Source organism: Pseudomonas sp. AC229 (assembly GCF_979254655.1).
Window position 1 is genome coordinate 1 of record NZ_CEEDHK010000002.1, and the last position, 57671, is coordinate 57671.

Here is a 57671-nt window from a genome sequence, read left to right on the forward strand (position 1 = left end):
AGCGATGGCTCGGTAACAGTGGGACGAAGCGAGCTTGCAGGGAACAGTCACGCTGTGATCTGGACCGCGCCCAACGCACTTATGGATCTGGCAACCCTTGGCGGTTTGTCATCGAGCGCAGCGGATGTAAATGCCGACGGTTCGGTGGTCGTGGGCAGTTCACAGATCAATAGCGGCGAAAACCGCGCCTTTCGCTGGACCAACATGACCGGGATGGTAAACCTCGGCGTGTTGACCGGAGAAACCAACAGCTTCGCCACAGGCGTCAGCGACGACGGCAACACCGTAGTCGGAACTAGCGGCAACCGCGCATTCATCTGGAACGAGTCCTTCGTGTTACCCGGCTTGGCCGGTATGCAAGACCTCAACTACTTGCAAACTTCCATCATCCGCAGCGCCGTCACCGTCAGCCATCTGACCGCCAGCCAAAACCGCCGCCTGCGCGACCTCGCTCAGGAACAATGCCAACCCGGCGCCGCGCAGACTTATTGCTTGAGCCTGGGCAGTCAGAACTACCGCGGTGATGCCGACAGCAGCGCCACGCAAAAGAACCTCAACCTGGCCGCCGGCATGCGCCTTAATGAGCAGTACTCGGCGGGCGTCACCGGTAGCCTGGGCCGCGCGGATTTGAACGTGCAAAGCGCCGAGCAGAAAAAGGCGTTCGCGTTGGGTGTGTGGGGCGCGTTCCAGCAAAACGCGGATGACACCGGCTGGGGCGCCGCCGCCAGCGTGGCCGTCGGCCAGAGCCAGAACAGCTTTGATCGCGGCATGGCACTGACCGACGTGCAGCGCGCCCGCGCCAATCTGGATCTCACCGGCACGGCCTTGCGCGTGGCGGGCAACTTTGGCATACGCGTGAATACGCCGCTGGGTGATTCGCTGATTACGCCGGAAGTTGCCCTGAGCCACGTCAGCACCCACCAAGACGGCTTCACCGAACGCGGCGTGGCCTTTCCTCTGACGGTTAAAGGTTCGACCGAGCAGCGCACCTACGCCACCTTCGGTGTGCGCAGCGCCACTCAAGTCAGCCCGAAAGGCACGCTGAACCTGGCGTTGGCTGTCGACACCTTGCTGAGCGATAACACGCAAGGCATCGAAGGCCGCTCGAAGGTGCCGGGCTTAAGCCGCTTCAACCTCGACAGCAGCGTGGATCAACGGCGTGTCATTCCCACGGCCACGGTCGGTTACAGCCACGCGCTCACGGCTAATTCCGCGTTGGGCGGCGGCGTGCAGGTGGCAACGTCCACTCATCAGGACGGTGCTCCGCTGTTCGGGCTGGGTATGCAATACCGCTATTCGTTCTAAGACGCTATCTGAAAAAGAGATAGCTCGCCTTCCCCCGCGTTAAAACTCATGGCAAGGTCGCCAATCGACCTTGCCGCGAGCTGCCTCCCATGATGACCCTGCGCCAGATCCGCCATTTCATTGCGGTGGCTGAAACCGGCTCCATCTCCTCTGCCGCCCAGGCAGTGTTTATCTCTCAATCCACGCTGACGCTGGCCATTCAGCAACTGGAGCAGGAAATCGGCGTCAGCCTGTTCAATCGCCACGCCAAGGGCATGACCCTGACGCACCAGGGCCACCAGTTTCTGCGCCAAGCGCACCTGATTCTGGCGACCGTGGACAACGCTAAACGCAGCCTGCAACAGAGCACCGACCAAGTCGCCGGCCAGCTCACCATCGGCGTGACTGGGCTGGTGGCCGGTTATTACCTGGCCGATTTGATTACCCGTTTCCAACGCGCCTACCCAAATGTGGAAATCCGCGTAATGGAAGATGAGCGCCCGTATATCGAGCATTTGCTGGTGAGCGGGGAAATCGACGTAGGCGTGCTGATTCTGTCCAACCTCGAAGACCGCCACGCCCTGCAAACCGAGGTGCTCACCCATTCGCCGCTGCGCCTGTGGCTGCCGCCGCAACATCCGCTGCTGGAGCACGACAGCATCAGCCTGGCCGATGTGGCGAAGGAGCCGATGATTCAGCTGAATGTCGATGAAATGGGCCTGAACGCCCAGCGCATCTGGTCGCGCGCCGGCTTGCAGCCGAACGTGACGTTGCGCACCGGCTCCACCGAAGCGGTGCGCAGCCTGGTGGCGGCGGGGTTGGGGCTGTCTATTCAGCCGGATATGACGTACCGGCCGTGGTCGCTGGAGGGCGACATTATCGAGGCGCGGGCGGTGGTGGATTTAACCCAGACGCTGGACGTCGGTCTGGCCTGGCGGCGAGGCACGGCGCGGCCTGCGCTGGTCGACCCGTTCCTTACGGTCGCCCGCGAGCAGCTCAATAACCGCAGGCCATCTATTTAATCGAACGCGGCGTTCGGTATTTAGAATTTGTCGCCTACCTTACGGCCCACTAGTCTCTGTTGCCATTCGTATCAAGGCGTTTCAAGGCTCGCCCGAGCCCTCAGCGCCTTAGAAAACAACAACAGTGAGCGAACTCGATGGCCGGTGCCGCCCCTTCCCCAACGTTTTGCAGCGCCCTATTGATCGATGGCCAGCTCGTCGCCGGTGAAGGTTTTGTAGAGCCGATTCTGAATCCCGCCACCGGCGAAACCCTTATTCGTATTGCCGAGGCTTCAACCGATCAGGTCGAAGCCGCCATTCATGCTGCCCACCGCGCCTCCGCCGGCTGGGCCCGCACTACCCCGCAACAACGCTCCGTCATCTTGCTGAAGATTGCCGATGCCATCGAGCAGCGCGCTGACCCATTGGCGCAGCTGGAGGCGTTGAACTGCGGCAAGCCGCAGCACCTGGCGCGCCAGGACGACCTGACCGCTGCCGTCGATGTGTTCCGATTCTTCGCCGGCGCCGTGCGCTGCCAGACCGGGCAACTGGCCGGCGAATACCTGCCGGGCTACACCAGCATGGTGCGGCGCGACCCCATTGGCGTGGTTGCCTCGATTGCGCCCTGGAATTACCCGCTGATGATGGCTGCCTGGAAAATCGCCCCGGCGCTGGCGGCTGGCAACACGCTGGTGTTCAAGCCATCCGAACACACGCCGTTGTCGATTCTGAGCCTGGCACCGGTGCTCGCCGAGCTGCTGCCGCCGGGCGTGATCAACATTATTTGTGGCGGCGGCGAAAGCGTCGGCAGCCATTTGGTCAGCCATCCGAAGGTGCGCATGGTGTCGCTCACGGGCGACATCGTCACCGGCCAGAAAATTCTTCAGGCCGCCGCCAAAAGCGTAAAGCGCACGCACCTGGAGTTGGGCGGCAAAGCGCCGGTGATTGTGTGCAACGACGCCGACCTGAAAGCCGTGGTCGACGGCGTGCGCACCTACGGCTACTACAACGCCGGCCAGGACTGCACCGCCGCTTGCCGCATCTATGCGCAAGCCGGCATTCACGACCGCCTGGTGGCCGAACTGGGCGACGCCGTCAGCAGTCTGCGCTTTGCCAGAAAACGCGACGCCGACAACGAGATCGGCCCGCTGATCAGCGCCCGCCAGCGCGACCGCGTGGCCAGTTTTGTCGAGCGCGCCCTGGGCCAACCGCACATCGAACGCGTGACCGGCGCCGCGGTGCATTCAGGCCCTGGCTTTTACTACCAGCCGACGCTGCTGGCCGGCTGCAAACAGAGCGACGAAATTGTTCAGCGCGAAGTGTTTGGCCCGGTGGTCACCGTGACCCGCTTCGACGAGTTGAGCCAGGCGGTGGACTGGGCCAACGACTCCGAATACGGCCTGGCCTCCTCGGTGTGGACGCAAAACCTCGACAAAGCCATGCAGGTCGCCGCCCGTTTGCAGTACGGCTGCACCTGGATCAACAGCCACTTCTTGCTGGTCAGCGAAATGCCCCACGGCGGGCTGAAGCGCTCGGGTTACGGCAAGGATTTATCCAGCGACTCGCTGGAGGATTACACCGTGGTGCGCCACATCATGGCGCGCCACGGCCAACTGACCGATTGATTGACGCAAGCCCCAACCAGCTCGGCTTAGACCGGGCGGTTAAACAACAAGAAGTCCCGTAACACGACGTTCAACTGCCCCAATAAAACAGAGAAGAGGGATACCTAAATGTTCGTGAAAAAAACCGCTTTATTAAGTGCGCTCACCACCGCCCTGCTGGCCAGCGCCAGCTTGCAAGCGGCCGAAACGCTGAAGGCTGTCGGTGCTGGCGAAGGCGCGCTGGATATCATCGCCTGGCCTGGTTACATCGAACGCGGCGAGACCGACAAGAACTACGACTGGGTGACCCAGTTCGAGAAAGACAGCGGCTGCAAAGTGAACGTGAAAACCGCCGCCACCTCGGACGAAATGGTCAGCCTCATGACCAAGGGCGGCTACGACCTGGTCACCGCCTCCGGCGATGCCTCGCTGCGCCTGATTTATGGCAAGCGTGTGCAGCCGATCAACCCGGAATTGATCCCCAACTGGAAAACCCTCGACGGCCGTCTCAAAGACGCGCCGTGGTACGTGGTCGATGGCAAAACCTACGGCGCGCCCTACCAATGGGGCCCGAACGTGCTGATGTACAACACCAACGTGTTCAAGAAAGCGCCGGACAGCTGGAGCGTGTTGTTCGAGGCCCAAGACCTGCCCGACGGCAAGCCAAACAAAGGCCGCGTGCAAGCCTACGACGGCCCGATCTACATCGCCGACGCCGCCCTGTACCTGAAAAACGCCAAGCCTGAACTGAAGATCAACGACCCTTACGAACTCAACGAAACCCAGTACAAGGCCGTGCTCGACGTGCTGCGCAAACAGCACGAGCTGATCCACCGCTACTGGCACGACACCACCGTGCAAATGAGTGACTTCAAAAACGAAGGCGTGGTGGCCTCCAGCGCCTGGCCGTATCAAGCCAACGCCCTGAAAGGCGAAGGCCAGCCGATTGCCACCGTGTTCCCGAAAGAAGGCGTCACCGGCTGGGCCGACACCACCATGTTGCACGCCGAAGCCAAGCACCCGAACTGCGCTTACAAGTGGATGAACTGGTCGTTGGAACCGAAAGTACAAGGTGACCTCGCCGCCTGGTTCGGCTCGGTGCCTGCGGTGCCGGTGGCGTGTAAATCCAGCGAGTTGCTGGGCGCTGAAGGTTGCGCGGTGAACGGCTACGACCAGTTCGACAAGATCGCCTTCTGGAAGACGCCGCAGGCTAAGTGCAAGACGCAGGATGCGTGTGTTCCGTATTCCAAATGGACGCAGGATTTCATTTCGATCATGGGCGGGCGTTAAACCGCTGCCCTCTCCCCCCGCCCCTCTCCCGCGAGCGGGCGAGGGGAGCTAAACCTCGTTTGACGCAAAGGCGCCGATTAGGCCCCCTCGCCCGCCTGCGGGAGAGGGCGGGGGGAGAGGGTTCGCCCGGCCTCCTCGATTAAGAAATCGTTTCGCGCTTCACCCCGGAGTTCCCCGCTATGACCCCTGCTGTGCAATTCACCGATGTGTCCCGCGTGTTCGGCGACGTCAAGGCTGTGGACCGTGTGTCCATCGACATTCAGGACGGTGAGTTTTTTTCCATGCTCGGCCCCTCCGGCTCGGGCAAGACCACGTGCTTGCGGCTGATTGCCGGTTTCGAGCAGCCGAGCACGGGCTCTATCCGCATTCATGGTGTCGAGGCCGTCGGCCTGGCGCCCTATCAGCGCGATGTGAATACGGTGTTTCAGGATTACGCCCTGTTTCCCCACATGAACGTGCGCGACAACGTGGCCTACGGTTTGAAGGTTAAAGGCGTCGGCAAGAGCGAGCGCTTGAGCCGCGCCGAAGAAGCCTTGGGCATGGTGGCGTTAGCCGGTTACGGGGAGCGCAAGCCGGTGCAGTTGTCAGGCGGGCAACGCCAGCGCGTGGCCTTGGCCCGTGCGTTGGTCAATCGGCCACGCGTGTTGCTGCTCGACGAACCCCTCGGCGCGCTGGATTTGAAGCTGCGCGAGCAGATGCAAAGCGAGCTGAAGAAGCTGCAGCGCCAGCTCGGCATCACCTTTATTTTCGTCACCCACGACCAGACCGAAGCGCTGTCGATGTCCGACCGCGTGGCGGTGTTCAACAAGGGCCGCATTGAGCAGGTCGACACCCCGCGCAATCTCTATATGAAACCGGCCACGCCGTTTGTGGCCGAGTTTGTCGGCACCTCGAATGTGCTGCGCGGCGAGTTGGCGCAATTGCTGACTGGCAGCGCGGCGCCCTTCTCGATTCGCCCGGAACACATCCGTTTGCAAGAGGCGGCGGGCAGTGATGCCAACGCCACCGAAGTGCTGGTCACCGGCCTGCTGCACGATGTGCAGTACCAAGGCGCCGCCACGCGCTTTGAAGTACGCCTGGAAAACGGCCAGAACCTCAGCGTGACCCAGGCCAATAATCAGTGGCAGCAAAGCGCGCCGGCGTTTCAGCCCGGGCAGCAAGTGAGCGTGCGCTGGGCCCGCGAGGCCATGGTGGCGCTGGTTGATGGGGAGGCTCGCTGATATGAGCGCCCTCGCTACGCCCTTGGCTGAACGCCGCCCTGGCGGGTTGCTGCACGGGTTGTCGAACGTGCTGTACCGCAAGCCCAATCTGTATTTGGCGATGCTGTTGGTGCCGCCGCTGCTGTGGTTCGGCGTGATCTATTTCGCCCCGCTGCTGACCTTTCTCTGGCAGGGCGTGTACACCTACGACGAAATGGCCATGGCCGCCACGCCGGACCTGACCTGGGCCAACCTGGCCGCGCTGTTCGAGCCGGCCAACTACGACATCATTCTGCGCACCGTGACCATGGCCATCGCCGTGTCGCTGGCCAGCGCTGCGCTGGCCTTTCCCATCGCCTATTACATGGCGCGCTACACCACGGGCAAAACCAAGGCGTTCTTTTACATCGCGGTGATGCTGCCGATGTGGGCCAGTTACATCGTCAAGGCCTACGCCTGGACGCTGCTGTTGGCCAAGGGCGGCGTGGCGCAGTGGTTCGTGGAGCAGCTGCATTTGGGGCCGGTGTTGCAATTCATTCTGGGCATTGCGGGCATTGGCGGCAGCACCTTGTCGACCTCGCAGCTGGGCCGCTTTCTGGTGTTTGTGTACATCTGGCTGCCGTTCATGATTCTGCCGATCCAGGCCTCGCTGGAGCGGTTGCCGCCCTCGCTGTTGCAGGCGTCGGCCGACCTTGGCGCGCGCCCTGCGCAAACCTTTATGCAGGTGATTCTGCCGCTGTCGGTGCCGGGCATTGCTGCCGGTTCGATCTTCACCTTCAGCCTCACCCTGGGCGATTTCATCGTGCCGCAGCTGGTGGGCCCGCCCGGGTTGTTTATCGGCAACATGGTTTATACCCAGCAAGGTTCGATCGGCAACATGCCGATGGCCGCCGCGTTCACCTTGGTGCCGATCGTGTTGATCGCCGTGTACCTGTCCATCGTTAAACGATTGGGGGCTTTCGATGCGCTCTGACGCTTCAGCTTCGCTGCCGCTGAAAATGGCGGCCTGGGGCGGGTTGGTATTTTTGCACTTCCCGATCCTGATCATCTTTATGTACGCCTTCAACACCGAGCAGTCGGCGTTCAGCTTTCCGCCGCAGGGCTTCACGCTGCACTGGTTCAGCGTCGCCTTCGCGCGGCCGGATGTGCTGGAGGCGATCAAGCTGAGCGCGCAGATCGCCTGCCTGGCCACGCTGATCGCCATGGTGCTCGGCACCCTCGCAGCCGCCGCGCTGTACCGGCGCGATTTCTTCGGCAAGGAAGGCGTGTCGCTGATGCTGATTCTGCCCATCGCCCTGCCCGGCATCGTGACGGGTCTGGCGCTGCTGACGGCGTTCAAAGCCTTTGGCATCGAGCCGGGCATTTTCACCATCGTGGTGGGCCACGCCACGTTCTGCGTGGTGATTGTTTACAACAACGTGATCGCCCGTTTTCGCCGTACTTCCCACAGCCTGATCGAAGCCTCGATGGACCTGGGCGCCGACGGCTGGCAGACGTTCCGCTACATCATTTTGCCGAACCTCAGCTCGGCGTTACTGGCCGGCGGCATGTTGGCGTTTGCGCTGTCGTTCGACGAAATCATCGTCACCACCTTTACCGCTGGCCACGAACGCACCTTGCCGCTGTGGCTGCTCAACCAACTCAGCCGCCCGCGCGACGTGCCGGTGACCAACGTGGTCGCCATGCTCGTGATGCTGGTGACCATGCTGCCGATTCTGGGCGCGTATTACCTCACCAAGGGTGGGGAAAGCGTGGCCGGTAGCGGCGGGAAATAAAAGCGAACTTGCGGGCTTTTGTAGGAGAGGCTTTTAGCCTCGAGCGGTTAAAAACTCGAGGCTAAAGCCTCTCCTACAGGGTCCTTACACAGACCTGAAAAAGGGGAATTAGCCATGCAAACCAAACTGCTGATCAACGGCCAACTGGTCGCCGGCGAAGGCGCCGCGCAAGCGGTATTAAATCCCTCGCTGGGCACCGAGCTGGTGAGCATCAATGAGGCCAGCGAAGCCCAGGTGGACGCCGCTGTGCGCGCCGCCGATGCCGCGTTCGACAGCTGGTCGCAAACCGCGCCGAAAGACCGTTCGCTGTTGCTGCTAAAGCTCGCCGATGTGATCGACGCCAACGCCGAAGAACTGGCGCGCCTCGAATCACAAAACTGCGGCAAGCCCTATAACGCCGCGCTGAATGACGAGCTGCCGGCAATTGCCGATGTGTTCCGCTTCTTCGCCGGCGCCAGCCGCGTGATGGGTGGCTCGGCCGCTGGTGAATACCTGCCAGGCCATACCTCGATGATTCGCCGCGATCCGGTCGGCGTGGTCGCCTCCATCGCGCCGTGGAACTACCCGCTGATGATGGCCGCCTGGAAACTCGGCCCGGCCCTGGCCGCCGGCAATACGGTGGTGCTCAAGCCGTCTGAGCAAACGCCGCTGACCGCCTTGCGCCTGGCCGAACTGGCCGCTGACATTTTCCCCGCTGGCGTGCTCAACGTGGTGTTCGGCCGTGGCCCAAGCGTGGGCGCGCCGCTGACCGGTCACCCGAAAGTGCGCATGGTGTCGCTGACTGGTTCGGTGGCGACGGGCAGCAACATCATCGCCAGCACCGCCGACACCGTGAAGCGCATGCACATGGAATTGGGCGGCAAGGCGCCGGTGGTGATTTTCGATGACGCCGATATCGACGCCGCCGTGGAAGGCATCCGCACCTTCGGCTTCTACAACGCCGGACAAGATTGCACCGCCGCCTGCCGCATCTACGCGCAAAAAGGCATCTACGAAAAATTCGTGACCAAGCTGGCCGAGGCCGTGAGCACCATTAGATACGGCGTGCAGGATGACGACAGCACCGAGCTTGGCCCGCTGATCACGCAGCAGCACCTGGACCGCGTAGCCGGTTTCGTTGAGCGTGCCCGCGCCATTCCCCATATCAAAGTGCTTACCGGCGGCAAGAAGGTCGACGGCCCGGGCTTCTTCTTCGAACCGACCGTGCTGGCCGGCGCGTTGCAGGATGACGAAGTGGTGCGCCGCGAGATTTTCGGCCCCGTGGTGTCGGTCACCGAGTTCAACGACGAAGCCCAGGCGCTGGCGTGGGCCAACGACTCCGATTACGGCCTGGCGTCCTCCGTGTGGACCCAGGATGTCGGCCGCGCCCACCGCTTTGCCGCCCGCCTGCAATACGGCTGCACCTGGGTGAACACGCACTTCATGCTGGTCAGCGAAATGCCCCACGGCGGCCAAAAGCTGTCGGGCTACGGCAAAGACATGTCCATGTACGGCCTGGAGGACTACACCACCGTGCGGCATGTGATGTTCAAACATTAAGGAAAGCCTGTAGGAGAGGCTTCAGTCTCGATTGGCCCGACATAACGCGCCCAAGCGCATCGAGGCTAAAGCCTCTCCTACATAAGGTCTTTGCAAGGTTTTATCCCCACTTTTCACCGTCCCGGCCGTTGCTGGCGTGCGCAGCAGCGGTGGTGAGCCGTGGCCGTTTGCGGGTGCGCAATGCCAATAACGACAGCCCAACCGGGCACATAAATAAATAGCTGCCATCACCTCGAGGAGCACTAAAAATGAGCGATCAATTCGCCGACAGCGACGCGGAGCAATTACGCGCGCTGGGCTATACGTCCAACTTCAAACGCAGCATGAGCGTGACGGAAAACTTCGCGCTGGGCTTTACCTACCTGTCGCCCGTGGTGGGCGTGTACACCCTGTTTGGCCTGTGCCTGGCAGCCGGCGGCCCGCCGATGTTCTGGGCCTATTTGCTGGTCGGCCTTGGGCAAATGCTGGTGTGCCTGGTGTTTGGCGAAGTGGTGTCGCAGTTCCCGATTTCCGGCGGCGTCTATCCGTGGGCACGCCGGTTGGTGGGCAAGCGCTGGGCCTGGATGGTCGGCTGGGTGTACGCCTGGGCATTGGTGGTGACCATTGCCGCCGTGGCCGTGGGCGCGGGGCCGTACATGGCGGCCATGCTCGGTTTCGAGCCAAGCAATAACACCAACATCGGTATCGCCCTGGTGCTGACGGTCATCGCCACGGTGGTCAACCTCAGCGGCACCAAGGTGCTGGCGCGCATCGCCATGTTCGGCTTTATCTGCGAACTGCTGGGCGCGTTGGTGGTGGGCATCTACTTGCTGATTTTCGAGCGTCATCAGCCGTTCAGCGTGTTGTTCAACACGTTCGATATCAGCATCGACGGCTCGTACCTGCCGGCCTTCCTCACTGCCTCGCTGGCGGGCATGTTCCTGTACTACGGCTTCGAGGCCTGCGGCGACGTGGCCGAGGAAACACCGAACCCGAGCAAGAGCATTCCCAAAGCCATGCGCATGACCATCTACGTCGGCGGCATCGCGGCCATGTTCGCCTGCCTGGCGTTGATTCTGGCGGTGCCAGACATGGCTGCCGTGATCAACGGCACCGACGCCGACCCGGTCACCACCATTCTCAACAACGCCTTCGGTGCCACGGGCTCGAAAGTGGTGATGGCAGTGGTCATGGTCTCGTTCATCTCCTGCGTGCTGAGTCTGCAAGCGGCGGCCAGTCGCCTGCTGTATTCGTATGCCCGTGACGAAATGATCATCGGCAGCAGCCTGTTGAAAAAACTGTCGCCGACCACCCATGTACCGACCACGGCGTTGCTGGTGTGCGGCGTGTTGCCGGCCATCGTCATCTGCCTGGGCTTTGTGCTGCAAGACGCCATCGCCACCATCGTCAGCTTTGCTGCCATCGGCATTTACCTGGCGTTCCAGATGATTGTCAGCGGCGCCTTGTTTGCCCGCCTGCGTGGCTGGAAACCCAGCGGTGCGTTCACCCTCGGCGGCTGGGGCATGCTGGTGAATATCGGCGCGTTGATCTACGGCGTGCTGGCGATCATCAACATGGCCTGGCCGCGCTCGCCGGATGCGGCTTGGTACGTGAACTACGGCATGCCGTTGTCCACCGCCATCGTGATTGGCCTGGGCGTGATTTACATGGTGCTGCGCAAGCCGTACGAACATGGCACTGCGCCAGCCGGCGATGCCTGGAAACTCAACAAGTAAAACCGCTAATGCCCGGTTCACGCCGGGCCCAGCGTGGCAGGATGTTTGTGCTTACGAGGTGCGCGCGATTGCGCGCCTCGTAATACAAGAGGCATGATGCGGCGAAGGCACCCACCGTCAGCTCGGAGCAGCCGGCAGTGACCGCTGCTCATGGAAGATGCCATGCCACACTCGATTTCGCGCCAAGGTCGGCCAATCCCCTCTCAGCGTTCAACACGACGGCCGTTCTGGCTGCTGGTGTTGTTTTTGCCGTGGTTTGCCAGTCAAAGCAGCCAGGCTGCCGTGCCGCCGCCGGCACATTTGCAGACCATCGATTTTCAGCTGCGCTGGAAACACCAATTCCAATTCGCCGGTTATTACGCCGCCATCGCCCAGGGTTATTACCGTGAGGAAGGCTTCGACGTGCGCCTGCATGAGGGCGCGCCGGGCAAAACGCCGGTCGAAGAAGTGCTGGCCGGGCGGGCGCTGTATGGCGAGTCCAACAGCGAGTTGCTGTTCGAGCGTTTGAACGGCAAACCGCTGGTGGCGCTGGCGGCCATTTTTCAGCATTCGCCTTCGGTGCTGCTGGCGCGCTCGGATGCCGGCATTCACACGGTGCACGATCTGGTCGGCAAGCGCGTGATGCTGATGAACGCGCAAACCGATGCCGACTTTCTCACCATGTTCAGCCGCGAAGGCATCGACCCCGCCAGCCTCGACTTGCAGCCCAGCAGTTACGACGTCAACGACCTGGTGAGCGGCAAGGTGCAGGCGTTCAATTCATACCTCACCAACGAGCCGTTTTACCTGCAACAGCACAACGTGGCTTACACCGTGCTGTCGCCGGCCACCTACGGCATCGATTTCTACAGCGACATTCTGTTCACCACCGAGGCCGAAGCCACCGACAACCCTATCCGCGTGGCCGCGTTTCGCCGCGCCACCTTGCGCGGCTGGCGGTACGCGATGGATCACCCGGACGAAATCATCGATCTGCTGCTGACCAAGTATCAGGTGAACAAAACCCGCGAACACCTTCAGTTCGAAGCGCAGGCAATGCGCGGCCTGATTCTTCCCGACCTGGTGGACATCGGCCACATGAACCCCGGCCGCTGGCTGCGCATGGCCGAAGCGTTCAAAGAACAGAACATGGTGGCGAACATGAGCCGCCTGGACGGCTTTCTCTACGACCCCAACCCGCCGCAACTGGTGGAACGGCTGCGCACCATCATCATGCTCATCAGCATTGGCTGCGCCGCCATTCTGGTGGTGGTGCTGATTTTGCTCAGCAGTCAGCGTCGACTGCAGCGCGAGATTGCCCGGCGCATCGTCGCCGAGGAAGAAGTGCGCGCCTTGGCGTTCCACGACTCGCTCACCGGCCTGCCAAACCGCAACAGCTTTATTCCCTACGCCACGCAAAAGCTGCTGACCGCCAAGCGCAACGATGAGCGCCTGGCCCTGTGTTACCTGGACCTGAACAAATTTAAGGAAATTAACGACTCCTACGGCCACCAGGCCGGCGATGCGATTCTGGTGCACGCGGCGCAAGCCATCAGTGCCAACATTCGCGAGGCCGACATGGCCGCGCGCATGGGCGGCGACGAGTTTGTGGTGCTGCTTGACGGCGTGCACGACGCCGATGACATCTACCGCCTCACCGAGCAGATTTCCCACGCCATCGCCCAGCCCATGCTTTGGCAGGGTCGAGAACTGAGCGTGACGTGCAGCCTGGGCGTGGCGATTTATCCGCAAGCGGGCGAGCAGCTGGACGAGCTGATGTCCAAAGCCGACTCGGCGATGTTCTATAAAAAAGCCGCGATGCTGGCCCTGCGCTAGGGCCGCTGCCAGTCAACTAGCCTGAACCATCTGCGGCCCAAGCCGGTCCACCCTTTCAGTTACCTCTGATTGAAGGAACGGCTATGAACACGCAAAAACGCTACGTCCCGCAGGAAATCGACGACATCGAAGACCGCATGGGTTCCATCGAGCAGTTGGACTTCGACGACCGCAACGATGAGCGCAGCGGCCAGGTAGGCGACCTTAAATCCCCGGAAGAAATCGCCCGTGAGCAGCCGGCCAAGCGCGTGCGTGAAGCCGGCCAGAGCGGCGGCGAAACGTTGGGCATCGGTGAAAACGAAGACGGCGTGAGCATGGACGACCTGAGCCCGGAAACCCTGATCGACGAAACCGGCGCCCGCTCACCCAACGAGCCAGGCGGTAGCACGGCGGCAGATTGGGATTTGAGCATTGTCGATGAGGCGGATATCGGCGAGGGCTATGGGCTGGATGAGGAAGAGTTGGCGCATGTGAAGCCGTTGGATGGGAAGCCGGAGTAGATCGGTTTTGTAATCCGTCGCTGCTTTCGCGTGGGGTTAGTGGGCTGTGCACGTCGCGCCATTCTGGATCCCTGCGTGCGCGAGGATGACGGGGGGGTTGATAAGAACGCCGTCATCCTCGCGAAGGCGGCGGTTCGACGACTCGAGATCCAGAATCGATCGGCTGACGGTGATTGCCCGACAAGCCTCAAGTGCCCCCCTACCGCGCAGCAATATGCGCAATCATCAACTGCACCGTCTCCTGCCCGCGATACTCGTTAACGTCCAGCTTGTAAGCCAACTCCACCCAGCGCACGGTGGGGTTCGGCCATACCTCGCGGTCGATGCCAAACGCGATGCCGTCCAGCTGCACCGAGCCGCACTCGCTTTTGAGCACCACTTTTAAATGCCGCTCGCCGACCACCCGTTGCTGCACCACTTGAAACACGCCATGAAACAACGGCTCTGGGAAATGTTGCCCCCACGGTCCAGCGTTGCGCAGGGCGCGGGCCAGTTCCAGGTGAAACTCTTCCACGGCCAGTGCGCCGTCTGACAGCAGCCGGCCGGTAAGGTCGTCTTCTTGCAGGTGACGGCGCACTTCGGTGTCGAAAGCAGCGGCAAATGCGGTGAAATGTTCTTGCGGCAACGACAGCCCGGCGGCCATGGCGTGACCGCCGAACTTGCTGATCAGGCCAGGGTTTTTGGCGGCCACGGCATCCAGTGCATCGCGAATGTGAAAACCCGGCACCGAACGGGCCGAGCCTTTGAGCACGCCATCGCCGGCATCGGCAAAGGCAATGGTCGGCCGGTGATAGCGCTCTTTCAGGCGCGAGGCGAGGATGCCGATCACCCCTTGGTGCCAGTCTGCTTCGAACAGGCACAGGCCAAACGGCAAGGTGTCCAACGGCAGGTCTTTGAGCTGGGCCAACGCTTCGCGCTGCATGCCTTGCTCGATGGCTTTGCGGTCTTGGTTAAGCTGGTCGAGCTGCACGGCCATGTCGCGCGCCAGGGCTTCGTCTTCGCACAACAGGCATTCGATGCCCAGGCTCATGTCGTCCAGCCGGCCCGCCGCGTTCAGGCGCGGGCCGAGAATAAAGCCCAGGTCGGTGGAAGTGATGCGCTCGGCCGGCCGCCCCGCCACCTCCAGCACCGCACGCAAGCCAGGGCGCGCACGGCCTGCGCGAATCCGGGCGAGGCCTTGGTGCACCAGAATGCGGTTGTTGGCGTCCAGCGGCACCACGTCGGCGACGCTGCCCAAGGCGACCAGGTCGAGCAATTCAGCCAGGTTCGGTTCTTTGATACCGGCACGGGTGAACCAGTCCAGCTCACGCAGCCGGGCACGCAGGGCCAGCAATACATAAAAAATCACGCCAACGCCGGCCAGCGCTTTGCTCGGGAAGGTGCAGCCGTGCTGGTTCGGGTTGACGATGGCGTCGGCGGCGGGCAGTTCAGGGCCGGGCAAGTGGTGGTCGGTGACCAGCACGTTCAACCCGGCAGCCTTGGCCGCCGCCACGCCTTCAACGCTGGAGATGCCGTTGTCCACCGTCAGCAACAACTGCGGCTCGCGCTCCAACGCGACGGCGACAATTTCCGGGGTCAGGCCGTAGCCGTATTCAAAGCGATTGGGCACCAGGTAATCGACGTGGGCCGCGCCCAGCGCCCGCAAGCCGAGCACGCCGACGGTGCTGGCGGTAGCGCCGTCGGCGTCGAAGTCGCCGACGATCAAAATGCGCTGACGCTGCTCCAGCGCCTGCACCAGCAACGCCACAGCGGCGTCGATGCCCATCAGTTGCTGGTAGGGAATCAGCTTGGCCAAGCCTTTATCCAATTCCATGGCGGACTGCACGCCACGGGCGGCATACAAGCGGGTCAGCAAGGGCGGCAGATCGCCGAGGTTGGGCAAGGTGGCAGGTAACGGGCGGGCTTCGATGCGCATGGGTTTTGGCAGGTTCTACACAAGTAAAAAGGCATTCAACGGGGCGACCCCATCACGCGGAGGAGTCGGCGCGGGCGCGCATCAGGCATTCGGCCGGCGGGCACCTTCGATGTTCCAGTGCGGCTCGATTTCGCTGAGGCGCAGTCTAAACCGTTCCACCTGTTCGGAGAAACGCATGGCCAGCCAATGCAGGCCTTGCAGGGTGCTGTCCTGACCAAGGGGCGTGGGCTCAGCGCCAACCAGGCTGTTGGACGCCTCGTTACGCTGCAACAGCAGGCCCACCCGGCCAAAGCGCAGCGCCCGTGCGGTGCGCAGCAGTTGCCGGCGCACCGCCACTTCACGCGGTGTGCAGGCCAGTTCGAAGCCCGCTGCGGGTTGCGAGTTAATGAGCATTTCCAGCGTTTCAAGAATCGAGCGGTGCAGACGTTGCAGCTCTTCCAGGCGCGCGAGCGGCACGCGGGTTTCCTTGGCCACCGACTCCATCAGCGCCCGCGCCTGCACCAGCCGTTGGCTCATGACCACAAAGCGCTGGCCCGTTTGTTCGACGGACTGCGGTTTGCCGTCCAACAGTGCGCCGTAAAGACGCGCGCAGTCGCGCAGGTTGTCGGCCAGGCGATAACGCCACGCGTAGACCGCGTATTGCGGCAGCACGAACGAGAAGGCTACGGCGATGGAAATGCCGATCAGCACGTTGGCGGTGCGCCATAAGCCGGTACTGAAATCCAGATCGCCGTGACCGGCGACGATGACCATGGTGATGGCCGTCAGCAACGCGACATAACCGGGCCGGCCGATGGCGTAGTAGGCACAGGCACCCGCGCTGATCGACATGAGCGTGAAGAACAGCAGCAGCGAACCGGACAGGTTCATCAGCACAATTAACCCCAGCCCGATAGCGGCGCCGAGCATGGTGCCCAGCGCGCGCTCCATGGCTTTCTTGCGCACATTGCCGTAGTGCTGCAACCCGCCGACCACCACCAGCAGCGACACCGAAGCCCACACGCCGTGGGGCAGGTTGATACCCGTGGTTAGAACAACGGTGGCCGCCATGGCCAGGCCCACGCGCACGGCGTGGATCATGTTGGCGTGTTTGTAGCGAACGTAGGGCGAGGTAATCGCCTGTATCAGCCGCGCCAGGCGGCCGCGTCGTTGCGCTGCGGTCGGTGAAGTCTTAGAACCCATGGTGCCGTGACCTCGGTTAACCCTCGGCGGCGTTTATTCGCCGCGATCGCCCATCAGCCATTCCAGTTGCACTTCGTGCTGGCCACGCTCGTCGGTGACGTAAATGGTGCCTTCGCTGATCATCACGGCCCAGTTGATGGCGCGCGGCATGTCTTTGGCCAGGTTCTCCAGCGCCTCTTGCGGCACGGCGGCGATGTTGACGTTTTTCAGCATTTTCGCCGAGTCCACCACCTTGCTCTGCCACACGCGCAGGCTGCCGTAGGCCAAGAGGCTGGTGCGTTCGGTGCGGCGCGAACACCAGGTCAGACGATCGGCATCCGGCAAGCCAACTTCGATCCAGTGCAGCACGCGGCCGTCCAGGCTCTTCTCCCACAGCGCCGGTTCATCGACATCCGACAAGCCACGGCCAAAGCTCAATTCTTCGCTGTACCACAGGGCGTAGGCCAGCAGCCGCACGGTCATGCGCTCTTCGGTTTCCGAAGGATGGCGGGCGATGGTCAGGCGCGATGTGGCGTACACGCCCCGGTCGAGGTCGGTGAGGTTGAGGTCGACTTTGTAGGTCGTGGAAGGCTGGGCCATGGTCGGGTGTCTGGGCAGGGGAAAGGTCGGCAAGTCTACCGCAAGCGACCGCTGCGGGTTAGAGTCGCGGCCATTGTCTGCCGCCGGATTGCGCCATGAACCTTGCCAACAAACCCCTCGCCGGGGTGAAAGTCGTTGAACTGGGCACGCTGATCGCCGGGCCGTTCGCCTCGCGCATCTGCGCCGAATTTGGCGCCGAGGTGGTGAAGGTGGAGTCGCCCGATGGCGGCGACCCGCTGCGCAAGTGGCGCAAGTTATACGAAGGCACGTCGCTGTGGTGGTTTGTGCAGGCGCGCAATAAACAGTCGCTGACGCTTAACCTCAAACACCCCGATGGCCGTGAGGTGCTTCGCAAGCTGCTGAGTGAAGCGGACATCCTGATCGAAAACTTCCGACCCGGCGTGCTGGAAAAACTCGGTTTCGGTTGGGACGTTTTGCACGCGCTGAATCCAAACCTGGTGATGGTGCGGCTGTCCGGCTTCGGCCAGACCGGCCCGATGAAAGACCAACCGGGGTTTGGCGCGGTGGGCGAGTCCATGGGCGGGCTGCGTTATATCACCGGCTTCGAAGACCGCCCGCCGGTACGCACCGGCATTTCCATTGGCGACTCGATTGCCGCGCTGTGGGGCGTGATCGGCGCGTTGATGGCGCTGCGGCACCGCGAGGTCAACGGCGGCAAGGGCCAAGTGGTGGACGTGGCGTTGTACGAGGCGATTTTCGCCATGATGGAAAGCATGGTGCCGGAGTTCGATGTGTTCGGGTTTATTCGTGAGCGCACCGGCAACATCATGCCGGGCATCACGCCCTCCTCCATCCACACCAGCGCCGACGGCAAGCACATTCAGATCGGCGCCAACGGCGATGCGATTTTCAAACGCTTTATGCTCGCCATCGGCCGCGCCGACCTGGCGGACGATGCCTCGCTGGCCAGCAACGATGGCCGCGACCTGCGCCGTGATGAGTTGTACGGCGTGATCGACCGTTGGGTTGGCTCGTTGCCGCTGGAAGCGGTGTTGGCCGCGCTTAACGCCGCCGAGGTGCCGGCCAGCCGCATTTTCTCCGCAGAAGACATGTTCGCCGACCCGCAATACCTGGCCCGGGAAATGTTCCTCAGCGCCAAGCTGCCGGACGGCAAAGCCTTCAGGATGCCGGGCATCGTGCCCAAGCTGTCTGACACACCCGGCAGCGCCGAGTGGGTGGGGCCGCAATTGGGCGAGCATAACCACAGCGTGCTGGCGGGCTTGGGGTACAGCGCCGAGCAGATTGCCGCGTTGAAAAGCGCGGGCGCGATCTGACCGCGTCAGTGCCAGCCGGCGCGTGGTTCGCGAGCAAGCTCGCTGCTACAAAATCTCGTACGTCGGTGCCATCTGGATAAGCGCTCTGGACTCCGCCAGGCGCGGCCTTTATCGTTCGCCGACTGAGTAAAGGCGCGTTAGACGCTGACACTCTCCACGCTGTACTCCTGGTGCCCCCGGAGTGTTGTTCTGATGCCTTCACTGCCCTTTTTCCAACGCTTGCTGGTGCTCGCGCTATGCGCCGTCGCTGCCCTCCCCGCGTGGGCGCAGGATAAGCCACGGCTGATCTGGACGATGCGCGACATGCCGCCGTTCACCATTCTCGAAGGCCCGCTCAAAGGCCAGGGCATCGCCGACCGCATGATGAAACGGCTTATCGCCGACTTGCCCCAGTACGAGCACGTATTCAGCCTGGCCAACCGCGCCCGCGCGATGCAGATACTCAACAGCGGCGTGCTGACCTGCGATTCCGGTTTGCTCTGGAGCAAAGAGCGCGAGCAGGTGATGCATTTCTCGATTCCCACCTTGGGCATCCTCACCAACGGCATTGTGGTGCGCAAAAGCGATGAGCCAGAACTGGCCGCTTTTATCCAGGGCGGTGCGTTCGACCTCGAAGCGTTTCTGGCCGACGGCCGCTACAACGTCGGCACGCTGGTGGAGCGCAGTTACGGCAAGGTAATCGACGCCGAACTGCAGCAGGCCAAGCCGGAGCGAATCGTGGTGCACCACGGCATTGATGCCACCTTGAGCTTGCTGCGCATGCAGCAACACCGGCGCCTGACGGCGGTGCTCGGCTACTGGCCAGAAATGCGCTACCAGGGTGAGAACGCCGGCGTGCCGTTGGATGCGCTGAGCTTCTACCCGGTCAAGGGTGTGCCGGTGTATCAGCTGGCGTATGTCACCTGTTCGAAAACGCCGGAAGGCCTGGAGGCGATTAAAGCCATCAATGCGTCCGTGCGCCGGTTGCGTGAGGGCGAGGTGATTGAGCTGTACGCGCAGTGGCTGAATGGGGCGACGCGGGAGGCGTATTTGAAGGCGGCGAAGGGATTTTTTAAGGAGTGAGCGTCTGGGGCTGAAAACCCTCTCCCCCGGCCCCTCTCCCGCAAGCGGGCAGAGGGGAGCAAAGTGCATCGAGGCAAGAAGCGCGATCCGCCCCCTCTCCCGCTTGCGGGAGAGGGCAAGGCCAAACGCAAAACTCCAGCCAGAAAAAAGGCCGGCACCACAGAAGTGGGCCGGCCTTTTTCGTTACCGCTCGCGCTTACAGCGGCTTGCCGCGATTGCCGTGTTCGCTCACAAAGCTCTGCATGGCTTTGATGTCGTTCGGCAGCACGGTGCAGCGCTCGTCACGATCAAACAGATCTTGCAGATGCGGCGGCAAGATCGGGCCTTTGCCGACGCCGGCTTTTTCCACCGCTTCGGGGAATTTCACCGGGTGGGCGGTGCCCAGCACCACCATCGGCGTGCTCAGGCTGCGGCGGCATTCGCGCGCGGCTTTTACGCCAATGGCGGTATGCGGGTCGAGCAACTCACCGCTTTCGGCGTACACCTGGGCGATGGTTTCGCAGGTTTCTTCGTCGCTGACGGCCAGCGAGTCGAACAGCTTGCGTGCTTCGGTCCAGCGATCCTGGTCAACGCTGAAACCACCGCCTTTCTTGAAGGTGGCCATCAGGTCGAAGATCGCGGCGCCGTTGCGGCCGTGCAGGTCGAACAGCAGGCGTTCGAAGTTGGACGACACCATGATGTCCATCGACGGCGACAGCGTGGGGTGCAGCGTGTCTTTCACATACTGATTGCCGCTCATAAAGCGGTGCAGGATGTCGTTGCGGTTGGTGGCGACGATCAATTGGCTGATCGGCAGCCCCATGTTGCGCGCCAGGTAGCCGGCGAAAATGTCGCCGAAGTTGCCGGTCGGCACCGAGAACGCCACCGAACGCGCTGGGCCACCCAATTGCAAGGCGGCGTGAAAGTAGTAAACGATCTGGGCCATGATCCGCGCCCAGTTGATCGAGTTCACCGCCACCAGACGCGTGCCTTTAAGGAAGCTCTGGTCGGCAAAGCTGTCTTTGACCATTTCCTGGCAGTCGTCGAAGTTACCTTCCACGGCGATGTTATGAATGTTGTCGCCGAGGATGGTGGTCATCTGCCGGCGCTGCACTTCCGAGACGCGGTTGTGCGGGTGCAGGATGAAGATGTCAACGTTCTCGCACGCCTTGCAGCCTTCAATGGCGGCCGAACCGGTGTCGCCGGAGGTGGCGCCGATGATCACCACACGCTCGTTGCGCTTGGCCAGCACGTAGTCGAGCAGACGCCCGAGCAGTTGCAAGGCGAAGTCTTTGAACGCCAGGGTCGGGCCGTGGAACAGCTCCAGCACCCACTCGTTGCCGTTTAGCTGACGCAGCGGCGCCACGGCGCTATGGGCGAATACGCCGTAGGTTTCTTCGAGAATCTTTTTGAAATCGGCATCCGGAATGCTGTCGGTTACAAACGGGCGCATCACGCGGAATGCCAGCTCGTGGTACGGCAGGCCGGCCCACGAGGCGATTTCTTCCTGGGTGAAACGCGGCAGGTTTTCCGGCACGTAGAGGCCGCCGTCGCTGGCCAGGCCAGTGAGCAGCACGTCTTCGAAATTCAGCGCAGGCGCTTGGCCGCGGGTACTGATGTAACGCATGGAGAAATCCTCAGCTCAGTTGCTCAACGCGAATACGCACAACGCTGCCAACCACATCGCTCAAGGCCTCGAGGGCGGCGATGGCGTCGTTCATGCGTTGTTCTACTACGCGGTGAGTGACCAGAATCATGGGCACCAGGCCGTCTTGTTCTTCGACTTCCTGCTGCATGATCGATTCGATATTGATGCCGCGCTCCGACAGGATGGTCGCCACCTGGGCAAGCACGCCGGGGTGATCTTTGGCCTGAATGCGCAGGTAGTAAGCGCTCTCGCAGGCTTCGATCGGCAGAATCGGGTGGGTAGACAGCGCGTCCGGCTGGAAGGCCAGGTGCGGCACACGGTTTTCCGGGTCGGTGGTCAGGGCGCGGACCACGTCGACCAGGTCGGCGATCACCGACGATGCGGTGGGCTCCATGCCGGCGCCAGCGCCGTAGAACAGCGTGCTGCCAGCGGCGTCGCCGTTAACCATTACCGCGTTCATCACGCCATTGACGTTGGCGATCAGGCGGTCGGCCGGGATCAGCGTCGGGTGCACGCGCAGCTCGATGCCAGCGGCCGTGCTGCGGGCCACGCCCAGGTGCTTGATGCGATAGCCCAGCGCTTCGGCGTAGTTCACGTCAGCGGTGGTCAGTTTGGTGATGCCTTCGGTGTAGGCCTTGTCGAACTGCAGCGGAATACCAAAGGCGATGGAGGCCAGGATGGTCAGCTTGTGGGCAGCGTCGATGCCTTCAACGTCGAAGGTCGGGTCGGCTTCGGCATAACCCAGCGCCTGGGCTTCGGCCAGCACGTCGGGGAAGGTGCGGCCTTTTTCACGCATTTCGCTGAGGATGAAGTTGCCGGTGCCGTTGATGATGCCGGCCAGCCAGTTGATGCGGTTGGCGGACAAGCCTTCACGGATGGCTTTGATCACCGGAATACCGCCGGCTACGGCAGCTTCGAACGCGACAATCACGCCCTTTTCGCGCGCTTTGGCGAAAATCTCGTTGCCGTGCACGGCGATCAGCGCTTTGTTGGCGGTGACCACGTGCTTGCCGTTTTCGATGGCTTTGAGCACCAATTCATGGGCAACGGTGTAGCCGCCAATGAGCTCGATGACGATGTCAATTTCAGGGTTGGTGGCCACCGCGAACACGTCGTTGGTGGTGGCAATACCGGTAATGTCGCACTGAGGGTTCTGCGAGCGCAGCGCAATCTGCGCCACTTCGATGTCGCGCCCTGCGCGCCGGGCAATTTCCTCGGCGTTGCGCTTGAGCACATTGAACGTACCGCCACCGACGGTACCCAGCCCACAGATGCCTACTTTGACCGGTTTCACCCTGAACTCCCCAGAACTTACTGCGTGAAACGGCCCGGTATTAGCGGGCCGTAAAGATAAAAGAGCCGCACCTTACGAAGCGGCCCGGGTTTAGTCAATCAAGCTACGAGTGCCGCGTTGCAACGAGCGCAGCGGTTTTCACTTGGCCTTCAAAGCCAGAGCGGCAACCTGCGGCGCCGGCTGGTAACCGGGAATCAACTTGCCGTCTGCCAGCACGATGGCCGGCGTGCCGTTGACGCCGATGGACTGGCCGAGGGCGAACTGTTTGTGCACCGGGTTTTCGCATTTGCTGGCTTTGATGTCTTTGCCGTCAACCATTTGGTCCATGGCTTTGCGACGGTCGCTGGAGCACCACACGGCCTGCAATTGCTGGTCACCTTCGGAACCCGGGCCTTGACGCGGGAAAGCCAGGTAACGCACTTCCACACCGCGACGGTTCAGCTCGGCGATTTCGCCGTGCAGTTTGTGGCAGTAAGGGCAGGTGGTATCGGTGAACACCGTGATGTGGGTTTTGGCTTCGCCAACGGCCGGGTAGATGACCATTTCGGCTGTGGGGATGGCATTGATGGTTTTGGCGATGCCTTCGCTTTCGGCTTTTTCGGTCAGGTTGACGGGCTTGCCGTCGTTGACTTCGAACAGGTAGCCCTGCATCACGTATTTGCCGTCGGCGCTGGCGTACAACACGCGGCCACCTTGCATGCGCACTTCATACAACCCATTAAGCGGGCTGGCGGCGATGCTTTCGATGGGAACGTCCATTTGCAGGTTTTCGAGGGTTTTGCGGATGGCCTGGTTGGCATCATCGGCCCACGCAACGCAGCTGCTCACGGCGATAAGGGCAGCAGCAATAATTCGGGTGACGCGCATTGGATACTCCTGGAAAACGCGGCGAAACAGCGAGGGCGAAGCCTACCATACAAGCCCGGCAAAGGCCGACCGCAGCGGGTCGGAAGGTGCAACCGCCTGTGAATGGATGCTCAGCCGCGCGGGTGATGACGGGCGTGTAGTTCCTGCAAGCGGGCGCGGGCGATGTGGGTATAGATCTGCGTGGTCGACAGGTCGCTATGGCCCAGCAGCATTTGCACCACACGAAGGTCGGCGCCATGGTTGAGCAAGTGGGTGGCAAAGGCGTGACGCAAGGTGTGCGGCGACAGCGCCTTGCCGATACCGGCGACCTTGGCGTGGTGCTTGATGCGGTACCAGAACGTCTGCCGGGTCATTTGCTCGCCTCGATTGCTGGGGAACAGCACATCGCTGGGGCGCCCTTCCAGCAGTTGCGGCCGCGCCTCGCGCACGTAGCGCTCGATCCAAACAATCGCTTCTTCACCCAGCGGCACCAGGCGTTCTTTGCTGCCTTTGCCGAATACGCGCAAAACGCCTTGGCGCAGGTTCACTTGCTCTAGCGTCAGGCTGATCAACTCGGTCACCCGCAGGCCGCAGGCGTATAGCACTTCAAGCATGGCGCGGTCGCGCAGGCCTATGGGCTCGGCGGTTTCCGGGGCGGCCAGCAGCGCATCGACGTCGGCTTCAGACAAACTTTTAGGAAGCGGGCGACCCAGCTGCGGCATGTCGACTTGCAAGGTGGGATCGACGGCGATCAGGTTTTCGCGCAGCAAGTACCGGTAGAAACCGCGCACAGCGGAGAGAAACCGCGCGGTCGAACGTGCCACATATTTCTGCTCCAGGCGCCAGGCCAGGTGGTCGAGCAGCACGTCGCGGCCGATGTCCGGCAAGTTCAAACCGCGCTCCTGCAACCAGCCATTGAAGTGGGCCAGGTCGCTGCGATACGCCGAGCGGGAATGCTCGGACAGGCCTTTTTCCATCCACAGCGCGTCGAGAAATTGGTCGATAAGAGGGTGATCAAACGCCGACATAAATAGTCTGTATGTGCCCAGGGAGAGCGCGCTAGTCTTTCACAGCCGCGCCTCGCGTCACAGGCTCAACGCCAAGGAAACCCCATGACTGAACAACATATTCTGTTGGCCCTCGGTGGCATCGGCGCCGCCGCCCTGCTCTGCCAGTGGCTGGCGTGGCGCCTGCGGTTGCCGGCCATTCTGTTTTTGCTGCTGGCCGGCATCAGCGCCGGGCCGGTGTTGGGTTGGCTTGACCCACAGCTGTTGTTTGGCCCGGTGCTGATGCCTCTGGTGTCGTTGTCGGTGTCGCTGATTCTGTTCGAGGGCAGCCTGACCCTGCGTTTCAGCGAGTGGAAAGAAATCGGCACGGTGGTGCGCCGCCTGGTGACGGTCGGCGCGCTGTCGACCTGGGCGGTGATCGCCGTCACCAGCCATTACCTGCTCGGTCTGGAATGGAACCTGGCGGTGCTGTTCGGCACGCTGACGCTGGTAACCGGCCCCACGGTGATCGTGCCGATGCTGCGCGTGGTGCGACCCAAAGCCTCTATTGCCAACATCCTGCGCTGGGAAGGCATCGTCATCGACCCGATTGGCGCGCTACTCGCGGTGGTGGTGTTCAGCTACATCATCAGCAGCGACGGCAACGGCATTCTCAGTGGCTCAGGCACCTTCGCCGGCGTGATCGCCAGCGGCCTGGTGTTCGGCCTGGCCGGCGGCTGGCTGTTCGGGCAGGTACTGCGTCGGCACTGGCTGCCGGAATACCTGCAGAACTTCGCCTCGTTGGCGGCGGTGCTCGGTGTGTTTATTGCGGCCAATCAGGTGATGCATGAGTCCGGGCTGTTGGCGGTCACGGTGATGGGCGTGCTGTTGGCAAACATGAAGGGCGTGGACGTTAAAGAGATCCTGCACTTCAAAGAAAACCTCAGCGTGCTGCTGATTTCCGGTCTGTTTATTTTGCTGGCTGCGCGCCTGGACTTGCAGGCGCTGATCGCCTTCGGCCCTGCGGTGATTGTGTTGCTGCTGGTGATTCAATTCATCGCCCGCCCGCTGAACGTGGCGATTTCCACGTTCCGCTCGAACCTCGACTGGCGCGAACGCGCGCTGCTGGCCTGGATCGCACCGCGTGGGATTGTGGCGGCGGCGGTGTCGGCGATTTTTGCCATTCGCCTGGGCGAGGCTGGGCATCAGGGCGCTGAATTGCTGGTGCCGCTGACGTTCGCGGTGATCATCGGCACGGTGGTTTTGCAGAGCGCCACCGCGCGGCCGTTGGCTCGCCTATTGAAAGTGGCCGAGCCCGCGCCCAATGGCTTTCTGATCGTGGGCGCCCATCCGCCCGCACGCGCCATCGGCAAGGCGCTGCAACAGCTGGGCAGCCGCGTGCTGCTGGCGGACTCCAGTTGGGAAAACGTCAGCGCCGCGCGCATGGACAACCTGCCGACCTACTTCGGCAACCCGGCTTCACAGCACGCCGAAGCGCACTTGGACCAAGTGGGGCTGGGCTTTTTGTTGGCGCTTTCCCCGGCTGGCGAATTGAACACGCTGGCGTGCATGCGCTTTCGCCATGAGTTTCACCGGCGCAATTTGTATGCGCTGGCGAGCGGCCTGGAGAACAAACGCAGCGACAAGCACCGCGCCAGCGATGAGCACCGGGGCAATGTATTTGCCAGCGCCGATCTGACTTACGGCAAGCTCGCCAGCCGCCTTAACCAGGGCGCCCAGATGTACCAGACCACGCTCACCAGCGGCTTCACCTGGGCGGACTACCAAGCGCTGCACGGCGACCGCGCGTTGCTGCTGTTTGCTCGCGACAATCAGGGCCACGTACACGTCGCCACCCCGGCGCAAAGCCTGCAACCGCAGCCGGGTTGGGTGCTGGTGGCCATGATCAACCCGCAGCCGGAATAGGCGTCCGACGGCTGGCGCGCAAATGCCTGAGTCACCCTATCTTTGGGTGGGTGACAGTCAGGGTTTGCGCAGCGATGATTTCATCACGCCACTACTGCACCGGACGTCCCATGGCCACTCAACAGAATTCCCGCCTCGGTCAGATACTGCTGAACAAAGGACTGATCAGCGCCGACCAACTTGCTCAGGCTATTCAACTGCAAACCAGCAGCCGCAAGCGCTTGGGGGAAATCCTCATCGAGCAGGGCCTGGTCAGCGACCGTCAACTGAGCAAGGCACTGAAAAAGCAAAGCAACCTTCGCGTTGCGGCCACGTTGGTCGCGGCGTTGCTTAGTCCGTTCCAGATGGCCAGCGCCGACCTGCACCGCCCGGCGCCGAGTAGTCTCAGCCGCACGCTGCAACCGCTCGATGATGCCGAGATGAGCAACGTCAGCGCTCAGGGCCTGGACGATGTGCTTCAGGGGTTATTTCTGCAGGCCGAGAGCGGCGACGGCGTGGGCACCGCCGCCAAACTGGCGAAGCTGGTGATGCCGGTGCTCAACAGCCTGGATGCGGAAACGTCGATGAAAGACGTGCGTTATGACACCAGCAAACTGACGTCTGTGCGCAATGCCGACGGCAGCGTGAACGTGCGTTTGCCGAGCTCGATTGGTGAGCTGCGTTTCGACAATGTGCGGGTAGCGGGGGCCAATACGAGCCAGAGCATGGGCAGCGTGACGCTTCAGGATATCGATCTGTCGCAAGCATCCCTGCGCATCAGCCTAAGACCATAAATCTCTGTAAGAGCGGCTTCAGCCGCGATGCTGCCAACAAAACATCGCGGCTGAAGCCGCTCTTACAGCTGGTCGGCATATTCAGAACCCCGGCAAAACCGGCACCGGCTGTTTGTTGTCATCAATCGCAACAAAGCTGAACACGCCGGTAATCGCTCGCTCGCGGCCGTCGCTGTACATGCTTTCGACAAACACCTCGACCTCGACCTTCAGGCTGGTGTTGCCAACCTTCACTACGCGCCCTACCAACTCGACGATTGAGCCGGCTGGAATCGGGTGTTTGAAATCGATGCGGTCCGACGACACCGTCACCAGCGGCAACCGGCAAAAGCGGGTGGCGGCAATAAACGACACTTCATCCATCCACGCCAACGCGGTGCCGCCGAACAAGGTGTTGTGGTGGTTAGTGGTCGGCGGGAACACGGCTTTGGTCACGCGGGTTTCCGAGCGCTCGGTGCGTAGCTGGATTTCTTGCTCTCTGGGGGTCATACGAACAGGTCCTGCGCAAACGGTTGGTCAAATCACGGGCAATAAAAAAGCAGCCCGTAGGCTGCTTCTTTTGACAAGGAAGACTGGGATTAAACCAGTTTTTCCTTGATGCGAGCTGCTTTACCAGACAGGTCACGGAGGTAGTAAAGCTTGGCTTTACGTACGTCACCACGACGCTTGACGGCCAGGCTGTCAACCAGCGGGCTGTAGGTCTGGAAGGTACGCTCAACGCCAACACCGTTGGAGATTTTACGTACGGTGAAAGCACTGTTTACGCCGCGGTTGCGCTTGGCGATTACAACGCCTTCGAAAGCTTGCAGACGCGAACGGTCGCCTTCTTTCACTTTAACCTGAACGACAACGGTGTCGCCTGGAGCGAAAGTCGGGATTTCTTTGCTCATCTGCTCGGCTTCGAGGGCCAAGATAATTTTGTTAGTCATGCTGTGCTCCTAAGACAAACCACCGGTTTGCCATCGATACGTTAACTATCGTCCCGTTGCCGGATGTATTCCGCCAACAGCTTTTTCTCTTCTCCAGAAAGCGAGCGGCTTTCCAGAAGATCAGCGCGTCGTTCGCTGGTCCGACCAAGGGACTGTTGCAAACGCCAGCGCCGGATGTGTGCGTGATTGCCGCTAAGCAACACGTCGGGAACACGCTTATCCGCATACACCTCCGGTCGGGTGTAGTGCGGGCAGTCGAGCAAGCCATCCGTAAAGGAGTCTTCCTCGGCCGAATCTGCATGACCCAACGCACCGGGCAGCAGACGCGTTACCGCATCGATCAGAACCATTGCCGGCAGCTCACCGCCGGAAAGGACGTAATCCCCGATCGACCACTCTTCATCAACATGCGTTTCTATAAACCGCTCATCGATGCCTTCATATCGTCCGGCAATGAGGATCAAGGTCTCCTCTTTTGCCAGTTCTCGCACGGCTGACTGAGTCAACTGGCGGCCTTGCGGCGACAGGTAAATCACCTTTGCCTGCGCTCCAGCGGCCTGCTTGGCATCGGCCAAGGCGCCCTCCAGAGGCTTGATCTTCATCACCATGCCGGGGCCACCGCCGAAAGGGCGATCATCCACGGTTTGATGGCGATCTTCGGTGTAGCTTCGTGGGTTCCAACAGGTGAGCTGCAAAAGCCCCTGTTTCACCGCGCGGCTGGTAATGCCGTATTCGCTGATGGCAGCAAACATTTCAGGGAACAAACTGATGACTTCAACACGCAGGCTAGCCATATCTCTACTAACCGTTGCTTAAAAGTCCGCATCCCAGTCAACCCGCATTTCACCGGCTGCCAAGTCGACCGACAGAACACAATGCGCCGTGTAAGGCAGCAAGCGTTCGCGATCATCCAGGCTGCCCGCGCAGGGCTTGACCACCATCACATCGTTAGCGCCGGTCTCCAGCAGGTGGTCGATGATCCCGAGCAGTTGCCCGAGTTGGTCGATCACTTTCAAACCTTTGAGCTGGTACCAGTAGTACTCGCCATCGGTCAGATCTGGCAGCAGGCTGCGGGCAACACAAATGTCGAAACCCGCGAGAAGGCGAGCTTCTTCACGGTCGTCGAGACCCTTCAGCTTTGCTACGAGGACCTTGTTTTGCATGCGGCCCTGGGCTAACTCAACCTGTCGTACATCACCTTCGCGTTTGAGCGTCCAGTGTTTGTAGTCCAGCAGGTTGTCAATCGGATCGGTAAAGGAGAAGACCTTCACCTCGCCGCGAACACCATGCACCGAAACAATCTTACCAATGACGATCAAGTCATCAGCAGGAGCGGGCGTCGCGTTCATGCGGCTTAGGCTGCTGCCTTAGCGGCATCCTTGAGCAACTGAGCAACGCGCTCAGACGGCTGTGCACCCTGGCCGAGCCAGTAAGTAGCACGCTCTTGGTCTACGGACAGACGGATCTCTGCACCGGAAGCGATTGGGTTGAAGAAACCAATACGCTCAACAAAACGACCGTCGCGCGCATTGCGGCTGTCGGTCACGGTGAGGTGGTAAAACGGGCGCTTCTTGGAGCCGCCACGGGCAAGACGGATGGTTACCATGTGAACATCGTTCCTGTAGTCGGTGCTGCAAAACTAAAATTACATGCCAGGCACTAGGCCCGAAAGGCCGCATATTCTAAGGATTATCGGGATTTTTGCAAATCTCTTTTTGCCCTGCCCCGATCACAACCGCTACGCCCCCCGCCCAATGTCGCTTTAGAGCGTAGCGAGCGAAGGACTGGCACGGCAAAAACACGCCAAAAAGCGGAGTTAGCTTAAGGCCAATGAGCATTCCGAGCCTATTTCCAACGCCGCCTGAACGAGCGCAGCAGCTATAAACGGACTTAGAGCTTAGGCATGCCGCCGCCGGGAAACATCCCCCCCATGCCGCGCATCATCTTGGCCATACCGCCTTTTGCAGTGACTTTTTTCATCATCTTCTGCATTTGCTTGTGCTGTTTGATTAGCCGGCCGATGTCTTGCACTTGAGTGCCGGAGCCCATGGCGATGCGACGTTTGCGCGAACCGCTGATTACGTCCGGGTCGCGGCGCTCTTGCGGCGTCATGGAGTTGATGATCGCCTCCATCTGCTTGAACTGCTTCTCGGCCGCGCCCTGGGCGTTGCCCATCTGCGACAGGTTCATGCCGCCAATGTTGGGCAGCTTGTCCATCAGGCCGCCAAGGCCGCCCATGTTCTTCATCTGTTGCAGCTGATCGCGGAAGTCTTCGAGGTCGAAGCCTTTGCCCTTTTTCAGCTTCTTGGCGAGCTTGTCGGCCTTGTCGCGGTCGAGGGTCTGCTCGGCCTGTTCGATCAGGCTGAGCACGTCGCCCATGCCGAGGATGCGTGAGGCGATGCGGTCCGGGTGGAACGGTTCGAGCGCTTCGCTCTTCTCGCCCATACCGATGAATTTGATCGGCTTGCCGGTAATGGCGCGCACCGACAACGCCGCACCGCCACGGGCATCACCGTCAACCTTGGTCAGCACAACGCCAGTCAGCGGCAGTGCATCGCCAAAGGCTTTGGCGGTGTTGGCGGCATCCTGACCGGTCATGGCGTCGACCACGAACAGCGTTTCAACCGGGTTGATCGCGGCGTGAACGGCCTTGATCTCGGCCATCATTTCTTCGTCGATGTGCAAACGACCGGCGGTGTCGACGATCACCACATCGATGAATTTGATCTTGGCTTCGCGGATGGCAGCAGTGGCGATATCCACCGGCTTCTGGCTGATGTCAGACGGGAAGAACGTCACGCCGATGTCGTTGGCCAGCGTTTCCAACTGCTTGATGGCCGCCGGACGATAAACGTCAGCCGACACCACCATCACGGTTTTCTTTTTGCGCTCTTTTAGAAAGCGCGCCAGCTTGCCGGCGGTGGTGGTTTTACCTGCACCCTGCAAACCTGCCATCAACACCACAGCGGGCGGCGTGGCGTTCAATGCCAGATCTTCGTTGGCGGCGCCCATCAACTCTTCGAGTTCGAGACGGACGATTTTCACGAACGCCTGGCCTGGCGTCAGGCTTTTGGAAACCTCGGTGCCGACGGCGCGTTCTTTGACTTTATTAACGAAGTCTTTCACCACCGGCAGCGCGACATCGGCTTCCAGCAAGGCCATGCGCACTTCGCGCAGGGTGTCCTTGATGTTGTCCTCGGTCAGCTTGGCCTTGCCGGTGACGTGGCGCAGGGTCTGCGAGAGGCGGTCGGTTAGATTTTCGAACATGCGCGTTCCTTTCAGGCGGTCTGGCGCCGGGTTGAGCTTGCGGCAAGGGCGCGATTATAACCAAGACGCCTGCATGCCGACACCGCTGCCGGTCTTTCGTGAAACGCGCGTTTTATGCCACACTCTCGCCCTTTCGGGCTCGCCTAACACGGACTTATGCACCCTCTGCTGCCAAGCCTCGCCGCTGCCTTTCTTTATATAGGCGCTACTGCTTACCAAGGCCTGCGCCTTTCCCAACGCGCACTGCCCTCCAAACGCGTGCTCGCCCCGCTGGTGTTACTGGCGTTGTTCTTCCACGGCGGAACGCTGTTCGCGCAGCTGAATGCCGAAGCTGGCCTGGCGCTGGACTTTTTCAATGCCGCCAGCCTGATTGCCTACGCAGCGATTCTGCTGACCATCGTCGCCAGCGCACGCATTCCGGTGCTCAATCTGCTGCTGCTGTTCTTGCCACTGGGCTGCCTGACGGTGCTGCTCGCCCAGTTCGTGCCCGCCGGCACCGTGCCGGTGATCAACGAAAAACCGGGCATTCTTGCGCACATTCTTCTGTCGATTCTGGCCTACGGCATGCTTACCATCGCCGCGTTCCAGGCGTTGCTCTTGCTGCTGCAAGACCACCAGCTCAAGCACAAGCACCCCTCCGGTCTGATCAAGAATTTCCCGCCGCTGCAAACCATGGAAAGCCTGCTGTTCGGGTTCCTCTGGGCTGGCTGGGCGCTGCTGAGCCTGTCGTTGATTTCCGGCTGGCTGTTTCTCGACAACCTGTTCGCCCAGCATCTGGTGCACAAAACCTTCCTTGCTTGCGTGGCCTGGCTGATCTTCGCCGTGCTCTTGTGGGGTCGCCATCAGCGCGGCTGGCGCGGGCACAAGGCAATTCGCTGGACACTGGCCGGCTTCTGCCTGCTGATGCTGGCGTATTTCGGTAGCAAACTGGTACGTGAATTCATCCTGCATATCTAGGCCGCGCCGTGTCTGAGTTGAATCCGCAGTACCTGCTGGGCCTGCTGGCGTTGCTGATCGTTTTATCAGCATTCTTTGCCAGCGCCGAAACCAGCCTGTTAAGCCTCAATCGCTACCGCCTGCGCTACCTGGCGAAACAAGGACGTCGTGGCGCCAAGCGCGCCAGCACCCTGCTCAACCGCCCGCAATTGCTGCTCGGCGTGCTGCATTTCTGCAACACGCTGGTGACCGTGCTCGCCACCACCGTCGCCGCTTTGCTCGCCACGTCACTATGGGGCGAACTGGGCCTGATTCTCTCCACCCTCGGTCTCACCCTCGCGTTGCTGCTATTCGCCGACATCACGCCAAGAACCCTCGCCGTGCTGCGCCCCGAAGCGTTCGCGTTCCCCTTCAGCGCGCCGCTGCGCCTACTGGTCGAACTGCTGGCACCGCTGGTGTGGCTACTGAATGCAGTGAGCAACGGCTTGCTGCGCCTGTGTGGTATCGACCCCACGCGCAAGCGCAAAGACGGCTTGAGTCCAGAGGAACTGCGCAGCGTGGTGCGCGAAGCCACGCACGAGCTGCCAGAGAATCGCCAGAGCATGCTGTTGAGCATTCTCGATCTGGAAACCGTGACCGTTAACGACATCATGATTCCGCGCAACGAGGTCACGGGCATCAACCTCGACGACCCGCTGGAAGACATCATTACCCAGCTGCGTACCACCTCGCACACGCGCCTGCCGGTGTTTCGCAGCGACCTCAATCAGGTTGAAGGCGTGGTGCATATGCGCCAGATCGCGCGGCTACTCACCCACGATCAGTTGACCATCGAGGCGCTTAGCGCGGCAGCCCACGAGCCTTATTTCGTGCCGGAAAGCACGCCGCTGTCGACCCAGCTGCTGAATTTCCAGAAGCAGAAACGCCGCATCGGCATCGTGGTCGATGAGTACGGCGACGTGCAGGGCATCGTCACGCTGGAAGACATCCTTGAGGAAATCGTCGGCGACTTCAGCAATCAGGACGCTTTGCGCAGCCCCGATATTCACCCGCAGGAAGACGGCACCCAAGTGATCGACGGCGCCGCGTACATTCGCGAAGTGAACAAGGCGCTGGGCTGGAGCCTGCCGTGCGACGGACCGAAAACCCTCAACGGACTCATCACCGAAGCGCTGGAGAATATTCCCGACAGCGCCGTATGCCTGAAAATCGGCCCGTATCGCCTGGAAATTCTGCAATCCACCGATAACCGTGTGAAAAGCGTGCGCGTCTGGCGCCCTGCCCCACGCGTGACGCCGAGCGAAAACGCCCAATAGGCGCACCACTGGCGAAAAGTGTAATTGTCAGCGCCTGCGCCGGGCTTTTATAGTCGTCGTACCTCTCGCCCGCCTGCCATCCGCAGACCGGCCCGTGCCGCACCGAAGGCCCCACAAAGTCCCCTTCTCAAGCGGCACACCGCCAGCGTTTTACCCCCATGCGCTACCAATAATATTCGCTTCGGCCATGGCCCCGCCCATGGAACCGAGCCCTGCCCAGTGAAGGCTCAGCATGACCAGCGCTATCGCAACCCCCGCCCGCGACGACAGCAAACCGGTGAACTCCACCACGCGCGTCGCCACCGCCAGTTTTATTGGCACCGCTATCGAGTTCTACGATTTCTACGTGTACGCGACCGCCGCTGCACTGGTGATCGGTCCGGTGTTTTTTCCCGCCGAATCGACCACGGCGCAAACCCTGGCGGCGTTTCTGAGTTTTGGCATCGCCTTCCTCGCCCGCCCTCTGGGCTCGGCGCTGTTCGGCCATTTCGGCGACCGCGTCGGCCGCAAGTCCACACTGGTTGCCTCACTGTTGCTGATGGGCGTGTGTACCACGTTGATCGGCGTGCTGCCGGGCTACAGCAGCATCGGTGCCTGGGCGCCCATTTTGTTGTGCCTGCTGCGCTTCGGTCAGGGCCTGGGCCTTGGCGGTGAGTGGGGCGGCGCCGCATTGCTGGCCACCGAAAACGCACCGGCTGGCAAACGCGGCTGGTTCGGCATGTTCCCGCAGCTTGGCCCATCGATCGGCTTTCTGGCCGCCAACGGATTGTTCCTGACGCTGGCCATGACCCTGACCGACGAGCAATTTCGCGAGTGGGGCTGGCGCATTCCGTTCCTGCTCAGTGCCGTGCTGGTGATGGTTGGCCTGTACGTTCGCCTGAAGCTGGAAGAAACGCCGGTATTTGCCAACGCCGTCGCCCGTCACGAGCGGGTGAAAGTGCCGCTGTTCGAGCTTTTCGGCCAATACTGGGCGCCCATGCTGCTGGGCGCGGGCGCCATGGTGGTGTGCTACGCGCTGTTCTACATCTCCACGGTGTTTTCCCTGAGCTACGGCGTGGCCAGCCTGGGTTACACGCGGGAAACCTTCCTCGGCTTGTTGTGTTTTGCCGTGGTGTTCATGGCCCTGGCCACGCCGCTGTCGGCGTGGGCGAGCGACCGTTATGGGCGCAAACCAGTGCTGATCGTGGGCGGCGTGCTGGCGATTTTGTCGGGCTTCTTGATGGAACCGCTGCTCACCCACGGTTCGACCTGGGCGGTGGCGCTGTTCTTGAGCATCGAGCTGTTCTTGATGGGCGTGACCTTCGCACCCATGGGCGCCCTGCTTCCCGAACTGTTTCCCACACGCGTGCGCTACACCGGCGCGTCGGCGGCCTACAACCTCGGCGGCATCGTGGGCGCCTCGGCGGCTCCGTTCTTTGCGCAGAAATTGGTGGCGATGGGCGGATTGAGTTGGGTGGGCGGGTATGTGTCGGCGGCAGCGTTGCTGAGTTTGCTGGCAGTGCTGTGCTTGAAGGAGACCAGCAAGGCGGACCTGCAGAAGATCGCTTAGCGGTCTGCTGCGCGTCGGCCAGGCTGCGTTGAATCAGATGCCCGGAATGCTCATTGACTACAGTCAACTCCGCTTCCGGTCACCTGATTCGCCTTGCCTGGCTCTAGCTCGCGAGACCGCTTAGCTATGTCCCTGTAGGAGCGAGCTTGCTCGCGAAGCCCTTGAATCAAAAGCTTCGCGAGCAAGCTCGCTCCTACGGGTACGGGTTACGCGTTACAGCTCGACCACTACGGCTTGCGCTGCACGAGTCGCTTTAGCGCGGGCGGCATCGGTGGATTCATCACGCGCCAGGGCAACGCCCATGCGGCGCTGACCGTTGACTTCCGGCTTGCCGAACAGACGCAGCGCGGTGTCCGGCTCGCTCAAGGCGGCGCCGAGGTTGCTGAATGCAGTTTGCGTGGAGCTGCCTTCTACCAGTACCACCGCCGAGGCCGATGGGCCCAGTTGGCGAATGGCGGGAATTGGCAGGCCGAGAATGGCGCGGGCGTGCAGGGCGAATTCCGACAGGTCTTGAGAAATCAGGGTGACCAAACCGGTGTCATGCGGGCGCGGCGAGATTTCGCAGAACCACACCTGATCGCCCTTCACGAACAATTCCACGCCAAACAGACCACGGCCACCCAGCGAACCGGTAACGGCCAGGGCGATGCGCTCGGCTTCGGCGCGCGCTTTGTCGCTCATCACCTGCGGTTGCCACGATTCCTGGTAATCGCCTTTGACCTGACGATGGCCGACCGGCTGGCAGAACGTGGTGCCGCCGACATGGCGCACGGTCAGCAGGGCGATTTCGTAGTCGAAGTCGATAAACCCTTCAACAATCACACGACCTTTGCCGGCACGGCCACCGGCTTGGGCGTAGTCCCAGGCGGCTTGCAGGTCGGCCGCGCTTTTCAGCACGGACTGGCCTTTGCCCGACGAACTCATGATCGGTTTGATCAGGCACGGAAAGCCCACGGCTTCAGTAGCCGCCTTGGCTTCTTCAAAGGTGTCGGCGAAGCGGTACGGCGAAGTCGGCAAGCCAAGCTCTTCGGCGGCCAGGCGGCGGATGCCTTCGCGGTTCATGGTCAGTTGCGCCGCGCGCGCAGTCGGAATCACGGTGAAGCCTTCGTTCTCCAGCTCGGCCAGGGTGGCGGTGGCGATGGCTTCGATTTCCGGCACGATGTAGTGCGGTTTTTCCAGTTCGATGACGGCGCGCAGGGCGGCGCCGTCGAGCATGTCCACCACGTGACTGCGGTGCGCCACTTGCATCGCCGGGGCGTTCGGGTAGCGGTCTACGGCAATCACTTCAACGCCCAGGCGCTGCAGTTCGATAACCACTTCTTTGCCCAACTCACCCGAGCCGCACAGCAAGACGCGCGTCGCGCTGGGCGACAAGGGGGATCCGATACGAGGCATGAGGTTTTCCTTCACGTTGCAGTTTGAAAAATAGAGGGTCATTAAACAGGTTTGCTGGTTTCAGTCAGCAGGCCACTGGCGCGCGCACGTTGCAGGCAGTAGCCGAGCACCAGGCGGCGCTCGGCATTGTCCATTCGGCCCCAGCGGGTAATTTCGTCGGCGGTGCGCTGACAGCCGGTGCAGACGTCATCGTCATCCAGCGCGCACACGCTCACACAAGGGGAGCGCACCGGGCGTTCGGCGTCCATCAGTCGTCCTGCTCCGCCAGGTCGCGGGCGTAGCGCTGCGAATTATGAACGTAGTGGGCGGCGCTGGCTTCGAGCATTTTCTTCTGTGCGTCGTTGAGCTCACGCACCACTTTGCCGGGCGAACCCATGACCAGCGAGCCATCGGGAATTTCCTTGCCTTCGCCGATCAGCGAGTTGGCACCGATGATGCAGTACTTGCCGATTTTGGCGCCGTTGAGAATCACCGCGTTAATGCCGATCAGGCTGTAATCGCCCACGGTGCAGCCGTGCAACATGGCGTTGTGGCCGATGGTGACGCCGGTGCCGATGTTCAGCGGAAAACCCATATCGGTGTGCATCACGGTGCCGTCTTGCACGTTGCTGTTGTGGCCGATGTGAATCAACTCGTTGTCGCCGCGCAGCACGGCGTTGAACCACACGCTGGCGCCGGGTTCCAGTTTTACCTTGCCGACCAGCGTTGCGTTGGGCGCAACCCAGCTTTCGGGATGGGTTTCGACACTCGACTGTCCCAAGCGGTATTTCATAAACGGTTCCTCACGGCGGCTTGTCTAACGAGCGGCTCAGCTCAGGCTGATGTAATGCTCTGGCGGTTGGTGCAGGGAAATGTTGGCGTCGTACAGCAGGTTGACCAGCTCGACCACCATGATCGCCGTCAGCCCCCAGATTTTGTATTCGCCGTAGCGGTAGCTCGGCACGTACCAATCGCGGCCGCGGTAGTCGATACGGTGGGTGACTTCGCGAGGGTCGCTGCGGAAGAACTCCAACGGCACGCTAAACACCGAGGCGATTTCGCCATCGTTGGCCTGGTACTCGACGAAGTCTGGCACCACGCCCACATACGGCGTGACCTGAATGCCGTGGCGCGAAACCAGGCTACTCAGGGGGCCGATAATTTCGACCAGACCCGGCGGCAGGCCGATTTCCTCTTGCGCTTCGCGCAGGGCGGTGGCGACCAGATCGGCGTCTTCAGGATCACGACGGCCGCCCGGAAAGGCCACTTCGCCGCCGTGGGTCGACAACCCACTGGCGCGCAGGGTGAGCACCAATTCGGGGGCATCGCTGCGGGTGATCGGCACCAGAACGGCGGCTTCAGGAAAGCTTCGGTCGGTGCCCAGAACGACTGGCTGGTAGTCGCGAACGCGCTGGAGCAACTCATCGAGCATGGGGAATTCTCGGTCTTTTGTTCTGCGGGGCATGATGGCATGAAAGCGCAAAGCTGCCCAAGCCCCGCACCGCCGACTGCTTGGCTTTGGCGGCCATGCCTTGCTCCTGACTGCCGGGCACGCGAAGATGCGCCACACAGCCGCAACCACGCCCAGGAGCCGGGATGAAATTTTGCAGCCAGTGCGGCAACAGCGTGTCGCAACGAATTCCAGAGGGTGACGGCCGCATGCGTTACGTGTGCGACACCTGTAACACCATTCACTACCAAAACCCGCGCATCGTCGCCGGCTGCGTGCCGGTGTGGGGCGATCAGGTGTTGATGTGCCGCCGCGCCATTGAGCCGCGCCGAGGCTTCTGGACGCTACCGGCCGGCTTTATGGAAAACAGCGAAACCATGGCCGAAGCCGCCATGCGCGAAACCGAAGAAGAAGCCTGCGCCCGCGTGCGCGACCTGCAGTTGTACGCGCTGTACGACCTGCCGCACATCAGCCAGGTGTACGTGTTTTTCCGCGCCGAGCTGGCCGATCTGGATTTCGCCGTGGGCGAGGAAAGCCTGGAAGTGAAACTGTTCGATGAGGCCGACATCCCTTGGTCCGAGCTGGCTTTCCCGACCGTAGGCCGTACCTTAGAATGTTTTTTCGCCGACCGGGTCGCCCAACACTTCCCGGTGCGCAATGAGCCGCTAGAAGCTCTGCGCCCACACTTCGTCTCTGGTAAACAGAGCAGCGTCTGAACACACAACACTCGAGCCGCTTCGCGCGGTTCAACACCTGGAAACTGCACCAATGCGCTGGTTGTTAGCTGCCGTCTGCCTGTCGTTTGCGATGCTCTCGCATGCCTCCACCACCGTAACCCTGGACGGCAAAACCGTGGACAAGGTGCTGGTGATGAAAGCCGAACACAAACTCGTACTGATGAACCGCGGTGAAACGCTGAAGAGCTACCGCATCTCGCTCGGCAAAGCCCCCAAAGGCGCTAAGCAACGCGAAGGCGACCACAAAACGCCCGAGGGCTATTACTGGATCGACTGGCGCAAGCCCAGCGACAAGTACAACCTCTCCATGCACATCTCCTACCCCAACATCAAAGACCAGGCCAATGCGCGCCAGGCAGGCGTACCGCCAGGCGGCATGATCATGATTCATGGCACGCCCATCGATGATGAGTTTCCGGAGTGGTACTTCCATACCCTCGACTGGACCGAGGGCTGCATCGCCATGAAGAACGATGACATGCGTGAGGTGTGGAATTTGGTGAAGGACGGGACGTTGATCGAGATTCGCCCCTGATTCGCTGTACTGCTTGCTGCAGGAGCGGCTTTAGCCGCGATGCTTTGGGGAGATAAAAGCATCGCGGCTAAAGCCGCTCCTACAGGGTTAGGAGCCGTAGCGAGAACAACAAAGGCTCCCGAGGGCGCCTTTTTTTATTCAGAAAACCAGGTCCGACAGGCGCCAGACCTCAAACGCCGGCGTCTCGTACGGATGCGCCTGGCGCAGCGCTTTCACTGCGTCGTGTATCAACTCATCCGCCACCACCAGCTCCACTTTCCATTCGGCCACGTGCTCCAGCACGCCGGTCTGTCCGATAAAGGCATTACTGCCGGGCAGCGGGCGGAACTGTCCTTGGCCCAGACCCTGCCAGCAGCAACTGTCGTAATTCCCTATGCGTCCTGCACCCGCTCCAAACACAGCATTCTTGACCACGTCCAGATGGCTTTCCGGAACGTAAAAACACAGCTTGTACATCGAGGTCTCCACGGAGCATTCACATGCTTTACCAATGCAGGAACCTGGCGCCAATTTCTCAGCGCGCAGTGATGGCATATTGCCTTATTCCCGCGTAAGGGCGCAATTTCACAATGCTTGTTGGAGTGCGCAGAGGCGCCAAGTGTTCAGCTGTTGTGTGCTAACGCGTTTATGTACCCGACCAGAAGCGCCGCCATTTCGCTCGCCACGACGGCGCCGGCGGCGCATGGCAGCCATCGCAAAACGGCAATTGCCGGGACCGCCCGCAGCGGCACAGCAACAGGCGTTGCTCACGCTTGGCAGTGAAGACCAGCGCGTATTCGCACGTGGAGGAGCAGTCAGGGAGCTGGGCTGATTGGCCACAGGTGCACAACCGCAAGGTGGCGCCGGCCTGAAGCAGGCGCACCTCGGGAAGTGACGGGGAATTTTCGTTAATGCCAGGAGCAGGATTGCCCTGCTCCCGTTGTTCGCTCACGGCGGTGAACCTATCAGTTCACCCAGACGCGGGCGTTGCGGAACATGCGCATCCAGGCGCCGTCTTCGTCCCACTCTTCCGGCTTCCACGAGTTCTGCACCGCACGGAACACGCGCTCCGGGTGCGGCATCATGATGGTCACGCGGCCGTCGCGGCTGGTGAGGCCGGTGATGCCACGCGGCGAACCGTTGGGGTTGGCCGGGTAGTTTTCGGTGACCTTGCCGTGGTTGTCGATAAAGCGCAGCGACACGCAGCCCGACAGATCCGCTTCCAGCAACGCCTCTTCGCTTTCGAATTCGGCATGGCCTTCACCGTGGGCGATGGCGATTGGCATACGCGAACCGGCCATGTCACGCAGGAAGATCGAGGCCGAATCCTGCACCTGCACCATCGCCACGCGCGCTTCGAATTGCTCCGAGCGGTTGCGCACGAAGTGCGGCCAGAACTCGCTGCCGGGCACCAGCTCGCGCAGGTTGGACATCATCTGGCAACCGTTGCACACGCCGAGGGTGAAGCTGTCTTTGCGCTCGAAGAACGCACTGAACGCATCGCGGGCGCGGTTGTTGAACAGCACCGATTTGGCCCAGCCTTCGCCAGCACCCAGCACGTCGCCGTAAGAGAAACCGCCGCAGGCCACCAGGCCCTTGAACTCTTCCAGGCTGACGCGGCCGGCAAGAATGTCGCTCATGTGCACGTCGATCGCGTTGAAGCCGGCGCGGTCGAAGGCAGCCGCCATTTCCACCTGACCGTTGACGCCCTGCTCGCGCAGCACTGCTACTTGCGGACGCACATTCTTCTTGATGTACGGCGCGGCGATGTCCTGGTTCACGTCGAAGCCTAGCTTCACGCTCAGGCCTGGGTTGGCTTCGTCCAGCAGCACGTCGTATTCCTGCTCGGCGCATTCGACGTTGTCGCGCAGACGCTGCACTTGATAGCTGGTCGCTGCCCACTCACGCTGCAACATGCGGCGCTCGCCGGTGAAGACCGACTCACCGTTAAAGCTGATGTTCACTTCGGCATTGTTCAGCGGCTGACCGATGACGGCCACGCAGTCGCCCAGGCCAGCAGCGCTGAACTGCGCCAACACTTCCGGGGTGGCGTCCTGGCGAACCTGGATTACCGCACCCAGTTCTTCGTTGAACAGTACGGCGGCGAGTTCTTCGCGGTTGTGCGCCACGGTGTCGAGCACGATGTTCAAGCCGCAGTGCCCGGCGAAGGCCATTTCCAGCACGCTGACCAGCACACCACCGTCGGAACGGTCGTGGTAGGCGAGCAAGCTGCCGTCGGCGTTCAGGCCCTGGATCACGGCGAAGAAGGCTTTGAGGTCTTCGGCGTCATCGACGTCCGGCGCCTGACGCGCCAATTGGCCGTATACCTGAGCAAGAATCGAGGCGCCCATGCGGTTCTGACCGCGACCGAGGTCGATCAGAATCAGGTCGGTTTCACCCTTGTCCATGCGCAGTTGCGGGGTCAGGGTTTTGCGGATATCCAGCACCGGCGCGAAGCCCGACACGATCAGCGACAGCGGCGAGGTCACGCTCTTGTCGGCGCCCTCTTCGCTCCAGCGGGTTTTCATCGACATCGAGTCTTTGCCCACCGGAATGGTGATACCCAACTCCGGGCACAGCTCCATGCCGACCGCTTTTACGGTGTCGTACAGGCGGGCGTCTTCGCCCGGGTGGCCGGCAGCGGACATCCAGTTGGCCGACAGTTTGATGTCGGACAGCTTGCCGATGCGCGCGGCCGCCAGGTTGGTCAGGGTTTCGCCAATGGCCATACGGCCCGAGGCCGGCGCGTTGAGCAGGGCCAGCGGCGTGCGCTCGCCCATGGCCATGGCTTCACCGCTGTACACGTCGAAGCTGGTGGCGGTAACGGCGCAGTCAGCCACCGGCACTTGCCACGGGCCGACCATCTGGTCGCGGGCAACCAGACCGGTAATGGTGCGGTCGCCGATGGTGATCAGGAAGCTTTTGCTGGCAACGGCCGGGTGATGCAGCACGCGCTCCACGGCTTCGCTGAGCTCGAGGCTGGCGGCGTTGAAATCGTCGCCCAGCTCGGTTTCACGGGTGGCCGAACGGTGCATACGCGGGGCTTTGCCCAGCAGCACTTCGAGTGGCATGTCGACGGCGTTGTTGCCGAAGTGGCTGTCGGCGACAGTCAGTTGCGGTTCGGCCAGGGCCTCGCCGACCACGGCAAACGGGCAACGCTCGCGCTCGCAGATGGCTTTGAAAGTTTCAAAGTCGGCGGCGTCGACGGCCAGTACGTAGCGTTCCTGGGATTCGTTGCACCAGATTTCGTGCGGGGCCATGCCCGGCTCGTCGTTCGGTACGGCGCGCAATTCGAAACGACCACCACGGCCGCCATCGTTGACCAGCTCAGGGAAGGCGTTGGACAAACCGCCCGCGCCCACGTCGTGGATAAAGCTGATGGGGTTCTTGTCGCCCAACTGCCAGCAGCGGTCGATCACTTCCTGGCAACGGCGCTCCATTTCCGGGTTTTCCCGTTGCACGGAGGCGAAGTCCAAGTCCGCCGAACTGGCGCCAGTGGCCATCGACGAAGCCGCGCCGCCGCCCAGGCCGATCAGCATGGCGGGGCCGCCGAGCACGATCAGTTTCGAGCCAACGGTAATTTCAGCTTTCTGTACGTGTTCAGCACGGATGTTGCCCATGCCGCCGGCGAGCATGATCGGCTTGTGGTAGCCGCGCACTTCTTCGCCGCGTGGCGTGGTGATGCTTTGTTCGAAGGTACGGAAATAACCGGTGAGTGCCGGACGACCGAATTCGTTGTTGAACGCGGCGCCGCCCAGCGGGCCTTCGATCATGATGTCCAGCGCGGTAACGATGCGCTCAGGCTTGCCGTACGGCGTTTCCCACGGCTGCTCGAAACCTGGAATTTGCAGGTTCGACACGGTGAAACCGGTGAGGCCCGCTTTCGGTTTGGCGCCACGGCCGGTGGCGCCTTCGTCGCGAATTTCACCGCCCGAACCGGTGGAAGCACCCGGGAACGGCGCGATGGCGGTCGGGTGGTTGTGGGTTTCCACCTTCATCAGAATATGCACCGGCTCCTGCACCGCGCCGTACTGGCGGGTTTCAGGGTTCGGGAAGAAACGCCCAGCGACCGAGCCTTCGATCACGGCGGCGTTGTCTTTATAAGCAGAGAGAACGCCTTCGCCGTGCATCTGGAAGGTGTTTTTGATCATGCCGAACAGGCTTTTTTCCTGGCTCTCGCCGTCGATATCCCAACTGGCGTTGAAGATTTTGTGACGGCAATGTTCGGAGTTGGCCTGGGCAAACATCATCAGTTCGATGTCGTGCGGGTTGCGACCCAGCTTTACAAACGCGTCGACCAAATAGTCGATTTCGTCGTCGGCCAGGGCCAAACCGAGGTCACTGTTGGCTTTTTCCAGCGCGGCGCGGCCACCGTTCAAGATGTCGACGGCGGTGAGCGGCTTGGGCTCGGCGTGGCTGAACAGACCGGCGGCGTGTTCCAGATCGCCGAGTACCAGTTGAGTCATGCGGTCGTGCAAAGAGGCGGCGATCAGCTCGGCCTCGGCGTCGCTGAATTGGCCGGCTACGTAGTAGGCGATGCCGCGTTCCAGGCGCTGGATTTTCGCCAGGCCGCAGTTGCGTGCGATGTCGCTGGCTTTACTGGACCACGGGGAAATGGTGCCGAAACGCGGCAGCACCAGGAACAGACGACCGCTTGGCTCTTGCACCGGCACACTGGGGCCGTACTTGAGCAAGCGGGCGAGCACTTTCTCTTCGTCGCCGGTCAGCAGACCGGTCACCTCGGCAAAGTGGGCAAACTCGGCGTACACCGCAGTAACGGCGGGGACTTTGGCAGTCAGCTGGTCGAGTAACTTGCCGTGGCGGAAGGCAGAAAGGGCTGGAGCGCCGCGCAGGATCAACATCTCGGGGAAAGCCTCGGGAAGGGGGATGCTTTGAGGCCGTGCATTCTAACGCAAACCTCCCGCCAAGGCACTCGCGACGGGGACCCAGTCGACAGTTTTGCGCTAGCAGAAGAGCGGCCCGGCTGTCGAGATATGGCGACTTCAGCGCTTTGCGTATACTCCGCCGATGCCTGCACACACCTCGCTGCACAAACGCCCCCAGAAATGGTTGGCGGCAGCCACACTCCTGCTGTTGCTCTGCGGCTGCAGTGAGCCTCAGCCGACAGCCCTCGAGCGCATCCAAAAGGATGGCGTGCTGCGTGTGCTCACCCGTAACAGCCCCGCGACTTACTTTCAGGACCGCAACGGCGAGACCGGTTTCGAGTACGAGCTGGTCAAGCGTTTCGCCGACGACCTGGGCGTGGAACTGAAGATCGAGACCGCCGACAACCTCGATGAAATCTTCACCCGCCTCAACCAGGAAAACGGTCCGGCGTTGGCTGCGGCCGGTCTGGTCAGCAGCAAGGGGCGGATGAATCAGGCGCGTTTTTCTCAGTCGTACCTCGAAGTCACCCCGCAGATCATCTACCGCAACGGCGAGAACCGCCCGACTCGGCCGGAAGATTTGCTCAACAAACGCATCATGGTGCTTAAAGGCAGCAGCCACGCTGAACAGCTCGCCACCCTTAAAGGCCAATACCCCGAACTGAACTACGAAGAGTCGGACGCCGTAGAAATCGTCGACCTGCTGCGCATGGTCGACGAAGGCCAAATCGACCTGACGCTGGTAGACTCCAACGAGCTGGCGATGAACCAGGTGTATTTCCCCAATGTGCGCGTGGCCTTCGACTTTGGCGATGCCAACACCCTGGGCTGGGCGCTGCCGCCGGGCACCGACGACAGCCTGCTCAAGGAAGTGAATGCCTTTCTTGAGCGGGTGAAAATCAACGGCGTGCTGCAGCGTTTGAAAGACCGTTATTACGGCCATGTGGATGTGTTGGGCTACGTCGGCGCTTACACCTTCGCCAAGCACCTGCAACAACGGTTGCCGCGTTACGAGCAGCACTTTCGCCAGAACGGCAAAACCTATGAGCTGGACTGGCGCCTGCTGGCGGCCATCGGTTATCAGGAATCGCTGTGGCAGCCCAACGCCACCTCGAAAACCGGCGTGCGTGGTCTCATGATGCTGACGCAAAACACCGCCGAGGCCATGGGCGTTTCCAACCGCCTGGACCCGAAACAGAGCATCAACGGCGGCAGCAAATATTTCGCCTCGATTCTGGAAAACCTCGCTCCCGAACTGACCGAGCCGGACCGCACCTGGTTTGCCCTGGCGGCCTACAACATCGGCATCGCCCACCTTGGCGACGCGCGCAAGCTGGCCGAAGCCGAGGGGCTGGACCCGAATAAATGGCTGAACGTGAAGACCATGCTGCCGCGCTTGTCGCAGAAGCAGTGGTACAGCAAAACCAAATACGGCTATGCCCGTGGCGGCGAAACGGTGCACTTCGTGCAGAACATTCGCCGCTACTACGACATCCTCACCTGGGTGACGCAACCGCAACTGGAAGGCGGGCAGATGGCTGAAGGCAATCTGCATATTCCCAGCATTGAAAAGCCCAAGCAGGACGGTAACGGGCCGGCGGCGCTCTAAACATTGTGCTTTGGGAATGCCGTCATCCTCGCGAACGCGGGGATGACGGATGATTGTTTTAAAGAGTTATTCGACTTTCGCCCGCCGCTGTTTGAAAAACTCACTCAACACCGCGCTGCACTCCTGCGCCAACACCCCGCCTTCCACCATCACCCGATGGTTAAGAAAGATCTGGTCGAAGAACTTACCCCGGCTCTGCACGGCGCCAGCTTTCGGCTCGGTGGCGCCGAACACCACACGGTGGATGCGCGCATGCACCAGCAACCCGGCGCACATGCTGCACGGTTCCAGCGTGACGTACAGCGTGCTGCCGGGCAGCCGGTAGTTTTCCACGGCAGCAGACGCCGCGCGGATGGCGACCATCTCGGCATGGGCGCTGGGATCAAAGGTGGTGATCGGGCAGTTGAAGCCGCGCCCGATCACTTCACCGTCCTGCACCAGCACCGCGCCCACCGGCACCTCGCCAAGGCTGGCGCCCTGCGCGGCGAGCGCCAGGGCCTCGCGCATAAAGTGCGCGTCCTGGCTGCGGTCGATGATTTGCACTTTTCTCATGCCGTACCTGATCCGTTCACTCGACGAGGATGGAAGCCATCAGCCCGGTTTCCATATGGTCGATCACGTGACAGTGGAACATCCACACGCCTGGATTATCGGCGACCAACGCCACCCGCGCATTTTCGTTCTTGCCAAGCAGATAGGTGTCGGTGAAGTACGGGATGATTTTCTTGCGGTCCGAACTCAGCACTTTGAAGCTCATGCCGTGCAGGTGAATCGGGTGTTGGTACTGGGCCATGTTGCGAAATTCGAGGATGTACGTCTGCCCCAGCTTCATTTTGGCGATGGGTCGGTCGGCGCAGGTTTTGTCGTTGATATCCCAGGCCTTGCCGTTGATTTGCCAGAACGCCGGCGCGCGGCCGTTGGTGGTGACCGACACAGCGCCCACCCACTCGAACTTGAAGTCGAGCACTTCAGCGTTGTGCAAATCCGGTTCCGGAATCGGGTTGGCCGGCAGTTGCGGCGGCCAGTCGCCAGCCACTTCGTCGCTGGGCACCGAGCGAAACGTGGCCAGGCGTACCGGGCCGTTGCGCAGCGGCAACTCAACGCCCGCCTCGGGCACTTTCAACGCCAGGCACACGCGCATACCTGGGCCGATCCAGTATTCCTTGCCGAACGGGCGCGGCTCGATCGGGTTGCCATCCAACGCATATAAACGTGCATCTGCGCCTGGCAAGTTGAGCCGGTAGGTCACGGTGTTATCGAGGTTGAAGATGCGCAACCGCACAATCTGCCCAGCCGGCAAATCGATAGTCGGCAAGTGCTCAGCGTTGATCGTCGAATAGCTGCCCGCCGTACCGCCGCGCGCTGCTTCACGGGGAATGCTGAACGGCGTGAACGCGCCTTCGGCATCGATGTGCCAGGTTTTCAAACTCAACGAACGCTCGTGCTTGAAGCCGGTCGGCTCGCGCTCTTCCACCACCAGCGGCCCGACCAGGCCGTGGCCCAATTGTTGGCTGCTCAACACATGGGGGTGGTACCAGAAATTGCCGGCGTCCTGGGTGCGGAACTGGTAGTCGAAGTACTCGCCCGGCAATACCGGCAGTTGCGACACATAGGGCACGCCGTCCATTTCCAACGGCAGGCGGATGCCATGCCAGTGAATGGTGGTGGGTTCGCTGAGTTTGTTGATAAAGCGCACCCGCAACCAATCGCCCTGACGGCTGCGCAGCTCAACGCCTGGCGCCGAACCGTTATAGGCCCAGGCCGGGGTTTTGTGACCGGCCACCAACTCCAAATCCATGGGCGCGGCGATCAACTCGTAATCATGGGTCGTGCTGCCCAGCGGCCGTCCAAGCCAATAACGTACTCCTCCGGCACCAAGGCCAACGGCGCTCAAACCGAGCAGGCCACCGAGAATTTGTCGACGTGTAAAAGACATGGGTACAGACACCTTTTGACGATAAGGGACTTCGCTGGCCCATCAGGAATTCAGGTAGTGGCCGGTCTCTGGTGGACCGGCTTCGAGAAGCGGATTGGCACGCAAGGCCGCCGCGCATTATGACCGAAGGCCGCCCTGGCCTGCATGCTTCTAATCGCGTCCTCTGTGCTGCGAGCGCAAAAGCCCGCCTGGGCAAGGCGGGCTTTTGTCAGTGGACGAAGGCCATAAAAGCCTGGCGCCGGGTTACCAGTTGTAGCTGACCTTGGCGGTGATCTCGCGGCCGGGGTTGTAGAAGTTGGCAGTACCAGAACCTACTACGTGCTGCTCATCCAGCAGGTTGCTGACGTTGAGGGCCAGGTCGGTGCCTTTATAGATTTTGTAGTTGAGGGCGGCGTCGAAGAGGGTTTCGCCGTCCGTTTTGCCGAGGTTCTCGTTAGTGAAGTTGTACGACCCTAGATAACGAGCACCGAACCCCACACTAATGTCGGTAGCAGGAATGTCGTAGTAGCTCCAGAGCGAAGCAGAATGCTTCGGCGCAGTAGCAAGTTCATTACCTTTAATCGAGACCGTTCTGCCACCTTTGTCTACCTCTCCCTTAACAACTTCGGAATCAAGGTATGAGTAACCACCAACAAGGCTAACGTTTTCGGTCAGTTCGACTTTGGCCTCTAAGTCGAGGCCCCGCGCACGAGATTCACCAACGGTTTGCTGCTCAATCAAGCCACTGTCGAGCTGGACGGCACTGGACACGTTTTCCTGATTCAAATCGTAAACAGCGGCAGAGAAAAGCGCATTCATGCCCATCGGCGCATATTTAATTCCCACTTCGTACTGCTTGCCAGTCTTTGGATCAACCCCGACTTCAGGCGGCGACACCGACTCCACCATGCTGACGTAAGTAGAAAGCTCGTCGGAAACCACGTAGGTCAATGCCGCGCGGTAAGAGGTCTTGGCAATGTCGTCTTTTTCCTCAGTAGCCGCAGTTCCGAAGTAAGCCTTCTTGCTGGACAGCTCCATGAAGTCGCGGCGCGCGCCGACAGTCACGATAAAGCGCTCGTAGAACGACAGGTTCTGCTGCAGAAAAAGCGACTTAGTTGTGGCCTCATCCTTCCCGACCAGAAAGGGCACGGCGCTTGCCGCAACACCTGTATGTACCGGGTTGGCCACATTGATGGGCCTGGCCAGCTCGTAGACCGTAGTAGCGTCTGTCGAGGAGTCGAGGTACTCGACGCCCGCCAGAGTGCTGCTATCAATATTCTCGAATCGCTGATCGTATTGCAGCATCACGTTGCCGTTGAGCTGGTGAGCATCAGTGTCTGTACCGAACTTATAACGCTGAATCGTATTGCCGACGGTAGTGGAGGGGTCGTCGTAAAGGAACACGTAGCCAAAGTCGTCGGTAAGGTCGGTGTAACGCAGATTGCTGCGCACGACAAAGCCATTGTCGAAGTCATGGGTAATGTTGCTGCTGAGGCTAGTGCGCTCAACATCGTGGAAGTTATAGCTCGGCTCGCCAAAGAACTCGTCGCGGTCGTATTCCTTGTCCAGCGGATAGCCACCGCTGTTGGGTGAGCTCTCGGTTTTCAGATGATCCAGAATCACGGTGGCCGAGGTAAATTGGGTGGGGGCCCAAGTCAGGCCACCCATTACCAATTCGTCATCGTCCTGCGAATGATCGTACTCGCGCTCGCTGTCCTGCTTCTTGGCGGTGAGGCGACCAGCCAATGTTTTGCTGTCGTTAAGAGCGTCGCCAACATCAACGCCGACTTCTTTGTGATCGAACGACCCGTACGTTACGTAACCTTGGCCGAATGAATTGAAGCGCGGCTGTTTGCTCACAAAGTTTACAGAGCCACCCGCGTCTGCCGGGCCGAACAGTGTGGAGTTGGCGCCACGGATAATCTCGATGCGCTCATAGGCAAACGGGTCTTCGCGCACGCCGCGCATTGAACTCAACGTCAAACCGTCGCGGTAGGTGGTGGCTTGGAAACCGCGAATCTGGAAATAGTCGTTGCGATCATCAGAGCCGTAGAAGTCAGTAATCACACCCGGCGTGTATTGGAGCGCTTCTTCCGTGGTGTTAACGCTGCGCTGTTCCATTTCCTTCTGCGTAACCACAGAAACAGAAGCCGGCGTGTTGAGGATGCTGGTCGCGACCTTGCCGCCTACCCACAACTCTTGTGCCACGACAGTCTGCGAATCATCGCCAGCGTCGGCATTGGCGTTGACGATGATCGGCGCAAGGCGATATGCATCGTCTTCTGTCGCCGCCGACTCCTCGGCTTTCACACCCATAGGCGCCCCGGCTAATGGCACACAAAGCATCACGGCAGCGGCCGTGCGCTGCTTGGCCGAGCGGCCGTTCACGAACCCGGTTTTGTTTTTGCGCATGCTTGCGATCCTTGATCTTCAACAACGTCAGCCGAAGGAACTCAGTGCACCGCGAGCAAAGCGGCGCCATCCCAAAATTTTCGGAAGAGATTGTATTAGAAAATAACTCGCAAATGACAAAGATACGCAAACACAAACGAGAAAATATTTGCTTGAACGAAACGCGCGTTTACGCTCCATCGATCCCGCTTAGTGATCGACCCCGCGTGCAGTCTGATATCGCTCGACAACAGTTTCGCTAGCAGCTTGCGCAGCCTGAAAAGCACGGAAAACCGCATCGACAACTTCAGCCCAAACCCCAGGGCTTGCGAGAATCGGCATTTCTTTGGCGAGGACATTGCTCAACTCGCCAGCGTTCTGCTCAATCGAACGCAGCACCCGGTCGGCCTGTTGATCCGGCATCTCTACCACTTCCTTCAACGCAGCCCGGGCTCGCATATGGCTGCGCAGGTAGCGAGACTCTTCGCGCATTTGCTCCGTCAGCGTTCGTTCGATGATGTTGGCCATGAACACAACATGCGGACCGAGGTCCGGATAGCGCCATGTAGGCGTTGCCTGCTCGGCGCCGGTGAAGGTGAAATTCGACACCACACCGTCCGGAAACGTGGTTTGCCTCGGTTCAAAAATCACATGTTCACGAACCGACTGCATAAGTGGTTTGGACACCTCGTCCAATACCCTGTCGTAACCACGGCGCTCGCCTGCATCGTCGGTGATGACAGCCGAAATGGGCAGAATCACAGGGTCCGGTATTACCCCGTCGCGTCGCAAAATGTCATTGACCAAAAAACGGTGGACCCGGCCATTGCCGTCCGCCAGGGGATGTATGTAGACAAAACCAAACGCGGCTACAGCGCTGCGCATTACCGCAGACTGCCCGGCAGTTTTAATAAGAAATGTGCGCAGACCATCTAGCATGGCGGTGACGTCTTGCGCCGCCGGCGCCACGTAATGCACCACCTCCTGATAGCGAACGGTCTCACCAACGAACACTGGCGACTGGCGAACGCCAAAGTGAGTCATGGTGGTGCGACCAAGAATTTCTCGCTGCAACTCTGCGAGCGTGGCGTCGGTTAGCGGCACCTCACCTTGGCCGGTGCGTCTGGCCATGGCGTCGGCAAAACGCTGCACTCGCCCCACCCGATCGGACTCGCCTTCTATAGCGAAGCTGGCTTTGCTTTCGCGCAGCGTCATCCATACCGCAGAGCGCATCAGCAGATCCTCACCAAATTCTGCGGTGAGCTCGCCGAACAACTGAGCCACGTCCAAACCGCAAGCAAGGCTAACGGCATCCGTTTTGACCAGAATGGGGCAGAAGACGTTGGTGCCAGGCAAGTTGTCATTCACTCGCCAGCGCTGCACCTTGACGATTTGCTCAGGAGACGCCGCTATCAGCTTCGCGGCGTCGATGGCATCGACATAGTTGCCACCTAAACGCTCGGGAATCTCCAACAGGCTGCCCGTTAACCACTCATATAGAAAGGCGGCGCGGCGCGCGTATTGGCCGGTGGGCTCAGCGTTTATCCAAGCCTGAACGAACTCAGGCCCGGTCTGTTGGAACAGCCGAGCCAAAAATTCCAGGTGGGTTATTTCGTGTCGCAGATGAAACTGCAAGTGAGCAACAGGCTCATCAGCCGGACGCATTACTTCGGTGTAGGTTTCCAGGCGAAAACCATCGCTCACCTGAGTCGCGCGTCGACCTCCCACTTGACTCAACACCGGAAGGCGAGCGAGAGGTATCACATCAAAGGCTTGAGCCAACCAGGCAGCGCCAATCGGATTCGCAGGCAGGTCGATCATCGATCCCTCTCCTGAGGAAAAAGAGTTTTCACCTGCGCAAAAGCGATAAACAGCATCGAAATTGGCGGCTAACGATTAAAGTTGCACAGAAATCGTTAAAAATCACCATATCCGCTTAAAAACGATTAATAAACTAGCGCGCCATCCATGGCAGCCAGTTAGGAGCGCATCAAGAGCGCTCGGTTATTCCCACTCAATCGTCGCTGGCGGCTTGCTCGACACGTCGTAGGTAACGCGCGAAATGCCTTCGATCTCGTTGATGATCCGGCCACTCACTGTTTCGAGCAGTTCGTAAGGCAGATGCGCCCAACGTGCGGTCATGAAGTCGATGGTTTCCACGGCCCGCAACGCCACAACCCAGGCGTAACGGCGACCATCACCGACCACGCCCACCGATTTCACCGGCTGGAATACAACGAAGGCCTGGCTGACTTTGTGGTACCAGTCGGCTTTGCGCAGTTCTTCGATAAAGATGTGGTCGGCACGGCGCAGCAGGTCGGCATATTCCTTCTTCACTTCGCCGAGAATGCGCACGCCCAGGCCCGGACCGGGGAACGGGTGGCGGTACACCATGTCGTACGGCAGGCCGAGTTCCAGGCCCAGACGGCGCACTTCGTCTTTGAACAGTTCGCGCAGCGGCTCGACCAGTTTCAGGTTCATTTCTTCCGGCAGACCGCCCACGTTGTGGTGCGACTTGATCACGTGCGCCTTGCCACTCTTGGCGCCGGCAGACTCGATCACGTCCGGGTAAATGGTGCCCTGGGCGAGGTACTTGATGTTATCGAGCTTGTTGGACTCGGCATCGAATACGTCGATAAAGGTGCGGCCGATGATTTTGCGTTTCTTCTCTGGGTCCGCTTCGCCGGCCAGGTTGTTGAGGAACTGCTCTTCGGCGTTGGCGCGAATCACTTTGACGCCCATGTTTTCAGCAAACATGGCCATCACTTGCTCGCCTTCATGCAGACGCAGCAGGCCGTTGTCGACAAATACGCAGGTCAGCTGGTCGCCAATGGCTTTGTGCAGCAGGGCAGCTACAACGGACGAATCCACACCGCCAGACAAGCCGAGCAGCACGTTGTCGGTGCCGACCTGAGCGCGAACCTGGGCGATGGCGTCTTCGGCGATTTTCGACGGCGTCCACAGCGCTTCGCACTCGCAGATGTCGAGGATAAAGCGCGACAGAATGCGGCCGCCTTGCTTGGTGTGGGTCACTTCCGGGTGGAACTGCACGCCGTAGTAACGACGGTCGTCGCTGAACATGCCGGCAATCGGGCAGCTCGGGGTGCTGGCCAGAATGTGGAAGTCTTCCGGCATTTTGGTGACCTTGTCACCGTGGCTCATCCACACATCGAGGCCGAACACGCCGTCGGCGTCGACATGGTCTTCGATGCCGTCGAGCAGGCGGCTTTTGCCGACCACATCGACACGGGCGTAACCGAATTCACGCAGCTCGGAACCTTCAACCTTGCCGCCCAATTGTTCGGCCATGGTTTGCATGCCGTAGCAAATACCGAAAACCGGCACGCCAAGATCAAACACTGCTTGCGGGCAACGGGGGCTGTTGGCGACGTGCACCGACTCCGGGCCGCCAGCGAGAATCACACCCTTGGGCGCGAATTCGCGGATCGCGTCTTCGTCCATATCGAACGGATGCAATTCGCAGTACACGCCAATCTCGCGCACACGGCGGGCGATCAGTTGGGTGTACTGAGAGCCGAAGTCGAGGATCAGGATGCGGTGGGCGTGAATATCGAGGGCCATGATTCAGTCTCGTCTAATCAATCGGTAACAGTCGTGGTTCAGAAACAACTCGGGGCTGAATAGAACAGCCCCGGTTGCTTAACGATTTGCGTGAAGGCTCAACCTACTCTGTAGTTTGGGGCTTCCTTGGTAATCTGAACGTCGTGCACGTGCGACTCGGCCATGCCCGCGCCGGTGATGCGCACGAACTCAGGCTCGGTACGCATCTGCTCGATGGTGGCGCAGCCGGTATAGCCCATGGAGGCACGCAGGCCACCCATCAGTTGATGGATGATTGCGGCCAGCGGGCCTTTGTAAGGCACGCGGCCTTCGATGCCTTCGGGAACCAGCTTTTCAGCACCAGCAGCGGAGTCTTGGAAGTAGCGGTCGGACGAGCCCTGGGTCTGCGCCATGGCGCCCAACGAGCCCATGCCACGGTAGGCCTTGTAGGAACGACCCTGGAACAGTTCAACTTCACCTGGCGCTTCTTCAGTACCGGCGAACATCGAGCCCATCATCACGCAGGACGCACCGGCAACGATGGCTTTGGACAAGTCACCGGAGAAGCGGATGCCACCGTCGGCAATCAACGGCACGCCGGTGCCTTCAAGGGCAGCGGCAACGTTGGAGACAGCGGAAATTTGCGGAACGCCAACACCAGCAACGATGCGGGTGGTGCAGATCGAGCCTGGGCCGATACCGACTTTCACCGCATCAGCGCCCGCTTCGGCCAGCGCCTTGGCGGCTGCGCCGGTGGCGATGTTGCCGCCGATAACCTGCACGTCCGGGAAGTTCTGTTTAACCCAACGCACGCGGTCGATCACGCCTTTGGAGTGACCGTGGGCGGTGTCGACCACGACTACGTCTACACCAGCAGCGACCAGAGCGGTCACGCGGTCAGCGGTGTCGGCGCCAGTGCCGACCGCCGCGCCAACGCGCAGACGACCTTGGTCATCTTTGCTGGCGAACGGGTAAGCCTTGGCTTTCTCGATGTCGTTAACGGTCATCATGCCTTTAAGGTTGAAGGCTTCGTCGACGATCAGAACGCGCTCGATGCGGTGCTTGTGCAGCAGCTCGCGGGCTTCCTGTTTGTCGGCGCCTTCACGCACGGTGACCAGACGCTCTTTAGGCGTCATCACGTCGCGGACCTTGGCATCCAGACGGCTTTCGAAACGCACGTCACGGGAAGTGACGATGCCCACCAGATCGCCGTTGTGCAGCACGGGCACACCGGAAATGTTGTTCTGGCGGGTGAGGTCGAACAGATCACGCACGGTGGCGTCGGCTTCGATGGTGATTGGATCTTTCACCACGCCGCTTTCGAAGCGCTTCACTTTGCGCACTTCGGCGGCTTGCTGCTCGATGGTCATGTTCTTGTGGATGATGCCGATGCCGCCTTCCTGCGCCATGGCAATGGCCAGACGGGATTCGGTAACGGTATCCATCGCTGCGGAAATCAGCGGAATGTTCAGTTCAATACCACGGGTCAGTCGAGTTTTGAGGCTGACGTCTTTGGGCAGAACTTCGGAATAACCTGGAATAAGAAGGACGTCGTCGAAGGTTAGAGCTTCTTGACTGATACGCAGCATGGCGGGGGCTCCCGGACGGGAAAATGGAAGCGCGCCATTATACCCACGCGGGTAGCTTGGCTCAATGCAAAAGGTGAATTAGATGAAGTAGGCTTTTCCAAAACAAACTCAACTGCTTTGCTCCCCTCTCCCGCGTGCGGGAGATGGGCAGGGGGTGAGGGCCAGCCGTCACGCAGATCAAAATCAACGGCCCCTCACCCTAGCCCTCTCCCTGAGGGAGAGGGGACCGACTGCGGTGTCACTCCCAATCCACCACCACTGCCCGCACCCCAAACCGCAACCGCTCGCCAAACTCTTCTATAAAGTAAGGCTTGAACCCCGCCTCGCCCCAGTTATTGAAAATAAACCCCAGGTTGGAAAACCCGCACGGCTGCAAAAACAAAAACCCATTGATGTCATCTTCGAACCCGCACAGCGGGCAGGTGAAGTTGTCGCTGACCTTGGGCATCCACTCGTCCAGGCTGTCGAACAGCGCCTCGCCCACTTCCTTGCGGCACTGCGGGCAGCCGGCTTCTTCGAGGAAGTTCTTCGTCGGCGTATAGATGCAGCGCTTGGTCACCACCTCCAAGCCATTCACCGGCTGGCCAAACGGCAATCGCTCGGGATGCAAAACAATGCGTCTGGCGCCAGGAGCAATGGCGTAGGCCATGCGGTTGCCGGTGCGCCCGCAGGTGCTCAGCTCGGGCTCGACAATGTTGCGCTGCACCAGCCAACGCAGCATCAACCGCGCCCGCGCTTCGTGGTTGGGAAAGGTGGAAATCTGTGGCACCAGAATGTGTTGTTGCTCAGCCATGCTCGGCCCCAAATACAAAACGACGTGCAGTTTAACAGCCCGCGCCTTTGGCTCACGGCGCGTAAGCCTCTATCATGCCCGCCATGATCAAAGACCCGTTCCAACGCCTCGGCCTTGACCGCGAAGTGCTCACCGTCAGCCAACTCAACGGCCGCGCCCGCGTGTTGCTGGAAGACGTGTTCAGCAATATCTGGGTCGAAGGAGAAATATCCAACCTGGCCAAGCCCGCGTCCGGCCATGTGTATTTCACCCTTAAAGACAGCAATGCCCAGGTGCGTTGCGCGCTGTTCCGGCAGAACGCCGCCCGCGTTCGCCAGGCCTTGCGCGATGGCTTGGCCGTTAAGGTGCGCGGCAAGGTTTCGCTGTTTGAAGGCCGCGGCGACTACCAGCTGATTCTCGACAGCGTAGAGCCGGCCGGCGACGGCGCCCTGCGTCTGGCCTTCGAGGCGTTGAAAGAAAAGCTCAGCAGCGAAGGCCTGTTCTCCGCCGAGAACAAAGTGCCCCTGCCCACTCACCCGCAACGCATCGGCATCGTCAGCTCGCCGACTGGCGCGGTTATCCGCGACATCATCAGCGTGTTCAGCCGCCGCGCGCCGCACATTCAGCTGACCCTGATCCCCACCGCCGTGCAGGGCCGCGAAGCCACCGGGCAAATTGTTCGTGCCTTGCAGCTCGCCGACCGGCGCGGCTTCGACGCCTTGATCCTGGCCCGAGGCGGCGGCTCGCTCGAAGACCTTTGGTGCTTCAACGAAGAAGTGGTAGCCCGCGCCATTGCCGCCTGCGAAACGCCGATCATCAGCGCCGTTGGCCATGAAACGGATGTATCGATCAGCGACTTCGTCGCCGACGTTCGCGCGCCCACGCCATCGGCCGCTGCGGAATTGCTGGCGCCCGACGCCAACGAGTTGGTGCAACGTTTAACCAGCCTGCACCGCCGCCTGGTGATGCGCATGCACAACCGCATCGAGCGCGAACGCCTGCGCCTGGACGGCATCAGCCGCCGCCTGCGTCACCCCGGCGAGCGCCTGCGCCAGCAAGCACAACGGCTCGACGACCTGGACATGCGCCTGCGCCGTGCCTTCGTCACGCATCGGCAAAATTGCCAGGACCGCCTGATCCGCCTCGACATGCGCCTGGCTGCGCAACACCCCGGCCGCGCACTGGCTTTATTGCGCCAACGCCTCGACGGCCTCAACGAACGCTTGCCACGCGCCATGCGTGAAGCGCTGAAAGACCGGCGCCAGCAGTTGCACAGCCAAGCGCAAACACTCAACGCCATCAGCCCGCTGGCAACGCTCGGCCGTGGCTACAGCATTTTGCTCGACGACAAAGGCCACGCCATTCGCAACGCCGCGCAAACCAAGCCCGGCCAGCGCCTCAAAGCGCGCCTGGGCGAAGGCGAGTTGGACGTGCGCGTAGAAGATAACCACCTGACCCCGGTGACCCTGTCACTGCTGGACTGACCTCCCACTCTTTATTCAGGCTTGCCCATGCGCGCTGTGCTGTTCTGCTTGTTTTGCCTCGCCCTCCCCGCCCACGCCGACAGTTACATCACGCGCCTGCTGAACAAGCCGGTGCCCGGCGGCGTGGCAGTTATCGACCTGGGCGCTGGCAACGGCACGCCAACCGCTACTTACCAAGGCAAGCC

The 57671-nt window shown here is 61.0% G+C and carries 50 protein-coding genes (1 of these 50 running past the window's edge); 23 read left to right on the forward strand and 27 right to left on the reverse strand.

The features are described from left to right. The 11 genes from AC0IW7_RS02680 to AC0IW7_RS02730 form a co-directional block, all read left to right on the forward strand. Positions 1-1305: autotransporter domain-containing protein (locus AC0IW7_RS02680; RefSeq protein ID WP_471815612.1), on the forward strand; the 1305-nt coding region annotated here is incomplete at its 5' end. An 89-nt stretch (positions 1306-1394) separates the two neighbouring features. Next, positions 1395-2306: a LysR family transcriptional regulator gene (locus AC0IW7_RS02685; RefSeq protein WP_463541319.1), complete on the forward strand. Its 912-nt coding sequence runs from the start codon at positions 1395-1397 to the stop codon at positions 2304-2306. Between the two features lie 137 nt (positions 2307-2443). After that, positions 2444-3910 (forward strand): gamma-aminobutyraldehyde dehydrogenase, encoded by a 1467-nt coding sequence (locus AC0IW7_RS02690; RefSeq protein ID WP_471815613.1) that lies wholly within the window; start codon positions 2444-2446, stop codon positions 3908-3910. Positions 3911-4018: 108 nt separating this feature from the next. After that, positions 4019-5179 (forward strand): putative ABC transporter substrate-binding protein YdcS, encoded by a 1161-nt coding sequence (gene ydcS / locus AC0IW7_RS02695; protein WP_471815614.1) that lies wholly within the window; start codon positions 4019-4021, stop codon positions 5177-5179. 179 nt (positions 5180-5358) lie between these two features. Further along, positions 5359-6399 carry an ABC transporter ATP-binding protein gene (locus AC0IW7_RS02700; RefSeq protein WP_471815615.1) on the forward strand — a complete coding sequence of 347 codons (1041 nt, stop codon included), beginning with the start codon at positions 5359-5361 and terminating at the stop codon, positions 6397-6399. A gap of 1 nt (position 6400) precedes the next feature. Beyond that, positions 6401-7351, forward strand: a complete 951-nt coding sequence (locus tag AC0IW7_RS02705) for an ABC transporter permease (protein WP_471815616.1) — start codon at positions 6401-6403, stop codon at positions 7349-7351. Next, a complete protein-coding gene (locus tag AC0IW7_RS02710; protein ID WP_471815617.1) occupies positions 7341-8153 on the forward strand; it encodes an ABC transporter permease in 813 nt (270 codons plus the stop codon). The genes AC0IW7_RS02705 and AC0IW7_RS02710 overlap by 11 nt, the downstream gene beginning before the upstream one ends. Positions 8154-8267: 114 nt before the next feature. Then, the gene (locus AC0IW7_RS02715; RefSeq protein ID WP_471815618.1) at positions 8268-9692 is read left to right on the forward strand and encodes a gamma-aminobutyraldehyde dehydrogenase; all 1425 of its coding nucleotides are present in this window, start codon (positions 8268-8270) and stop codon (positions 9690-9692) included. Between the two features lie 248 nt (positions 9693-9940). Next, positions 9941-11407: an APC family permease gene (locus tag AC0IW7_RS02720; RefSeq protein WP_463551607.1), complete on the forward strand. Its 1467-nt coding sequence runs from the start codon at positions 9941-9943 to the stop codon at positions 11405-11407. A gap of 162 nt (positions 11408-11569) precedes the next feature. Further along, positions 11570-13222: an ABC transporter substrate-binding protein gene (locus AC0IW7_RS02725; RefSeq protein WP_471815619.1), complete on the forward strand. Its 1653-nt coding sequence runs from the start codon at positions 11570-11572 to the stop codon at positions 13220-13222. An 83-nt stretch (positions 13223-13305) separates the two neighbouring features. Then, a complete protein-coding gene (locus tag AC0IW7_RS02730) occupies positions 13306-13722 on the forward strand; it encodes a phosphotransferase system, HPr-related protein (protein ID WP_471815620.1) in 417 nt (138 codons plus the stop codon). A gap of 199 nt (positions 13723-13921) precedes the next feature. Here AC0IW7_RS02730 and recJ read toward each other — a convergent pair whose 3' ends face one another. The 3 genes from recJ to AC0IW7_RS02745 form a co-directional block, all read right to left on the reverse strand. Next, entirely contained in the window at positions 13922-15637 is a 1716-nt protein-coding gene (gene recJ, locus AC0IW7_RS02735) for a single-stranded-DNA-specific exonuclease RecJ (RefSeq protein ID WP_471815621.1), read from the reverse strand. Positions 15638-15718: 81 nt separating this feature from the next. Then, positions 15719-16819, reverse strand: a complete 1101-nt coding sequence (locus tag AC0IW7_RS02740) for an FUSC family protein (RefSeq protein WP_471815622.1) — start codon at positions 16817-16819, stop codon at positions 15719-15721. 33 nt (positions 16820-16852) lie between these two features. Beyond that, positions 16853-17398 (reverse strand): YaeQ family protein, encoded by a 546-nt coding sequence (locus AC0IW7_RS02745; RefSeq protein ID WP_471815623.1) that lies wholly within the window; start codon positions 17396-17398, stop codon positions 16853-16855. 95 nt (positions 17399-17493) lie between these two features. On the opposite strand from AC0IW7_RS02745, the gene AC0IW7_RS02750 reads away from it, so the two are divergent. Together AC0IW7_RS02750 and AC0IW7_RS02755 are read left to right on the forward strand one after the other, a co-directional pair. After that, positions 17494-18693: a CaiB/BaiF CoA transferase family protein gene (locus AC0IW7_RS02750; protein WP_471815624.1), complete on the forward strand. Its 1200-nt coding sequence runs from the start codon at positions 17494-17496 to the stop codon at positions 18691-18693. A 192-nt stretch (positions 18694-18885) separates the two neighbouring features. Beyond that, on the forward strand, positions 18886-19755 hold the full coding sequence (locus tag AC0IW7_RS02755; protein WP_122492754.1) for a TIGR02285 family protein: 870 nt from the start codon (positions 18886-18888) through the stop codon (positions 19753-19755). A gap of 196 nt (positions 19756-19951) precedes the next feature. On the opposite strand, the gene thrC is transcribed toward AC0IW7_RS02755, so the two are convergent. From thrC to xerD, 4 genes are all read right to left on the reverse strand, one after another. After that, complete coding sequence (gene thrC, locus AC0IW7_RS02760; protein WP_471815625.1) at positions 19952-21361, reverse strand: threonine synthase; 1410 nt, start codon at positions 21359-21361, stop codon at positions 19952-19954. Between the two features lie 10 nt (positions 21362-21371). Continuing rightward, complete coding sequence (locus tag AC0IW7_RS02765) at positions 21372-22676, reverse strand: homoserine dehydrogenase (protein ID WP_122452005.1); 1305 nt, start codon at positions 22674-22676, stop codon at positions 21372-21374. 138 nt (positions 22677-22814) lie between these two features. Further along, a complete protein-coding gene (gene dsbC / locus AC0IW7_RS02770; RefSeq protein WP_463541308.1) occupies positions 22815-23543 on the reverse strand; it encodes a bifunctional protein-disulfide isomerase/oxidoreductase DsbC in 729 nt (242 codons plus the stop codon). Between the two features lie 110 nt (positions 23544-23653). After that, on the reverse strand, positions 23654-24550 hold the full coding sequence (gene xerD, locus AC0IW7_RS02775; RefSeq protein ID WP_471815626.1) for a site-specific tyrosine recombinase XerD: 897 nt from the start codon (positions 24548-24550) through the stop codon (positions 23654-23656). Positions 24551-24634: 84 nt separating this feature from the next. Here xerD and AC0IW7_RS02780 point away from each other — a divergent pair, with 84 nt between their 5' ends. Together AC0IW7_RS02780 and AC0IW7_RS02785 are read left to right on the forward strand one after the other, a co-directional pair. Continuing rightward, positions 24635-26434, forward strand: coding sequence for a cation:proton antiporter (locus tag AC0IW7_RS02780; protein ID WP_471815627.1), 1800 nt, complete (start codon positions 24635-24637; stop codon positions 26432-26434). Positions 26435-26544: 110 nt separating this feature from the next. Continuing rightward, positions 26545-27207, forward strand: coding sequence for a hypothetical protein (locus AC0IW7_RS02785; RefSeq protein ID WP_463551599.1), 663 nt, complete (start codon positions 26545-26547; stop codon positions 27205-27207). A gap of 81 nt (positions 27208-27288) precedes the next feature. On the opposite strand, the gene AC0IW7_RS02790 is transcribed toward AC0IW7_RS02785, so the two are convergent. The 6 genes from AC0IW7_RS02790 to ffh form a co-directional block, all read right to left on the reverse strand. Further along, positions 27289-27696 carry an acyl-CoA thioesterase gene (locus AC0IW7_RS02790; RefSeq protein ID WP_122492761.1) on the reverse strand — a complete coding sequence of 136 codons (408 nt, stop codon included), beginning with the start codon at positions 27694-27696 and terminating at the stop codon, positions 27289-27291. Between the two features lie 89 nt (positions 27697-27785). Then, entirely contained in the window at positions 27786-28136 is a 351-nt protein-coding gene (gene rplS / locus AC0IW7_RS02795; protein WP_108095773.1) for a 50S ribosomal protein L19, read from the reverse strand. A 41-nt stretch (positions 28137-28177) separates the two neighbouring features. Continuing rightward, positions 28178-28930 (reverse strand): tRNA (guanosine(37)-N1)-methyltransferase TrmD, encoded by a 753-nt coding sequence (gene trmD, locus AC0IW7_RS02800; RefSeq protein WP_122492762.1) that lies wholly within the window; start codon positions 28928-28930, stop codon positions 28178-28180. A gap of 18 nt (positions 28931-28948) precedes the next feature. Beyond that, complete coding sequence (gene rimM / locus AC0IW7_RS02805) at positions 28949-29485, reverse strand: ribosome maturation factor RimM (RefSeq protein ID WP_471815628.1); 537 nt, start codon at positions 29483-29485, stop codon at positions 28949-28951. A 5-nt stretch (positions 29486-29490) separates the two neighbouring features. Further along, entirely contained in the window at positions 29491-29742 is a 252-nt protein-coding gene (gene rpsP, locus AC0IW7_RS02810; RefSeq protein ID WP_108095776.1) for a 30S ribosomal protein S16, read from the reverse strand. 284 nt (positions 29743-30026) lie between these two features. After that, positions 30027-31403: a signal recognition particle protein gene (gene ffh, locus AC0IW7_RS02815; protein WP_471815629.1), complete on the reverse strand. Its 1377-nt coding sequence runs from the start codon at positions 31401-31403 to the stop codon at positions 30027-30029. A gap of 156 nt (positions 31404-31559) precedes the next feature. Here ffh and AC0IW7_RS02820 point away from each other — a divergent pair, with 156 nt between their 5' ends. The 3 genes from AC0IW7_RS02820 to AC0IW7_RS02830 all read left to right on the forward strand — a co-directional run bounded on the left by AC0IW7_RS02820 (position 31560) and on the right by AC0IW7_RS02830 (position 35204). Then, positions 31560-32360, forward strand: a complete 801-nt coding sequence (locus AC0IW7_RS02820; protein WP_471815630.1) for a cytochrome C assembly family protein — start codon at positions 31560-31562, stop codon at positions 32358-32360. An 8-nt stretch (positions 32361-32368) separates the two neighbouring features. Next, positions 32369-33655, forward strand: a complete 1287-nt coding sequence (locus AC0IW7_RS02825; protein ID WP_471815631.1) for an HlyC/CorC family transporter — start codon at positions 32369-32371, stop codon at positions 33653-33655. A 232-nt stretch (positions 33656-33887) separates the two neighbouring features. Beyond that, positions 33888-35204, forward strand: a complete 1317-nt coding sequence (locus AC0IW7_RS02830; RefSeq protein WP_471815632.1) for an MFS transporter — start codon at positions 33888-33890, stop codon at positions 35202-35204. A gap of 213 nt (positions 35205-35417) precedes the next feature. On the opposite strand, the gene purT is transcribed toward AC0IW7_RS02830, so the two are convergent. Genes purT through AC0IW7_RS02850 form a run of 4 tightly spaced genes read right to left on the reverse strand, consistent with a single transcriptional unit; the run spans position 35418 to position 38010 of the window. Then, positions 35418-36599 (reverse strand): formate-dependent phosphoribosylglycinamide formyltransferase, encoded by a 1182-nt coding sequence (gene purT / locus AC0IW7_RS02835; RefSeq protein ID WP_471815633.1) that lies wholly within the window; start codon positions 36597-36599, stop codon positions 35418-35420. A 41-nt stretch (positions 36600-36640) separates the two neighbouring features. Beyond that, positions 36641-36850: a DUF1289 domain-containing protein gene (locus AC0IW7_RS02840; protein WP_122492769.1), complete on the reverse strand. Its 210-nt coding sequence runs from the start codon at positions 36848-36850 to the stop codon at positions 36641-36643. Continuing rightward, a complete protein-coding gene (locus tag AC0IW7_RS02845; protein ID WP_471815634.1) occupies positions 36847-37371 on the reverse strand; it encodes a gamma carbonic anhydrase family protein in 525 nt (174 codons plus the stop codon). The genes AC0IW7_RS02840 and AC0IW7_RS02845 overlap by 4 nt, the downstream gene beginning before the upstream one ends. A gap of 36 nt (positions 37372-37407) precedes the next feature. After that, positions 37408-38010, reverse strand: coding sequence for a CoA pyrophosphatase (locus AC0IW7_RS02850; RefSeq protein ID WP_463552168.1), 603 nt, complete (start codon positions 38008-38010; stop codon positions 37408-37410). A 164-nt stretch (positions 38011-38174) separates the two neighbouring features. Between AC0IW7_RS02850 and AC0IW7_RS02855 the strand changes: the two genes are divergently transcribed. Both AC0IW7_RS02855 and AC0IW7_RS02860 read left to right on the forward strand, forming a co-directional pair. Beyond that, the gene (locus AC0IW7_RS02855) at positions 38175-38744 is read left to right on the forward strand and encodes an NUDIX hydrolase (protein WP_463551593.1); all 570 of its coding nucleotides are present in this window, start codon (positions 38175-38177) and stop codon (positions 38742-38744) included. A 52-nt stretch (positions 38745-38796) separates the two neighbouring features. Beyond that, complete coding sequence (locus tag AC0IW7_RS02860; protein ID WP_471815635.1) at positions 38797-39300, forward strand: L,D-transpeptidase family protein; 504 nt, start codon at positions 38797-38799, stop codon at positions 39298-39300. Positions 39301-39438: 138 nt separating this feature from the next. Here AC0IW7_RS02860 and AC0IW7_RS02865 read toward each other — a convergent pair whose 3' ends face one another. The 3 genes from AC0IW7_RS02865 to purL form a co-directional block, all read right to left on the reverse strand. Continuing rightward, positions 39439-39756 (reverse strand): Nif3-like dinuclear metal center hexameric protein, encoded by a 318-nt coding sequence (locus AC0IW7_RS02865; protein WP_122492774.1) that lies wholly within the window; start codon positions 39754-39756, stop codon positions 39439-39441. A 169-nt stretch (positions 39757-39925) separates the two neighbouring features. Then, the gene (locus AC0IW7_RS02870) at positions 39926-40231 is read right to left on the reverse strand and encodes a CDGSH iron-sulfur domain-containing protein (RefSeq protein WP_471815636.1); all 306 of its coding nucleotides are present in this window, start codon (positions 40229-40231) and stop codon (positions 39926-39928) included. A gap of 13 nt (positions 40232-40244) precedes the next feature. Further along, the gene (gene purL / locus AC0IW7_RS02875; RefSeq protein ID WP_471815637.1) at positions 40245-44141 is read right to left on the reverse strand and encodes a phosphoribosylformylglycinamidine synthase; all 3897 of its coding nucleotides are present in this window, start codon (positions 44139-44141) and stop codon (positions 40245-40247) included. Positions 44142-44307: 166 nt separating this feature from the next. On the opposite strand from purL, the gene mltF reads away from it, so the two are divergent. Continuing rightward, positions 44308-45774, forward strand: coding sequence for a membrane-bound lytic murein transglycosylase MltF (gene mltF / locus AC0IW7_RS02880; protein ID WP_471815638.1), 1467 nt, complete (start codon positions 44308-44310; stop codon positions 45772-45774). A 66-nt stretch (positions 45775-45840) separates the two neighbouring features. Here the strand turns inward: mltF and tadA are convergent, their stop codons facing one another. From tadA to AC0IW7_RS02915, 7 genes are all read right to left on the reverse strand, one after another. Next, complete coding sequence (tadA, locus tag AC0IW7_RS02885; RefSeq protein ID WP_471815639.1) at positions 45841-46326, reverse strand: tRNA adenosine(34) deaminase TadA; 486 nt, start codon at positions 46324-46326, stop codon at positions 45841-45843. Between the two features lie 16 nt (positions 46327-46342). After that, positions 46343-47710 (reverse strand): multicopper oxidase family protein, encoded by a 1368-nt coding sequence (locus tag AC0IW7_RS02890; RefSeq protein WP_471815640.1) that lies wholly within the window; start codon positions 47708-47710, stop codon positions 46343-46345. A 243-nt stretch (positions 47711-47953) separates the two neighbouring features. Continuing rightward, positions 47954-50005: a TonB-dependent siderophore receptor gene (locus AC0IW7_RS02895; RefSeq protein ID WP_471816098.1), complete on the reverse strand. Its 2052-nt coding sequence runs from the start codon at positions 50003-50005 to the stop codon at positions 47954-47956. A gap of 285 nt (positions 50006-50290) precedes the next feature. Beyond that, positions 50291-51901 (reverse strand): Fic family protein, encoded by a 1611-nt coding sequence (locus AC0IW7_RS02900; RefSeq protein ID WP_471815641.1) that lies wholly within the window; start codon positions 51899-51901, stop codon positions 50291-50293. Positions 51902-52084: 183 nt separating this feature from the next. Then, a complete protein-coding gene (gene guaA, locus AC0IW7_RS02905) occupies positions 52085-53662 on the reverse strand; it encodes a glutamine-hydrolyzing GMP synthase (protein WP_471815642.1) in 1578 nt (525 codons plus the stop codon). 98 nt (positions 53663-53760) lie between these two features. Further along, positions 53761-55230 carry an IMP dehydrogenase gene (gene guaB / locus AC0IW7_RS02910; protein WP_463381875.1) on the reverse strand — a complete coding sequence of 490 codons (1470 nt, stop codon included), beginning with the start codon at positions 55228-55230 and terminating at the stop codon, positions 53761-53763. Between the two features lie 238 nt (positions 55231-55468). Beyond that, positions 55469-56023: a sugar ABC transporter ATPase gene (locus AC0IW7_RS02915; RefSeq protein ID WP_471815643.1), complete on the reverse strand. Its 555-nt coding sequence runs from the start codon at positions 56021-56023 to the stop codon at positions 55469-55471. Positions 56024-56106: 83 nt separating this feature from the next. Between AC0IW7_RS02915 and xseA the strand changes: the two genes are divergently transcribed. Together xseA and AC0IW7_RS02925 are read left to right on the forward strand one after the other, a co-directional pair. After that, complete coding sequence (gene xseA, locus AC0IW7_RS02920) at positions 56107-57486, forward strand: exodeoxyribonuclease VII large subunit (protein ID WP_471816100.1); 1380 nt, start codon at positions 56107-56109, stop codon at positions 57484-57486. 27 nt (positions 57487-57513) lie between these two features. After that, positions 57514-57671: the start of a peptidoglycan DD-metalloendopeptidase family protein gene (locus AC0IW7_RS02925; protein WP_471815644.1), read on the forward strand. The gene runs 673 nt beyond the window's last position; 158 of the gene's 831 nt are visible here — the first part of the coding sequence; it begins with the start codon at positions 57514-57516; its stop codon lies off the right edge, out of view.

What these genes read in the sequence shown, in the direction of transcription:
- AC0IW7_RS02690 (WP_471815613.1), top strand. Translation starts at nt 2,444, where the DNA reads ATGGCCGGTGCCGCCCCTTCCCCAACGTTTTGCAGCGCCCTATTGATC.
- AC0IW7_RS02890 (WP_471815640.1), bottom strand. Translation starts at nt 47,710, where the DNA reads ATGTCTTTTACACGTCGACAAATTCTCGGTGGCCTGCTCGGTTTGAGC.
- AC0IW7_RS02720 (WP_463551607.1), top strand. Translation starts at nt 9,941, where the DNA reads ATGAGCGATCAATTCGCCGACAGCGACGCGGAGCAATTACGCGCGCTG.
- AC0IW7_RS02785 (WP_463551599.1), top strand. Translation starts at nt 26,545, where the DNA reads ATGGCCACTCAACAGAATTCCCGCCTCGGTCAGATACTGCTGAACAAA.
- AC0IW7_RS02915 (WP_471815643.1), bottom strand. Translation starts at nt 56,023, where the DNA reads ATGGCTGAGCAACAACACATTCTGGTGCCACAGATTTCCACCTTTCCC.
- AC0IW7_RS02705 (WP_471815616.1), top strand. Translation starts at nt 6,401, where the DNA reads ATGAGCGCCCTCGCTACGCCCTTGGCTGAACGCCGCCCTGGCGGGTTG.
- trmD (WP_122492762.1), bottom strand. Translation starts at nt 28,930, where the DNA reads ATGGCTAGCCTGCGTGTTGAAGTCATCAGTTTGTTCCCTGAAATGTTT.
- rpsP (WP_108095776.1), bottom strand. Translation starts at nt 29,742, where the DNA reads ATGGTAACCATCCGTCTTGCCCGTGGCGGCTCCAAGAAGCGCCCGTTT.
- AC0IW7_RS02845 (WP_471815634.1), bottom strand. Translation starts at nt 37,371, where the DNA reads ATGAAATACCGCTTGGGACAGTCGAGTGTCGAAACCCATCCCGAAAGC.
- AC0IW7_RS02755 (WP_122492754.1), top strand. Translation starts at nt 18,886, where the DNA reads ATGCCTTCACTGCCCTTTTTCCAACGCTTGCTGGTGCTCGCGCTATGC.
- mltF (WP_471815638.1), top strand. Translation starts at nt 44,308, where the DNA reads ATGCCTGCACACACCTCGCTGCACAAACGCCCCCAGAAATGGTTGGCG.
- AC0IW7_RS02710 (WP_471815617.1), top strand. Translation starts at nt 7,341, where the DNA reads ATGCGCTCTGACGCTTCAGCTTCGCTGCCGCTGAAAATGGCGGCCTGG.
- AC0IW7_RS02730 (WP_471815620.1), top strand. Translation starts at nt 13,306, where the DNA reads ATGAACACGCAAAAACGCTACGTCCCGCAGGAAATCGACGACATCGAA.
- AC0IW7_RS02790 (WP_122492761.1), bottom strand. Translation starts at nt 27,696, where the DNA reads ATGACCCCCAGAGAGCAAGAAATCCAGCTACGCACCGAGCGCTCGGAA.
- AC0IW7_RS02850 (WP_463552168.1), bottom strand. Translation starts at nt 38,010, where the DNA reads ATGCTCGATGAGTTGCTCCAGCGCGTTCGCGACTACCAGCCAGTCGTT.
- AC0IW7_RS02685 (WP_463541319.1), top strand. Translation starts at nt 1,395, where the DNA reads ATGATGACCCTGCGCCAGATCCGCCATTTCATTGCGGTGGCTGAAACC.
- tadA (WP_471815639.1), bottom strand. Translation starts at nt 46,326, where the DNA reads ATGAGAAAAGTGCAAATCATCGACCGCAGCCAGGACGCGCACTTTATG.
- AC0IW7_RS02895 (WP_471816098.1), bottom strand. Translation starts at nt 50,005, where the DNA reads ATGGGTGTGAAAGCCGAGGAGTCGGCGGCGACAGAAGACGATGCATAT.
- AC0IW7_RS02780 (WP_471815627.1), top strand. Translation starts at nt 24,635, where the DNA reads ATGACTGAACAACATATTCTGTTGGCCCTCGGTGGCATCGGCGCCGCC.
- AC0IW7_RS02700 (WP_471815615.1), top strand. Translation starts at nt 5,359, where the DNA reads ATGACCCCTGCTGTGCAATTCACCGATGTGTCCCGCGTGTTCGGCGAC.
- recJ (WP_471815621.1), bottom strand. Translation starts at nt 15,637, where the DNA reads ATGCGCATCGAAGCCCGCCCGTTACCTGCCACCTTGCCCAACCTCGGC.
- AC0IW7_RS02820 (WP_471815630.1), top strand. Translation starts at nt 31,560, where the DNA reads ATGCACCCTCTGCTGCCAAGCCTCGCCGCTGCCTTTCTTTATATAGGC.
- AC0IW7_RS02750 (WP_471815624.1), top strand. Translation starts at nt 17,494, where the DNA reads ATGAACCTTGCCAACAAACCCCTCGCCGGGGTGAAAGTCGTTGAACTG.
- rimM (WP_471815628.1), bottom strand. Translation starts at nt 29,485, where the DNA reads ATGAACGCGACGCCCGCTCCTGCTGATGACTTGATCGTCATTGGTAAG.
- ffh (WP_471815629.1), bottom strand. Translation starts at nt 31,403, where the DNA reads ATGTTCGAAAATCTAACCGACCGCCTCTCGCAGACCCTGCGCCACGTC.
- AC0IW7_RS02725 (WP_471815619.1), top strand. Translation starts at nt 11,570, where the DNA reads ATGCCACACTCGATTTCGCGCCAAGGTCGGCCAATCCCCTCTCAGCGT.
- rplS (WP_108095773.1), bottom strand. Translation starts at nt 28,136, where the DNA reads ATGACTAACAAAATTATCTTGGCCCTCGAAGCCGAGCAGATGAGCAAA.
- AC0IW7_RS02715 (WP_471815618.1), top strand. Translation starts at nt 8,268, where the DNA reads ATGCAAACCAAACTGCTGATCAACGGCCAACTGGTCGCCGGCGAAGGC.
- guaA (WP_471815642.1), bottom strand. Translation starts at nt 53,662, where the DNA reads ATGGCCCTCGATATTCACGCCCACCGCATCCTGATCCTCGACTTCGGC.
- ydcS (WP_471815614.1), top strand. Translation starts at nt 4,019, where the DNA reads ATGTTCGTGAAAAAAACCGCTTTATTAAGTGCGCTCACCACCGCCCTG.
- guaB (WP_463381875.1), bottom strand. Translation starts at nt 55,230, where the DNA reads ATGCTGCGTATCAGTCAAGAAGCTCTAACCTTCGACGACGTCCTTCTT.
- AC0IW7_RS02855 (WP_463551593.1), top strand. Translation starts at nt 38,175, where the DNA reads ATGAAATTTTGCAGCCAGTGCGGCAACAGCGTGTCGCAACGAATTCCA.
- dsbC (WP_463541308.1), bottom strand. Translation starts at nt 23,543, where the DNA reads ATGCGCGTCACCCGAATTATTGCTGCTGCCCTTATCGCCGTGAGCAGC.
- AC0IW7_RS02860 (WP_471815635.1), top strand. Translation starts at nt 38,797, where the DNA reads ATGCGCTGGTTGTTAGCTGCCGTCTGCCTGTCGTTTGCGATGCTCTCG.
- thrC (WP_471815625.1), bottom strand. Translation starts at nt 21,361, where the DNA reads ATGCGTTACATCAGTACCCGCGGCCAAGCGCCTGCGCTGAATTTCGAA.
- purL (WP_471815637.1), bottom strand. Translation starts at nt 44,141, where the DNA reads ATGTTGATCCTGCGCGGCGCTCCAGCCCTTTCTGCCTTCCGCCACGGC.
- AC0IW7_RS02740 (WP_471815622.1), bottom strand. Translation starts at nt 16,819, where the DNA reads ATGGGTTCTAAGACTTCACCGACCGCAGCGCAACGACGCGGCCGCCTG.
- xseA (WP_471816100.1), top strand. Translation starts at nt 56,107, where the DNA reads ATGATCAAAGACCCGTTCCAACGCCTCGGCCTTGACCGCGAAGTGCTC.
- AC0IW7_RS02865 (WP_122492774.1), bottom strand. Translation starts at nt 39,756, where the DNA reads ATGTACAAGCTGTGTTTTTACGTTCCGGAAAGCCATCTGGACGTGGTC.
- AC0IW7_RS02900 (WP_471815641.1), bottom strand. Translation starts at nt 51,901, where the DNA reads ATGATCGACCTGCCTGCGAATCCGATTGGCGCTGCCTGGTTGGCTCAA.
- AC0IW7_RS02745 (WP_471815623.1), bottom strand. Translation starts at nt 17,398, where the DNA reads ATGGCCCAGCCTTCCACGACCTACAAAGTCGACCTCAACCTCACCGAC.
- purT (WP_471815633.1), bottom strand. Translation starts at nt 36,599, where the DNA reads ATGCCTCGTATCGGATCCCCCTTGTCGCCCAGCGCGACGCGCGTCTTG.
- xerD (WP_471815626.1), bottom strand. Translation starts at nt 24,550, where the DNA reads ATGTCGGCGTTTGATCACCCTCTTATCGACCAATTTCTCGACGCGCTG.
- AC0IW7_RS02830 (WP_471815632.1), top strand. Translation starts at nt 33,888, where the DNA reads ATGACCAGCGCTATCGCAACCCCCGCCCGCGACGACAGCAAACCGGTG.